We start from the raw sequence: 57,671 nt of genomic DNA, 5'->3' as shown, positions 1-57,671 counted from the left end.
GGTTCAAATAAAATATTCTGGTATACTTTTTTTAATTCAAAAGCCTGCGGATGCGGCGTGCGGTCGGCGGCAAACATGCCGTCGGCGCAAAAACTGGTATCACTTGTTTCGCCTACATTTCCCATGTCACTGCCATAGGCCCAGATGTCGCGGCCATTGGCATCTTTTCGCTTAAATGCCTGGTCACTAAAATCCCATACAAAGCCGCCCTGCAATTGCGGATACTTATAGATCAAATCCCAATCGTCTTTTAAATTGCCGCCGCTGTTGCCCATCATGTGTGCATACTCTACCTGGATAAACGGCCTCGGCTTCCAATCCTTCACATACTCCTGCATAACGTTCAGGGATTTGTACATCGGGCAAATGATGTCCGTATAAGGATTCTCCCTTGCCTCCTCGTATTGTACCGGCCTGGTGCTGTCTTTTGATTTTAAATAGTTGTAAGTAGCAACAAAATTGTTTCCAAAACGGCTTTCATTGCCCAGTGACCAGGTGATGATGCAGCAATAATTTTTATCTCTTTCCCACATGCGTTTCGTACGGTCGAGATAAGCAGCCTGCCAGGCAGGTTTATCTGACAGTGTTTTCAGTGGATGAAAATCCATACCATCGCATTCTATATTGGCTTCATCAATAACATACAAACCATACTCATCGCAGAGTTCATACCATTCTTCCCTGTTGGGATAATGGCTGCAACGCATGGCATTAACGTTGTATTGTTTCATCAGTTGGATATCCTTTACCATACTTTCCACCGTAATCACTTTACCGGTGTACATATCATGTTCATGCCGGTTGACACCTTTTATTTTGATGGGCTTGCCGTTTACCAATAAAAAGCCATGTTTTATTTCAATGTTTCTAAAACCGGTTTTATGCAAAATGCTTTCAAGGATATGTCCATGTTGATTTTTATAATTAATGAACAGTTTGTATATTTCAGGATGTTCTGCATTCCACTGCCGTACCGAAGGGATGGTAGCAGCAAAACGATAATCTTTTTTGTTACTGACCAATTGCTGTTGCTGAATGATTATTTTACCGGTGCTATCCACCAGTTGTATTTCAACGTAGCGGGTTGCTGCAACTGGTGCATCGTTCAATGAAACAGTTACATTCAATAATCCATCCTTGTATACTTCGTCCAAAGCAGCCTTTACAAAAAAATCATACACACATATTTTGGGTCTGGCTACCAGGTATACGATTCGTTCAATGCCGCTCAGCTTCCACATATCCTGTCCTTCCAGGTAGGTGCCATCACTGAACCTGAAAACCTGCACTGCCACACTATTCTGTCCCTTTTGTACAAAGCGGGTTATATCGAACTCTGCCGGCGTTTTACTGTCTTTACTCAGGCCAACATATTGTCCGTTGATCCAGATATAAAAGAATGAATTAACAGCCCCTAAATGGATAAAAATGTTCTTTCCATTCCATGCAGCCGGAACGGTAAAATTTCTTTTGTAAGAACCAACGGGATTAAAATCAGTTGGTACATAAGGCGGGTTAGGTTTGATGGGATACTCCACATCGGTAAAAATAAATTTATCAAATCCCTCTGTTTGCCAGTTGGCGGGCACTTTGATGTCTTTCCACTGATCGGTATTAAAATTGTTTTTATAGAAATCTGTCGACCGTGCTGCCACTGTATTAACCAGTGAAAATTTCCATATTCCATCCAATGATTGTATAAAAGGCGAACTGCTTTTTTGCAGTGCCTGCTGTTCGTTTGGATAGGGAATAAAATGAGCATGCGGGGCCATGGTATTTTGCGAAACCAGCTGCGGGTTTTCCCAATCATTGATGGTTTGTGCATGAACAACCTGCTGTAGCAACAGCAGGTAAGTAATTATTTTTATGGCAAGTTTTTTTCGTTGTATGGACATGTCGGTATGCGTAAAAATACAACAAGGAGTTATTGTATCAATAGCTCCTTGTTGTATTAAAAAAAGTTCAGTATTATAGACTCCAGCCTGGTCTGTACGTACGTTTTACAAACTGGTTGGCTTCATCAAAATTGGTGATCTTCATATTCGGACCGTCCCAAAGCAGTTTAATAAAACGACCAGGGTAATCAAAGTCATCGTTACCCTTTGGCTTGCGGATATCATAACTGCGAATGGCAAGGTTGCCCATCAGCACACTCTCTGTTAATGGACCAGCAATATCAAAATGCGAACTAAGGTTCTTCGCCTTATCACTGCCATATCCTGCAATGGCGGCTTCTACCCATGCTGCATAGTGACCATCTTCGCCATCTTTTACACGGGCTACTGTTTGCGGTACTTTTACTTCTTTGGTTCTTGAAGTCGGCAGCAATTGAGGATTAACGCCATAAGTGCCTGCCATCATTTTTCCTTTTGTACCAATAAAAATAACACCGTTTCCACCGTCGCCCATTTCTTCGTTGGCACCCAATTCTTCCGGGCGGGTGGGTTGTATGCCGCCATCCATCCAATGCAATTCTACATCGGGCTTGCCATTTTTACCTTTAAATCTTAACGTGATGTGCGATGCTATCGGACCGCTTTCAGGATAGTATGCTTTGTTCCAGTTTTCAATGTATTTTGTTGCTACGCTGCATTCTGCGCTGGTAGGATATCCCAGCCCCATTACAGCAAATGCAGGCGCCATAATATGGCAGGCCATGTCACCTAGTGCACCGGTTCCATAATCCCACCAGCCACGCCAGTTGAATGGTAGTATACCTTCAAAATATTCTCTTTTAGGTGCTGTTCCCAACCATAGATCAAAATCAAGTCCTGCCGGTATAGGAGATGTTGTGGCTGGTCTGCCAACACCCTGTGGCCATATAGGACGGTCAGTATAACAATAGATAGTATGTACATCACCAATGGTGCCTGCATTGTACCAATCCTGTAACTGGCGCACACCATCACCAGACGAACCCTGGTTACCCATCTGCGTTACCACTTTATATTTATGTGCTGCTTCTGTTAACATGCGGGCTTCATAAATATCGTGCGTCATTGGCTTTTGCACATACACGTGCTTGTTCAATTGCATGGCTGCCATCGCTGCTACACCGTGCTGATGATCTGGTATAGATACAGAAACCGCATCAATGGACTTGCCTTCCTTGCTCAGCATTTCACGGAAGTCTTTATAATATTTTGCTTTGGGAAATTTCTTACGGGTTTCAACAGCCTGGCGGTCATCTACATCGCATAAAAAACCGATGTCTGCTTTTCCGCTTTTAAAAAAGTTTTCAATATCGCTTGAACCCTTACCACCGGCGCCAATACCGGCCACCACCAGCCTGTCGCTGGGTGCAACAAAACCACGGCCCAATACATGGCGTGGTACAATAAAAAATCCGGCCGCAGTGAGTGCAGAGTTGCGGATAAACTTACGCCGGGAATCCTGAACGACAGTTTTCTTTTTCATGATGATCTGTGTTGTTGTTTTAAATTTAAGTTTGAAATCTTATATCGATGCGCAAAAAATTAAGCTACAATTTAACTTAACTATTTCGCTTTACAGCTACCACCTGTACTTTTTAATCCACCGTACAAAGCCCGGCCGATATACTTTTTGCGTTTAGCAAAATTATGCTTACCAAAAAACCGTGTATAAAGCAATCAAAACACCACTGATAATAATTGAACCTACGGCAAACCCCGGCGTAATTTTAAACATGGAGGAATCAACTTCAATTTCATGTTCGCCTTCCTTTTTAGGTCTGGCAAGGCTCATTACAATCATCAAAGCTGTAATGGTTACAAAGGTTATTACCATTCTGTTTAAAAAGGCAATATCAGGAAAAGCACCGCTCGTCCACACCGGTAAAAATTTCAACACTGTTGAAATTGGGATAGTTAATACAGCGCCTGCCAATGCTGCCGCAGCAGTTGTGCGTTTCCAGAAAAAACCGAGTAAGAAAATGGCCAGCACTCCCGGCGAAACAAAGCCTACATATTCCTGGATAAACTGGTAAGCCTGGTCAAGTGATTTTAGTGCAGGCGCTACAATACCTGCAATGACCATCGCAATTACAACAGCCCATCTTCCGGTCAACACCATCTTTCTTTCAGACGCTTCTTTGTTAAAATATTTTTTATAAATATCCAGCGAAAAAATCGTAGAGATGCTGTTTGCTTTTCCCGCCAGCGATGCAACAACGGCTGCGGTCAATGCCGCAAAGGCAATGCCTTTTAAGCCTGCGGGCAATAAATTCATTAAAGTTGGATAAGCATGATCGGGTTTGATGACACCTGCCGCATCAGACATCTCGTGCTGAAACATTCCTTTGTTATGCAATACATACATTACAATGCCCGGCAACACCGCAATCACGGGCACTAACAATTTTAAAAAAGCAGCAAATAAAATTCCTTTTCTGGCCGTGACCAAGTCTGCTCCCAGTGCACGTTGTACAATGTATTGATTGCATCCCCAGTAAGCAAGGTTATTTACCAGCATACCTCCAAACAGCACCGACAGGCCGGGCAATTCTTTATAATATTTGTTGGATGAATCAAATATCATGTGAAAATGTTCCGGCGCTTCTTTGCGTAAAATGGACATCCCTTTAAAAATATCTTTACCGAAGCCATATTCTTCTGACAATAAAGACAAGGCAAGATAAGTGGTCACTAATCCACCCAAAATCAGTACCACCACCTGCACAACATCGGTATAGCCAATTACCTTCATGCCACCCAGCGTAACTACCAGCGAAAAAATTACCAGGCCAACAATGCTCCATTCAAAACTCACCGTAGAGATGGACGAAATAGCAAGGGCACCGAGGTAAATAATAGAGGTAAGATTTACGAACACATATACCAGCAGCCAGAATACCGCCATGATAGTACTTACGGTATCATTATACCGCATGGATAAAAATTGCGGCATGGTGAAAATTTTATTTTTCAGGTACACCGGAATTACAAAAATGGCAATGATAATCAGCACCGCTGCTGCCATCCACTCGTAGCTCGATATGGCCAATCCCAATGCGAAACCCGAACCCGACATGCCGATAAAATGTTCTGCAGAAATATTGGAAGCAATGATGGATGCGCCGATTGCCCACCAGGTAAGGGATCCTTCCGCAAGAAAAAAATCTCTGGAACTGGCCGTGGACGACTTCTTTTTGTGGTAGATATAATATCCGTAAGCCGAGACCGCAATAAAGTAAACAAAGAATACAATGTAGTCGAGTGTATGCAATTGATTCATCAGCAAGCATTCATTTTAATGAACTGTCAAGATAAGTAAAAATGGCTGTTTGCAAACAATACACTGGTAGTAAATATCCCAAACACTAAACTACCACACTTTTCATCGTGAAAAATGTGGTAGTTTTTTTACATTAAACTAAAAGAGATAAAAAACAATTGTAACAAAATAAATAAGCAGGATATCAAATAAAAAACGGAGAGCTAAAAATGATTGCTTCGGTTAAAATTTTAAAGTGGCTGGTAAATATTTTTTTATCAATGCTTCGTAATAAGGTTTCAATTCAACCCAATTGGGAGGAGTTGGATTTTTAGAATATAAATCATATGGGTTAAAAAGATCTACCCATTTAAACATCTCATGGTCGTGGGCACTCATCAGGTGATCGTATGCGTGCTCACGATGTTGCGCATAAAAAGAGTGATAACGCAACATGTACAAACCGGGTTCAGGCAAATAATCTTTCATCATGTGGTATACATATTCATCGTGTCCCCAGGAAAGATGCACATTATCTAATCCGCAATTGGGGCTATATACACCGTACTTGGTGTTGTAGCGTTCGTCGTCGTAATCCGGGCTATCTTTAAAAAATTCGGGATACACAATTTTGTCTGAAAAGGCGCAACCAACCGGGAATGTATCACCCACAGCCGCCCATTGTGGTTCACCAAACAGGCAGAGTACTTTACCCATATCGTGCAACAAACCAGTCAGTACCATCCAATCGGGATGACCATCGCGACGGATCGCTTCAGAGGTCTGTAGTAAATGCTGAAACTGGTCAAGATCTGTATCCGGATCTGAGTCATCTACCAGTTGATTGAGGAACTGAAATGCGTCCCATACCGGCATTTCTTTTTTATCAAACTTTAAATAATTAGCCTTTTTGCTGAGCACAAAATCGTAACTCTGGTAAGTGTGGTTGAGCCTGTAAAATTCACGTACGGTATCTCTTTCCGGGCTCTCGTAATTGCGGTAGGCTTCTGTTGATTTATCGGTTGCGATTGACTCCGGATCGGGATAACGTTCCAATACATCGTCTTCCCAAACATCCAGGCTTTTTAGCGGATTGAGGGCGCTTTGGCTTAATTCATCTGTAGCAGGTAACATATGTGCAGGCATTTAAATTTTACAAGAAATTTACTTCTGCTAATTTGCGCATTTTAAATTTGTATCAGTACATTATGGCTGGGTTTATTTACGAAACCGGTTTCGTACAGAACGTAAATTTTATGTAGCTTTCGGTATTCTAAACAGGTATGAAAGAGAAAGTAACCAATGTAACGATTAAAATGCTGGCCAACCAATTGGGGCTTTCTATTTCTACGGTTTCCAAAGCCATCAGCGACAGCCATGAAATAAGCGCTGCAACAAAACAGCGGGTGAATGACCTGGTTGAAAAATTAAATTACAAACCCAACCCTTACGCCAGCAGTTTAAGAACCAGAAACAGTAAAACGATTGGAGTAGTATTACCCGAAGTGGCGGATAGTTTTTTTGCGCAGGCAATTAATGGCATTGAGTCAGTGGCTGAAGAAAAAGGATACCATGTACTAATCTATTTATCGCATGAAAGTTTTGAAAGGGAAGAACAGATTATAAAAGACTTTGAGAGCGGCCGGGTGGACGGTGTATTGATTTCTGTTGCAAAGGAAACCGAACAGCACAAACACATTGACACCCTGCTAGAGAAGAAAATACCACTTGTTTTCTTTGACCGGGTGATTGATGAAGTGGCCACCACAAAAATTATAACAGATGATTACGAGGCCGCCTTTACAGCAACTGAACATCTTATAAAACAGGGATACAAGCAAGTTCTTTTTCTGTCTTTTTCGCAAATACTCTCTATTTCCTGTAAAAGACTGGAGGGATATAAAAAAGCCCTGTATGATAACACCATAAAATTTTCCAGCGGCAATGTGCTAAGATTTTCAAACGATGCAAAAAAAGATTATAGCAATTTGTTAAGAAAACTAACGTCACTGAAAAAAGGCATAGGTGTTCTTGCATCTGTTGAAAAGTTGGCCTTGCCGGTTTACCAAGCCTGTGAAGAATTACAGTTACCTATACCACAAGATGTAGGGTTGATCAGTTTTTCTAATTTAGATTCCGCCGCATTTTTACACCCACCGTTAACGACCATTACACAACCCGCATTTGAAATGGGCAAAGCCGCGGCAGCCTTGCTATTAAAGGCTTTGGAAAGAAAAAATTTTGAACTGACGGATGAGGAGATTGTGATTCCTTCAGTTATGATTGTAAGAAAATCGACCTTGTAATGGATTAGATGGCTGCACAAATACTGATAATAAAAAAAGGTGCAAATAGCAAATTGCTTTGCCATTTGCACCTTTTTGAAAAACTTATTTTTATAAAAATTTCAACACCGCTTCGCCCATGGCTTCGGTACCTAAAATATTTTCTTTAGTAATTGTTCTGTCTGCAATATCAACAGTACGATAACCTGCTTTCAATACCTGGTCAACAGCACTGATCACCAACTCGGATTCTTCTTTCATTCCAAAAGATATATCCAGCAATAAAGCTGCAGACAATACTGAAGCCAATGGATTGGCGATTCCTTTACCCGTGATATCATGTGCTGAACCATGAATGGGCTCATATACACCTGTTCCATCTCCGATTGAGGCGGACGCCAGCATACCCATAGAACCTGCAATCTGCGAAGCTTCATCGGTAAGGATATCACCAAACAAATTGGCGGTTACCACTACATCAAAGCGACGCGGATCTTTAATCAGTATCATCGCAGTAGAATCTACAAACTGGTATTCCACTTCTACATCCGGATATTCCAATGCCAGCTTCTGAATTTCTTCCCTCCAAAGGCGGCTTGTTTCCAGCACGTTGGCTTTATCAACAGAGCATAATTTTTTGCGTCTTGTTCTGGCTGCTTCAAAAGCCTTGCGGCCTATACGCTCTACTTCAAAACGGCTGTACTCGGCCACATCGAAGGCGGTATTGCCATCATTCTTTCTTCCCTTTTCACCGAAATAAATATCACCGGTTAGTTCCCTGAAAAATAATATATCAGCACCTTTTAATATTTCTGGCTTAATGCTGGAAGCACCTAACAATTCATCAAATAATTTGATCGGACGAAGGTTGGCATATAGGCCCAATTCTTTTCTCATCTTCAGCAACCCCTGCTCTGGTCTTACTTTTGCAGAAGGATCGTTGTCATACTTAGGGTGACCCACTGCTCCAAACAATACCGCATCTGAATTGCGCATTTTTTCAAGCGATTCATCTGGTAGAGGATTACCGGTAGCTTCAATGGCCACATGACCAATCAAGGCTTCATCATACGTAAATTCATGACCAAACCTGGCCGCTATTTTGTCCAACACTTTTTTTCCAACCAAAGTAACTTCCTGTCCTATTCCATCTCCGGGAACAACAAGAATATGCTTTTTCGCCATGTTATTTTTATTTTATCAGGTAAATGTATTGCGTCTTTTGCGTGTATGCGTTATCGTTACTAAAGAATGTTCAGCATTTTTTCCGTTGCCTTAATGGCTGCTACCGTCTGGTCACTGTCAAGACCACGGGTTTTGAATTCCTTTCCGTTGTGCAACCAGGTAATGATGGTTTCACACAACGCATCCGACTTGCCGCCGGGCGGAATCCGCACCGTATAATCAGCAAGCACTGGCAACTCCATTTTCTTTTGTTTGTATATTTTTTTTAGTGCTGTAACAAAAGCATCGTACTGCCCATCCCCCTGTGCATGCTCTTCAAAAGACTCTCCATTGATCGCGATGTTAAGTGTTACCGATGGCTTTAGATTTTTCGAATGCGTCAACACATAATTCACGATCTGCACTTTTTGCTCAATGCTGTTGCTGTCTAAAATATCAGAAATAATATAAGGCAAATCAGCCTGTGTTACCATTTCCTTTCTATCGCCCAATTCAATTACCCGCTGCGTGACTTTCTTTAAATCTTCATCAGATAACTGGATACCCAATTGCTGCAAATTGTTATCTATATTGGCTTTGCCACTGGTTTTACCCAACGCATATTTGCGTTGACGGCCAAAACGCTCCGGCATAAGGTCGTTGTAATACAGGTTATTTTTTTTATCGCCATCTGCATGTATACCCGCTGTTTGGGTAAACACATTTTCGCCCACCACAGGTTTATTGGCGGAGATTCTGAAACCGGAAAAAGCTTCTACCAGTTTGCTTACGCTGTACAAAGATTTTTCTGCAACAGACGTTGTAACGGAGGGCATAAAATCGTTGAGCACCGCGATGGCGCTTGCCAGTGGCGCATTACCGGCTCGTTCGCCCATACCATTCACTGTAAGGTGAAGACCATGTGCGCCGGCTTTGACAGCTTCCAGTACATTGGCAATACTTAAGTCGTAATCGTTGTGCGCATGAAAATCAAAATGCAATTGCGGGTAACGGTTTACCAGTTCTGATACGTACTCAAATGTTTCAGACGGAATTAAAACGCCCAAAGTATCGGGCAACAAAACTCTTTTGATGGGTTGGTGCTGTAAAAAATCAAGGTATTGCAACACATATTCTTTGGAGTTGCGCATGCCATTGCTCCAATCTTCCAGGTACACATTGCATTGCAGACCTTTTTCTACTGCAAGTGCAATAACTGCCGCTATCTCATTGAAGTGTTCTTCGGGCTTTTTCTTTAACTGGTGAGTCAGGTGATTGAGTGATCCCTTTGTTAAGAGGTTCATCACTTTGGCGCCGGCTTCTATCATCCAATTAACAGATGTGTCGCCGTCTACAAATGTCAGCACTTCTACTTTATCCAGGTAGCCATTGGCAGCAGCCCAATCCGTTATTTTTTTTACTGCCTGAAATTCGCCTTCAGACACCCTTGCCGAAGCAATTTCAATTCTGTCAACCTTTACCTCTGTTAGCAATAACTGGGCAATGGTTAATTTTTCAGATGCAGAAAATGACACACCGCTGGTCTGTTCGCCATCCCGGAGCGTTGTGTCCATTATTTCAATATGTCGTGGTATTTTTTTCAATTGCTTACAGCGATGCTGGTAGATTATAACTTTCTAAAAAAAGAAATTCGATGGATGTTCACCAGCTGATTAAATCGCATGGATTTTGGCAAAACCGGCAATGTCTTCCTTCATGGCTTGTAGATAATCAATGTCATCAAAGCCATTTAACAGGTTGTGCTTTTTATAGCCGTTGATGTTAAAGGTTTCTTTTTCGCCTGTAGACAAAATAGTAATGGTTTGGTCAGGAAGACTTACAGTAAATTGATTTTTAGGATCCGCTTCGATGGAAGAAAATATTTTTGCTAAAAATTCAGGGCTTACCTGTACTGGTAAAATGCCCATATTGATGGCATTGTTTTTAAAGATATCAGCAAAAAAACTGGATACCACGCAACGGAAGCCATAGTCGTAAATAGCCCAGGCCGCATGTTCTCGGCTGCTGCCACTTCCAAAGTTGGTACCGCCTACTAATATTTTTCCGGTGTAAATAGGATTGTTCAACACAAAATCCTGCTTGGGTGTGTTGTCTGCATTGTAACGCCAGTCCCTGAAAAGATTGTCGCCAAAACCTTCCCGCTTGGTTGCTTTTAAAAAACGTGCCGGAATAATCTGGTCTGTATCTACATTCTCGATTGGTAAAGGAACTGCGGTGCTGGTAAGTTCATTAAATTTATCGTAAGCCATAATTGAATTGATAATTAATAATTGATAACTAATAATGAGAGATGCATCTATTACATCAAATCTCTTGGATCGGTTACGTAACCGGTGATTGCTGCGGCGGCCGCTACCAGCGGACTTGCCAGCATGGTGCGGCTTCCGGGCCCTTGTCTCCCTTCAAAGTTGCGGTTGCTGGTACTTACTGCATATTTGCCTGCAGGCACTTTATCATCATTCATTGCAAGACAGGCAGAACAGCCCGGCTGACGCAAAGCAAAACCAGCTTCGGTTAAAATATCCAGTATGCCTTCTTCTTTAATCTGCGATTCAACAATGTGCGATCCAGGCACTACCCAGGCAGTAACATGATCCGCTTTTTTACGGCCTTTTACAATGGAAGCAAAAGCCCTGAAATCTTCAATACGGCCATTGGTACAACTGCCGATAAACACGTAATCTACTTTTTTACCGATCATTTGATCCTGCTCATGAAAGCCCATATAATTCAGGGATTTTTCATACGTGGCGGCACCGCCTTTTAAATCAGCTCCCTTAGGAATTGATTTTGAAATACCCATGCCCATTCCGGGGTTGGTGCCATAAGTAATCATCGGTTCAATATCAGCCGCATTAAAATTGTATTCTTTATCGAAGGTTGCGCCTTCGTCGGTTTTCAATGTTTTCCAATAGGCCAATGCTTTGTCCCATGCTTCGCCTTTTGGTGCCAGCTCTCTTCCGTTGATATAGGCAAAAGTGGTTTCGTCAGGAGCAATCATACCGCCCCGGGCGCCCATTTCAATGCTCATATTGCATACCGTCATACGGCCTTCCATGCTCATTTTTTCAAATACCTCGCCTGCATATTCAACAAAATACCCGGTGGCGCCGGCGGTAGTTAACTGCGATATAACATATAAAGTCACATCTTTTGGTGTAACGGCTTTTCCTAAACTGCCGGTTACATTGATGCGCATTTTTAATGGTTTGGGTTGCATGATACACTGGGAAGACAATACCATTTCAACCTCTGAAGTACCTATGCCAAAAGCAATCGCACCAAAAGCGCCATGCGTTGATGTATGAGAGTCACCGCATACGATGGTCATGCCCGGAAGGGTGATGCCATTTTCTGGCCCTACCACGTGTACAATACCATTTTTTGGATTGCCCAGTCCCCAGTGCGAAATACCGTATTTGGCTGAGTTTTGTTCCAGTGCCTTCAATTGGTTGGCGGATAAAGGATCTGCTACCGGCAAATGCTGGTTTACGGTAGGTGTATTGTGATCGGCAGTAGCAAACGTGTGTTCAGGAAACATCACTTTTATTCCCCTGCTCTCAAGGCCAAGAAACGCAACCGGGCTGGTTACCTCATGTATAAAATGCCTGTCAATAAAGAAAACATCAGGCCCGTCTTCTATTCTTCGTACTACATGTGCATCCCACACTTTATCAAACAAGGTAGTTGGCTTATTACTCATTGTAAATATATTTTTGAATTATTTTGCAAATATCCATTGTTATCGGGTAAAAATTGCAAAAACACAGATAAATCTGAACAAGGGTTGAATAAAAACTTCCAAAAGAATATAAAATTGAGATTTTTTCTTATTTCATCCGGGGACATTTTTCAAGTCATTTGCTTCAAAAAGCAGGTTTAAAAATGTTACCTTTTCAGCTAACGGTTTCAGTAATGGATGCGTTATAAAACAACTATTTTTTTAATAAAATCTAAGCCAGTATTGTTTTCGGGTTAAGGACAACTTCTTTGTCGATAAAAGTAATTTTTTATCTCGGCCATTTTTGTAACGGTTTGTTATTGGCCTAAAAACATTTTTTCAAGTGCTGTTATCCGCCTACCTTCACTCATCAGATGACCTGACGACTATGGAAAGTATTGTAAAAAGAAGCGGCGTATGCGATGAGGTGGTAACCAAATTGCAGCAACAAATTGCCTCGGGAAAATTTAAAACAGGGGAAAAGCTGCCATCAGAACCGGTGATGATGCAGCAGTTTGGCGTTGGCCGCTCCAGCATCAGGGAAGCCATCCGCATATTAGCCAACAAGGGACTGGTAACTGTTAAGCAGGGCCTTGGTACTTTTGTTGACGTTCAGAACGGCACACTGGTTCCCTGGTACGACCGCCTGCAGCGTTCTACCTCAAAAGATCTGAATGAAGTAAGGCAATTGCTGGAGCTGAAAATTGCAGAAAAAGCAGCTTTAAACAGAACGCAGAAAGACATTACCATCCTTACTAAATTATTAAAGAAACGTTTGCATGCCGCTCAAAATAACCTTGCAGACGAATGCATTGATGCGGATATTCAGTTTCATATTGCCATTGCAGACGCGGCCAAAAATGATATACTGGCAGACTTATATAAAAACATCGCCGCACAGATAAAAAAATCATTCCGGCAGGCCTATACCGATACGGAAATGTTTGTTATAAAACATTCGATACACGAAGACCTGTTGCAAAGCATCATTGATAAAGACCCCAAAAGAGCCTGGGAATGTGTGATGAATATTATTGGGGAGAAGGCGGAAAGCTGAAGGCTTAAGGCGGAAAGCTAAAAGCAACAGGCGTAACTCATTTACTAACTGATACCTTTATAAGTATGATGATTTGTTTAAAAAACAGAATGCTGCTTTTGCTGCTGAGCGGATTTTTTTGCGGGCAAACTACGGTAGGCCAGGAACAAAAGCCGTTGTTGCTTTCAGAAGCGATACAAAACGGACTTCAGCATTACCAAAGCATACAGGCCAAACAAAATTATCTTCATTCATCTGAGGAGCTGGTAAAAAATACACAAAAAGAATACCTGCCCAATGTGCTGGCGTCTATACAACAAAGTTTTGGCACCATCAACGGGCAGTTTGGTCCGGCTGCTGCTTACGGCGTACCTGGCACCAGTTCATCAGGCCCTACCTATAGCAGCCAGAGTTGGTCTGCCGCATTTGGTGGTGTGTATGTATTAAATACCAACTGGGAAGTATTTTCTTTTGGCAGGTTACAGTCAAGGATTGCTTATGCAGCATCACAGGTAAGCAGAGATTCTGCCGATCTTGCGCAGGAACAATTTGTACAGGGTGTAAAAATAGCAAGTGCCTATCTTAATTTACTGGTTGCACAAACCCTTTTAAAAACAGCCAATGCCAACCTGCAAAGAGCAACCACTATACAAACGGTGGTATTGGCCCGTACCAAAAACGGCCTTAATGCCGGCGTGGATTCTTCCATAGCCAATGCGGAAGTTTCCAAAGCAAAGCTGCTGATTATCGATGCTTCCAACACAGAGCAAACTTATAATAACCAACTTGCGCAATTGATGAATGCCTGCGCCATCAGTTACAGTGCGGATACTACTTTCTTAAAAACATTACCATCGACCTACAATACCGATCTGGCCATTGAACAAAATCCACAGGTTAAATTTTATAAAAGACGTATTGATCAAAGCGACCGTTATGCAAATCTGTTAAGCAAAAGTATTTTACCCGGCGTCAACCTGTTTGGCATTTTTCAAACAAGAGGCTCTGGGTTTGATTATAATTATACCGCTCTCAACAACAACTATTCAAAAGATTATTTTACCGGCATCAACCCCACCCGGAGCAATTATGTAGCTGGTGTTTCGATGGCATGGAATATTATGAGCATCTCTAAAATAAAACACCAGGTACTATCGCAGCAATTTATTTCAAAAGGATTACAGAATGAATATGACCTTATCAGTACCCAATTAAAAGATCAGCTGGTGCTGGCCGACCAGCGCATTGCCAACAGTTTGCAGAGTTGGCGTGAAGCTCCTGTTCAATACAAAGCAGCATCTGATGCTTATTTGCAAAAATCGGTGTTGTTTAAAAACGGGCTCAGTAATATCATTGATCTTCAACAGGCACTTTATTTACTGAACCGTGCAGAAACCGATGTGAGTGTTGCCTATATCAACGTGTGGCAATCTTTGTTACAAAAGGCCGCTGCCTCGGGAGATTTTGATTTGTTTCTAAAGCAAGTGCGATAATACAGTTATGAGTTATGAATTATAAGTGATGAGTTTTTTATGGCCGGGGGGGCATTGCAACAATACAAGAAAATCTCCAGGTCGAAAATAAAAATCAGAATTCATCAAGAACATTCGTAACTCATAATTCATAACTTATAACTCATAACTAAAAAATGAACCTGATAAGAGCTGCATTACGGAAACCCATTACCATACTGGTTTTGGTGGCAGGACTAACCTTTTTTGGTATCAATGCGGTACGCAATATCAAGATTGATATTTTTCCGGATATGAATATGCCGGTGATTTATTTATCGCATCCTTATGGCGGCTATACGCCTGACCAGATGGAATCTTATTTTGGTAAAGCCTATGTAAACCTGATGCTGTATGTATCCGGTGTAAAGAGCATTGAAACAAAAAATATCCAGGGCCTCACGCTGATGAAGCTTACATTTTACCAGGGCACCAACATGGCCCAGGCCGCGGCCGAAGTGTCTGCTTTCAGCAACAGGGCGCAAGCCATTTTTCCGCCGGGCTCGCAGCCTCCTTTTATCCTCCGCTTTGATGCATCGACCCTACCCGTCGGGCAATTGGTATTGAGCAGTGCTACCAGGACCAACAACGAATTATTAGACTTTGCCAACGTTTATGTGCGCTCTTCTTTTTCTTCCATACCCGGTCTGGTGGCTCCTGCACCTTTTGGCGGCAATGTGCGTACGATAGTTATAAAAGTTGATCCTGAATTATTGCGGGCACACAATTTTACCGCCGACCAGGTGGTAGAAGCGTTGCGTGTAAACAACCAAACTTCACCTGCGGGCAATGTGCGCATTGGTGATAAAAATTATCTAACCCCGGCAAACACTACCATCAAAACAGTTAAAGATTTTGAAAATATTCCGCTGTTTAAAGGTGGTGTTCAAAACCTGTATTTAAAAGATGTAGCTACCGTAGAAGATGGCGCAGATATTACCACCAGCTATGCCCTCATCAACGGCAAACGTTCTGTGTACCTGGCCATCACAAAATCAGCTGATGCTTCCACCTGGGAAGTAGTGCAAAACCTGAAGAAAGCCATTCCGCGTTTTCAGGCTTTGTTGCCTGCAGATGTAAGCCTGTCTTACCAATTCGATCAATCCGGTTATGTGATCAATGCCGTTAAAAGCTTATTGAGTGAAGGAGCCATTGGTGCCATCTTAACCGGCTTAATGGTGCTGCTTTTTTTAGGTGATCCGAGGGGTGCATTGATTGTTATCCTGACAATACCAATTTCCATTATATCAGGCATTTTATTTTTATCGCTGTTTAATCAAACTATCAATATCATGACGCTTAGCGGGCTTTCGCTGGCGATTGGTATCCTGGTAGATGAATCGACCGTAACCATTGAAAATATACACCAGCATCTCGATATGCACAAGCCAAAGGCATTGGCCATTTGGGATGCGTGTAAAGAAATTGCCTTCCCGAAATTGCTCATCCTGTTTTGTATACTGGCGGTATTTGCTCCCGCCTTTACCATGAAGGGCATACCCGGCGCTTTGTTTTTACCGCTGGCGCTGGCCATCGCTTTCTCCATGATTGTATCTTATTTTATGGCGCAAACTTTTGTGCCCATCATGGCCAACTGGCTGATGAAAGATCATCATGTAAAAAAAGGTGGTTCATCAACCGACATGACGGATGAAGAAGAATTCGCTGCCAGTGGTCTTACACGGGAAGAAGAAGGTGATACCTGGGATCAGAAAAAAATCCTTGCGGAAAAATCGATGCATGACGACGGTAAAAAGCATTCTCTTTTTGAAAAATCCAGGATTCGGTTGCTGAGTTTTTTATCACGGTTGTTTCCTTTTTCGGCCTGGGTGGTGGTAGCGTATGTTATTATTATTTCCGGTATTGCCTTTTTATTGCTAAGTAATATCGGGCGGGATGTATTACCTAAGGTCAATGCCAAACAGTTCCAGGTAAGGCTGCGTGCACCCGAAGGCACAAGAGTCGAAAGCACAGAACTGGAAGTTGTAAAAGCACTCGCTGTGTTGGATACAATGGCGGGCAAGGATAATATTGCCATTACTTCTGCTTTTGTGGGTATACACCCTGGGTTGTTTTCCACAAGTCCCATTTACCTGTTTATGGCCGGCCCACACGAAGCGGTTTTACAGGTGCAGTTAAAAGAAGACTATAAAACCAACCTGGAAGAGTTCCAGGATAAATTCAGGGAAAAAATTAAAGCGGCCATGCCGGATATCAAATTATCTTTTGAACCCATTCAGTTGACCGATAAAATTTTAAGCCAGGGATCACCCACACCAATTGAAGTAAAAATATCCGGTAAAAACAAGGAAGTAAATGAAGAGTATGCCAATAAGCTGATTGAAAAGCTAAATAAAATCCCCTATCTGCGGGATGTACAGATTGGACAGAGCACTAAATATCCATCCATTAACATTGATATTGACCGTATAAAAGCGGCACAACTGGGCGTAGATATGTCAGATATTGCCCGCTCGCTTACAGCCTCTACTTCTTCCAGCCGGTACACAGAAAAAAATGTATGGGTGGATCAAAAAGCCGGGCTAAGCTATGGTGTGCAGGTGGAAATTCCGGAGAACAAGATGAAAAGTGTGAATGACATCAATGAAATAGCCGTTCTTAAAAATCAGGCCAGGCCTGTGATTGGTGATGTTGCTACTATTTCGGAAGGAACAACCCATGGAGAAAATGACAACGTCGGCGTGATACCGTTACTTTCTGTAACAGCCAATTTATATAAAAAAGATTTAGGCCATGCCACGCAGGACGTTGACGCAGCTATCAAATCGCTGGGGCCACTACCCCGTGGACTGACCATGGAAGCAGGTGGCTTAAGTAATGTACTTACTGAAACTTTGGATAGTTTGCAGAGTGGATTGATCGTGGCCATCGTAGTAATATTTTTAATGCTGGCCGCCAACTTTCAATCGTTTAAAGTTTCCCTTGTAGTACTGGCGACCGTGCCCGCTGTAATATTGGGCGCATTAGTACTACTGGAGTTAACAGGTTCAACATTAAACCTGCAATCGTACATGGGTATGATTATGTCGGTCGGCGTTTCCATCTCCAATTCTGTATTACTCATCACCAATGCGGAGCAGTTGCGCAAACACAATGGTGATGCTATCCTATCTGCCAAAGAAGCCGTGGCCTTGCGCATGCGCCCCATTCTTATGACAAGTGTGGCCATGATAGCGGGTATGATACCAATGGCTGCAGGTCTTGGGGAAGGCGGCGACCAGGCATCGCCATTGGGACGTGCCGTTATTGGCGGACTGGTAGCATCTACGTTTGCAGCATTATTTATTTTACCCCTTGTTTTTGCCTGGGTACAAGGAAAGGCCGGCACACAGTCTGTATCACTTGACCCTGAAGACAAAGAAAGTAAACACTATATACCATCTTTATATGAAAAGAAATAACCTCGTAGTTACAACATTGCTGACCGTAAGCCTGTTGCTGATGATGACCATGCAAAGCTGTAATTCATCGGATAGAGGGAAAACAGAAAACAAAGCCGCAGCAGTAGTAGCAGTGCCGCCTACGCCTGTGTTTGTATTACAAAAGGGCATGCTTGCCAGCAGACTGGACATACCGGGGGAATTGATCGCTTTTCAAAAGGTGGATTTGTATGCGAAGGTCAGCAGCTTTGTAAAAAAGATGTACGTGGATGTTGGTTCGCAGGTAAAACAGGGTCAATTGCTGGCCACCATGGAAGCGCCTGAAATTGGATCACAACTGGCAGGCTCACAATCAAAACTGGAATCTTTCAATGCACTTTACCAGGCAAGTAAAGCTACTTACAACAGGCTACTGGAAACCAGTAAAACGCCGGGCACTATTTCGCCCAACGAACTGGAGCTGGCGTTGGCAAAACAAAACTCCGATCTGGCCCAATTAAATGCGGCCAAAGCAGCAGCCAGGGAAATTACCGACACAAGGAACTACCTGGAAATACGGGCACCATTCAGCGGCGTTATCAGTGCGAGGAATGTTAGCGCAGGTGCTTATGTCGGCCCCGCCGGCAAGGGTTCTGATATGCCCATCTTTTCATTGCAACAACAAAGCAAACTTCGCCTGGTGGCCTCCATCCCCGCTACTTATACTTCTTTTCTGAACAATAAAAGCAAGGTGAATTTTACAGTGAATTCACTGGCAGGAGAAAAGTTTACAGCAACGATTGCCAGACTTTCCGGAGCACTGGACAACCGGCTTCGCTCCGAATCTATTGAGATGGATGTAGACAACAGCAGCAAAAAATTATTGCCCGGCATGATTGCTGAAATCTCAATTCCACTTCCTGCGCAGGATAGTAGTTTTGTTGTGCCGAAGACAGCCGTAGTAAATTCAACTCAAAAAATATTTGTGATCAGAAAACTCAACGGCAAAGCCGAATGGGTAGAGATAAAAAAAGGCAGAGACGCCGATGGCAAAACAGAAGTGTATGGAGGAGGCTTAAAGACTGGCGACACACTGGTTACATCAGGCAGTGAGGAAATCCGGGAAGGGACTGTTATTAAATAATATAGCTGCTACTTAAGTTTCAGAGAATCGGGTTGTTGGTGATAAAATAGAAAACTAAGCCATTTTATTTTCCGATACAAAACTTACTAAAGATGAAATCCAGCACATCTTCATTCGAAATATCACCTGTTATTTCTGAAATGTAATGAAGACAACGGCGTATATCGAGCGCCAGCAGATCACCGGGAATGGCATTGTTTAAACCGGCTTCAATATCATTCAATGAACGCTCCACCTGTTGCAAAGCCTGCTGGTGGCGGGCATTAGTAACAATTACGCTTTCAGAGGAAGGAAGTTCATGTACGGTTGATTTGAAAATGACACCTTTCAATTCATCAATGCCCGTTTTATTTTTGGCAGAAATAAAATGAATGTTGTTGATACCACTAAACTTGTTTTTTATTTCATTGGTCGTGGCTATATCGGCTTTATTTCCCACCAGTATGACTGTGTTGTTGTTCTGCTGTAACATATCAGCGATCACTTTCAATTCTTCCGCACTAATTTGATTTACGTCGAAAATGTACAATACAACATCGGCCGATTTCATCTTTTCCAGACTCCGTTCTATCCCCACCAGCTCTATACTGTCCGTACTATGCTCCCTGATGCCTGCAGTATCAATTAACCTGAATAAAATACCATTGATGTTGAGTACCTCTTCAATGGTATCCCTTGTAGTGCCGGCAATTTCACTCACGATGGCACGGTTTTCATTCAGCAGTGTATTTAGCAAAGTAGATTTGCCCGCATTGGGTTTACCAATAATGGCAACACTCACACCGTTTTTAATTACATTACCCAATTGAAAAGAATTCAATAATTGTGTAGTGGTGGTTTTAGCCGAGCGGATGAGTTCGTAAAACTTTTTACGATCTGCAAACTCCACGTCTTCCTGGCTAAAATCCAGTTCCAACTCTATCAATGCAGAAAAGCTAATCAGTTCTTCCCGCAACGTTTTTAACACCTCGCTAAAGCCGCCCCTGATGTTATAAAGCGCAGCCTTTTGTGAGGCTGCTGTATTGCTCGCAATTAAATCAGCAACTGCTTCTGCCTGTGTTAAATCCAGTTTGCCGTTTAAAAATGCCCGCTGGGTATATTCGCCCGGTTTGGCCATTCTTGCTCCATGATTAACGCATGCGTGTAATACCTGTTGTTGCACATACGGACTACCATGACAGCTAATTTCCACCACATCTTCTCCTGTATAACTTTTGGGACCTTTAAATAAAGAAACAACTACTTCATCAATCAGTTTTCCCTTATCCTTAATCAACCCAACATGTATCGTATGAGAAGGCTTGCCTGATAAATCTTTTGATGAAAATAAGGTATTGATTATACCGAAAGCCTTATCGCCACTAAGTCTTATTACACCGATAGCTCCCACTCCCGGAGGAGTTGCCAATGCGACAATGGTATCTTGCCAGCCGGATAATTTATTTGTCATGTGGCAAAGATAAACCACTATTAAAGTGTTTCTGCTTCATGGATAAAATTTGGGCATTTCTTAGTACGGCTTTACCGAAAGATATCTATTGTCGGCTTTGTCTATCTCAGTTGTGTAGTAATGCTTTACTCCATTGATCGTTACTTCATCCAGCACATCTACAAAGTTCTGGAATGTGCTTACATCGGATGGTTTTATGATCAATACAAAATCATCTGCAGTGCCCTTTAATTTTTGTACTGCCTTTCTTTTCTGCAAAATAATTTCGCGGATGCCTTTATCACTAAAATTAGTTTCTCCAGCAATTGCGTTTGCAGAAGGCATTCCTTCGTAATATCTTATCACATTGTCTTTGTCAAGCAGCACAGTTAATGCGCAGGATTGGCATATCATATCACTGGGAGGCACTTTATCATAAGGCATATTCATATTCATTACCGTGGGCGTGGCGAGTGAGGTGGTAAATACAAAGAAGGTGATCAGAAGAAAGCCAAGATCCACCATCGGGGTTAAATCAACCCTGGTAGTCTTTTTTTTGAATGCAAATTTCTTCTGTTTGTTGCCGGGTTTGTTGTTTTCGATTTCTGCCATAACATATAGTTTGTAGTAAGATGTTGGCCGGTGTTATTTCCATACTGTTTGTTCGATAATTTATCACCAGTTTTTAACTGAAAAGTCTTTTAAAAATCAATAAAATACAATTGACTACAAGACAAAAAAATCCCTTTACAAAATTGTAAAGGGATTTTTTTTGTGACTCTTAAATTTTATTGTTCCTGTACCACGAAGGTAATTGGCTGCCGACGATAGGCATTTACGTTACGTCCGTTTTGTAAAGCCGGCGTCCATTTAGGACCTTTTTTAATAATTTTTACAGCTTCATCTTCCATACCATAACCATGTTTTGATTCAGCCTGAACATCGCTGATACTTCCGTCCTTGCTTACAATAAACCTTACAATAACCTGGTAAGTTCCTTCCGGAGCACCATTATCAACCGGCGTACTGGCATTCAGATTTTTTTCAAGGTAACGTCTCCATGCAGCTTCTCCACCTGGGAAGGCAGCTTCGTTTTCCACCTTGGTAAAAATTTTATCTTCATCATCAGATTTAGGAGCTTCGGTCACCTGTGTTCCCTTATCTTCCACCGGAGCCTGTACAATTGCCTGTTTATTATCGCTTTCAACAGTCTTAGTACTAATCACCTGGTCTTCCTTTATCTCCTCAATTTTTTCATCTGGCTTTACCTCTTCATCTTTTACAATTTTGGGAGGCGTAAACTTAATCTGGTTAATTTCAGGAGGTGGTGGCGCCTTTGGTGGTGGTGGCGGTGGTGGTGGCGGTGGAGCATCATTCTTTTTTATCTCCGCCATCTGTGTATCCAGCACGTCTATTTGTTCAACCTTCTTTTTTCCCATTATATCAGCAAATACAGAGGCTAAAAAAAGTACAATTGCAAGAGCAGCAGTAAGCAGCAAGGCTTTGGTAAGCCTTCCGTTGTAAGTCTTACGAAGTTCGTAAGCGCCGTACTGCTTGTTCCTGCCATCAAAAATGATGTCAAGAACATCTGCGTTTAAAATTTTATTTATTTCCATTTCAAAATGCTTTATTGTTTAGATTCAGGAACATTCAAATTCCATAAATTTATTTAATTCCATTGGCTTGTTCCGTCATAGTTACTAACTGTTCTTCCGATGGCGCCATGTCAACTTCGGCATAGTGCCCGGGAGGAACTGTATTAATCGTCATTTCATCCAAAATGTCAATCGCATTTTTAAAAGTAGCATCCTTATCAGATTTGATAATATACATTAAATCGCCAATAGGAGTAGCTTTCTTTTTGTCAAGAATTACCTGCCTTATATCTTTAAAATTGCTGCTTTTGAACTGTTGAGATGCAGTTTCCGGGTTTAATTCTCCCATGTAGTAATATACCTGGTCGCTTTTGCCCAGAAGAATCGTCATAGCTCCCGAATTTTTAACTTTAAGTTGCTGATCCGGATCATCCTTTGGTTCATTCATGTTCATCGCTGTAGGCTGACTCATGGTTGTTGTAAAAACGAAAAACGTAATTAACAGAAAACCAAGATCTACCATTGGTGTTAAATCCACACGAGTGGACATTTTTTTACCTTTTTTGACGCCAGGGCCTTTTTTATGTCCGCCACCCGACGAGGTATCCATTTCTGCCATAAAAATATTTTTTAGTTAAATGAAGGAAATTATTTCCCTATTGCTGCTTTGCCTTATTTTCATTATACAATTCTGTTCCAGCTTCGACAGTTTCACTGTTAGTGGCAATCCTGAATTTGAAAAGATCATTTTTCTTCAAAGCATATTTAATGGCTTTGAAAGTTGGGTACTTAACAGAGTTATCCCCCTTAATTACAATCCTCTCTTCCAGTTCTTTTTGGTCACCCCCTGCGTACGCGTTGGTGATACTTCTGAACCAGTCTACCATTTCGTTATTTGTACTGTCTACGATTGGTATACCTGCCAATTTCTCTGCGGGTGGTAATTCAGGTAAAGCCAAAACACTTTTAATTTGTCCTAAAGGCACGCCGATGAAAGGTAATTTTCCAAGTTTGGCTATTTCATCAGGCGAAAGGTTTAATCCTTTGGTTTTGTTCAAATCATTCAGCACATCTTTTCTTTTTGCATCATCACCCAAAATCAGGAAGCATTTCCCTTCTTTTGTAAGTGTAACAAGGATGGCCTTGTCTGACGCAACTTTGGCTGATACCGACGTAGGCGTTTGAACCGCAACTGCTTCCGGTGGCTTTTGCTTTGTTGCCATTATGAAAAACGATAACAGCAAGAAAGCAACATCACACATAGCTGTCATATCAATATTTGTACTCTTTCGAGGTAGTTTCGCTCTTCCCATGCGCTATTTTTTATTTTATTATGAGATGCATTGTGCTTGTAATTCCACAAATATTATTTGTACAAAGAAGCAAAACTTTGAGTTAAAGTAAAACCACTTTCGTCGATACCATAGGTAATGCCATCAATTTTAGTAGTAAATACGTTATACATAATAATAGCCACAGCGGAAGTACCGATTCCCAAAGCAGTATTGTACAAGGCTTCTGAAATACCTACAGAAAGTTGTTCTGCAGCAGCTGATCCGCCTTCACCAGAACCGAGGTTAGAGAATGACCTGATCATACCCAATACCGTACCCAGCAACCCCATCAATGTTGCAACAGATGCAATGGTTGATAAGAATACAAGATTTTTTTCCAACATTGGTAATTCAAGTGCAGTAGCTTCTTCTACTTCTTTCTGAATCGCCATTACTTTTTGATCTGTTGATAATTCTGAATTAGAAATCATGTCTTTGTACTTGTGCAAACCAGCTTTCATTACATTACCAACACTACCTTTTTGTTTATCGCATTCAGCAATAGCAGCATCGATATTTTTGTTGGCAAGATGATATTGAATCTTCCTGATAAAGTCAGCGCTGCTGCCTGTACCGGTTGCTTTTGAAATGGTAAGAAACCTTTCAATTACAAATGTCAATACAGTCAGTAAACAGCCAATCAACAAAGGTACAATGATACCTCCCAGGTACATTTTATGTAGCCCGTCTTTAGAGTTCTTTAATTTTTCGTAACTAGGCCAGAAAAGTTCGCCGCTATGTTGCTGAGCATCAGCAAATGCATTTGCATTTCCTAAAATGAACCGCCATATTAAATATCCGGCTATGATACAAAGTAATGGAGCCAGATAAGAAATAGAATTTCCCGATTTTTTTGCCTGTACTGAAGTTGATGGTTTTACGGTTGCAGTAGTTTTTGTTTCTGCCATGACGTTCAATTTTTAGTGAGTTAAGTGTAAATGTTGTTTGTGAAAATTAAATATTAAATGCTAATAAATACGCTTTTTTTTACCATCAAATATCTTGCTGTAAATATCTTTATGGCGAAGCACAAGTTAATAAAATAATTGAATCTAACAACTGCAGAAAGAAATTTTTCTAAGTTTTCATAAAGAAGTAATGCAGACCCGTGAATTTTGCGATTTCAGTATTCCGGAAGGGCATTTTATTAAGCATTATTCATAGCGCAGTGCAACGATGGGATCGAGTTTGGCTGCTTTATATGCAGGATAGAGGCCGGCCAGCAAGCCAACCAGCGAACAAACTAATACACCGGTAATGACCCATAGCCATGGAACAACAAAACCGGTCTTTAATAAAACTGCCACAATATTTCCAAATAATATTCCTGCGATAATTCCGACGAAGGCACCCATCAGACTGATTAGTATAGATTCCCATAAAAACTGGGCCCTCACTTCACCAGCTTTTCCACCCAGTGATTTTATCAATCCGATTTCCTTCGTTCGTTCATTTACCGCTACCAACATAATATTCATCAGTCCGATAGCCGCACCTATCAAAGTAATGAGCGCTATTGCCATTGTTGCATATTGCAAAAAGCCAAGGTTTTTCATCAGGGACTGGGCAATGCTATCACTCTTATCAATATAAAAATTGTCTTCTTCTTTTACATCCAGCTTTCTTACCGGGCGAAAAATTCCCGTTGCCTCACCAATGGCAACATCCATCATTTTCATATCGGTGACCATTACGGCAATATTATAAGATTGGCCGGTTGACCCAAATAGGCGACGGATGGTATTGTATGTAGTGATGACTATTTTATCTGCATTCATAAATGCACTGCTTCCTTTATCTTTTAATATCCCGATGATGCGGAATTTGTTACCCGACACCGTGATAATTTTATCCAGAGCCCTTTCCGTATTATCACCATATAATTTTTGCGCTACCACATTGCCTATTACGCAAACACTTCGGCCGGAGGCCACATCTGTTTCACTGAAATTACGACCTGCAGATAGTTCGTAACCATTCAGCTGAAGATAATTCTCATCTCCACCAGTAACTCTTATATCAGGATTTGTTTTCTTTACTTCATTGCTTACAATTACTCCGTTAGGGCCCGATAACGCAACGCCTACAATAGCAGGAAACCCATATCTTTCTTTAAAAGACCGTGCTTCCTCCAGCGTAATCAATTTCCCTTCACTGGATGCTCTGACAACCGCATTTTTTCTTTTTTTGGACACCTCCCTGTTTGGTCCGCCACCAAAGCGAACGTTACGCTCTTTATAGCGAAGGCTGAACGCATTGGCACCCATGGTTGAAAAGCTTTGAGTAAGACTTTGATTGACTGCTTGTACTGCAGTGATGATAGCGATGAGGGCCATGATGCCTAGGGCAATAATGATTACGGTAATAGCTGTTCTCAGCCGGTTACTTTTTACTGTCTGGTATGATAATGCAATAGAGTCGCCTGTTTTCATTACTTTAAAATTCTGCTTAAAGTTAATCCTGAAAAACTATACCCTGTATAAAAAGTTTATAAACGGTAATTACGCTGATTGCTGAAACGTTGTCATGTATTTTGAAATAATTCCTGCAACACTTGTTCCTGACGAATCAGATGGATTATTAAAAATGGCATTAGTAATAAAGCCAATCGATTATTACTGATGGCCATATACCAATGATAATTACTAACCCAGCCGTGATAATAAGCAAGGTTTTAAATGCAGGTGTAATATCCCATTGCTGGTTAACGGCCGATGTATTTTCCTTGAAGTAAATGGCCTGGATGATTTTAAAGTAGTAATAAGCGCTTATGGCCGCACACAAAACAGCAAATACAACCAGCCAGATTTGACGCCCGTCGTTAACAGCTGCCATCAGCATAAATAATTTGGCCTGGAATCCTGCAGTTAAAGGAACCCCGGTCAAAGACAACAGGAATATGGTTGCGGTGATGGCGAGCACAGGTTGCTGTTTGGCTAAACCATTAAAGCCATCTATGGTGTAATCGCTCATTTTAATCAGGATAGCAAAAAGACCAATGGTGGCGAGGCTATAAGCAGCAGTGTACAAGATAATACCTTCTTTGGCGAACTGGTTAATAGCAAATATAGCCAGTAACATAAATCCCGCCTGCGCAATACTTGAATACGCCAGCATTCGCTTTACACTTTGCTGAAATACAGCTGTTAAGTTGCCAATCAATAAAGTGGCTGCAGTTATAATAGCAATTAAAATTTGCCATTGTTGCTGCGCAGTTCCAAAAGCATGCTCAAACAACCTGATAAAAGCGATAAAACCACCAGCCTTTACAATCGTGGCCATAAAAGAAGTGAATACCGTTGGTGCCCCATCATATACATCCGGTGCCCAGAAATGAAAAGGTGCGGCAGATACTTTAAATACCATGGCAATTAATAAAAATACCAGCCCGATAGCAAGCATTACCGGTAACTTGCCTGTACCTAAATTAATATTGTTGATGTAAAAAGTGGGTGTTCCTGTATTACCGCCATAGATAAATGCAATGCCCATTAAGAGAATACCGGTTGAAAACGATCCCATCAAAAAATATTTCAACGCCGCTTCGTTGCTTTTTAAATTACGCTTATCGCTACCAGTTAAAATATACAATGGAATAGACAAAATTTCGATTCCTAAAAATAAGGTGAGTAAGGTGTTGTAAGTAGCAGCAATTGAAACGCCACATAAAACAAAGAATATGAGTGCAAAATATTCCGATACATTGTTACCCACTTTTTCTATATCCCGTCCGTTTAATAAAAATAGCAGTAGTGTACAAACCAGTACAATGGTTATAAACGTCAGGTTAAAACTGGTAAAATCAAGCATGCCCTTCAGCTCAATTGCAACCATTGGCTTCTGCATATATACTTCTGCGCAGTTGGCGATTATGGCCAGTATTAAACCTGCAATGGCCCAATATTTGGGCGTACTTTTCTGCTTGAAAAAAGCACCTCCAAACATCATCACTATTCCCCAGACTGCTGTTAGTATTATTGCGTTCATGATTCCCTATACCGCCAAACGCGGAACTGTTTTATTTATGTAATTACTTAAATCTTGTTATAATACCCGTAACCGTATCTTTTGTAAGATCAAACAACGGCTGCGGATAAATGCCTGATAAAAATATAGCCACCACGATAATGCTTAATGCAACCTGCTCATTCACTGAAATTTCTTTCATGTTTGTAGTAAGCGCATTTACCTGTCCGTAAAATACTTTCTGCACCATGGTTAAAGTATATACCGCAGCCAGAATAATACTTACCAAAGCCACCGTAGCAATCCAACCATTAAACTGGAATAGCCCACTGAACATCATGAACTCGCCCACAAATGCATTGGTTAATGGCAATGCGATATTGGCAAAACCAATTACTACCAGCATAATGGTAAGCACCGGCGCTTTATGGGCAATACCACTTAACTGGGATATTTTTCTAACGCCCAACTGGCGTTCAATCATTTCAATTACAATCCACAAACCGATGATATTGATACCGTGGTTGAACATTTGAATCATCACCCCTTCCAGACCGATTTGCTTGGTGGTGAAAATGGTGGCGCTCATTAATCCAATATGAGCAATAGAAGAATAGGCAACCAGTCGCTTTAAATCATCCTGTTTAATAGCTAACAGACTTGCGTATACAATTCCAATGACAGATAAAATAATCACCGTCGTATCAAATTTCGCCACTGCCAGCGGAAACATGGGCAACAGCCAACGCACCACGCCAAACAATCCCATTTTAACCATTACACCACTCAGTACCATGGTAACCGCAGAAGGCGATTGCTCGTATGTATCGGGCTGCCAGGTATGAAAAGGAAATACCGGCATTTTGATGGCAAAGGCAATGAAAAATAACCAGAATAACCAGCTCTGCTGATCAGCCGTTAACTGTGCCGCATAAAAATAATTGATGGCAAAACTATGTGCTGAAATTATTTTACCGGTTGCATCCTGCGTTGCTGCCGTTTGCAAATAAATATAGATGATGCCCACCAGCATCAGTAAAGACCCGGTAAAAGTGTAAATGAAAAATTTGAACGTCGCCTGTATTCTTTTATCGCCGCCCCATTTGCTGCATAAAAAATAAACGGGTATAATAGCCAGCTCCCAAAAGAAATAAAACAAAAGGGCATCTGACGCTAAAAAAACTCCCATCAAGCCAGCCTGCGTTAACAGCAACAAGCCATAAAATGAATTGGTATTTTTATATTGACTTTTATAAGTTGCTACAAAGATTACAGGAAAAGATATGGCGGTTAACAGGGTAAGAATTCTGCCCATACCATCCAGCGAAACAGAAAAACTGGCTCCTATATATTTCAGCCATTCATAATTAAAAGTCAATCCGCTCAACGCTTTGTTATTGGCGTAATAAATACTGCCCAATGAAACACACAACGTAATCACAGAAGAAAATAAAGCCCACGATTTAACGGTTGCATCTTTTTTAAAGAAAAAAGTAATTAACCCCGCCACCAACGGAAAGAAAATTAAAACATGCGGAAATGTTATCGAAATATCTTGATCCATATCTTCTGATTACAAAAACAATTGAATGATAAATAAAACTAAAATCGCAATAACCATCATCAGCATATAAGCGCTTACCTGGCCCGTTTGCAATAAACGTATCTGGCGGCTGCCGTAATTGACTGCCTTACCCACACCATTTACAAAACCATCAATCCCTCTTTTCTCGACCACGTTGCTAAAGAATCCTGCAATTGATTGTACTGGTTTTACAATGATAGCATCATAAAATTCATCCACATACCATTTATTGCTGATTGCTTTGGCCAGACCAGTCTCTTCCTCACTTGTTTTTTCGTATTTGCTGAATTTGTTCCAGGCGTACAATAATGCCATCAGGGCTCCCACAACAGATACCGCCATCAACGCATATTCTGTAGCGTGTGATAGCTCGTGGGCAGTACCCAAAGCAGCAACATGTTCATTACTTTTAGCAAAGATGGGTTCCAGAAACGCTTCCAGCCGGTGCCCGTTTGGCATAAATACTTTTGGTATCCCAATCCATCCGCCAACCACAGCCAGTATGGACAGCACAATTAAAGGTATTGTAATTGCCGAAGGACTTTCATGGAGGTGATGTTCCTGGTCGTGCGTACCGCGAAATTTACCAAGAAAAGTCATGGCGTATAAACGAAACATATAAAAAGCTGTCATGAAAGCGGTGAGTACCCCAATGCCCCAGTAAACCGGGTTCTTTGCAAATGCTTCCGCCAGTATTTCATCTTTGGAAAAGAAACCAGAAAAAGGAGGCATACCTGCTATTGCAAGGCATCCCAACAAAAAGGTGATGTGTGTAATGCTCATGTACTTTTTCAAGCCGCCCATGTTGCGCATATCCTGTTCGCCCCCCATAGCATGTATCACACTGCCGGCACCAAGAAATAGTAAGGCTTTAAAGAAGGCATGTGTCATAACATGAAATACTGCACCGGTATAAGCACCAACACCCAGGCCTAAAAACATATAGCCCAATTGACTTACCGTAGAATAAGCCAGTACTTTTTTAATATCATTTTGTTTTAAGGCGATTGTAGCGGCAACGACAGCTGTAGCCAACCCAATTACAGCAATCACAGATTGAGTAAGCGGTGCCATGGTGAATAAAATATTGCTGCGGGCAATCATATATATACCTGCAGTCACCATGGTAGCAGCATGTATCAACGCACTTACCGGTGTTGGACCCGCCATCGCATCCGGTAACCAGGTGTATAAAGGTATCTGTGCACTTTTACCGGTAGCTCCTAAAAATAATAACAGTGTGATGCCACCAATATCAAATGAAGACAATTTTGAAACGCCATCAAAAACATCATGGTAATTGGTTGTGCCCAGTTTTGCAATCAGCCAGAATACCGCCAGCAAAAATCCAAAATCACCAATGCGGTTCATGATAAATGCTTTCTTTGCAGCATCGTTGTTGGCATTATCTTTAAACCAAAAACCTATCAGCAGGTAAGAACATAAACCAACGCCTTCCCAGCCAATAAACATGATAATATAATTGGCTCCCATTACCAAAAGCAACATGGAAAAAACAAACAAATTCAGGTAAGCAAAATATTTTGCAAAATCTTTTGGCGCTTCTTCGTGCATGTAAGAAGTAGAATATACATGAATGAGAAAACCTACGCCTGTAATGATCAGTAAAAAAAGAGAAGATAACTGGTCAACCTGGAAATCGAAACCAACTTTCAGCGAAGCCGTATGAATGAAGTCGAAGTAGTGAGCAACGTGGGTATTGCCATTTTTTACCTGGAAGAAAACAAAAAGGCTGATTAAAAATGATCCTAAAATTACACCGCTGCCAATGAGGCCGGTCAATGATTTTGATAAATGATTTCTTCCCAAACCATTTATTAAAAAGCCAATCAATGGTAGAAAAGGTATCAGCCAAACTATTTGTAAAGTATTACTCATAAGCCCTAAACCCCTTGAGGGGATTTTTACCTACAACTTTAAAAGTGTAGTTTTTGATAAAATAAAATATCTTTTAATTACAAAATTCTCTTCCAGTCTTAATACCAAATACTTGCTACTAAATACCTGCACTCAGTTCTTCAACCTGTTCAAAAAATTCACATCCACCGAATGGGTGTTTCTATACATCATCACAATAATAGCCAGTCCCACACTCACTTCCGCAGCTGCCACCACCATAATAAAAAATACGAATATCTGTGCATCGCTGCCTGCAGTTGGCAACGTGGATACGTGTGTATATAATTTTGAAAAAGCTACCAATAATAAATTAGCCGCATTCAGCATTAATTCAATACACATGAAAATAATGATGGCATTTCTGCGTGTCAATACGCCAACTACGCCGATACAAAATAATGCTAAGGCTAAAAAAATGTAATAATTTATAGGCATATGCTATGTAATACTTTGCTTAAAGGTCGATGCAACGGGTTTAAAATATTGTTGTTGTATTAGTTCTTATCTAGGCTTCTTTTTTTGAAATTACCACCGCACCAATCATTGCACTTAAAAATAACACACTGCTTATTTCAAAGGGAAACACATAATCTGTAAATAATAATTTTCCTAAATTCTCAATCAAACCACCCGTGCCATTATTAGTTTCCATTAAGTGACGTCCCTGCGCACTTTGTTTTAAAGCTGCTACCAGCACCAGCATCAGACTTGCCCCGGCAATTGTACCTCCATATAAAATATATTTATTTTTTTGCGGTGGTGCAGACTCTTCATTTAAGTTCATCAGCATTACCACAAATAAAAACAGCACCATAATGGCGCCGGCATAAACAATGATATTTACAATGGCTAAAAACTGGGCATTCAGCAAAATATAATGGCCGGAAATTGCAAAAAATGTAATGATCAAAAATAAAATACTGTGCACCGGGCTTTTACTGGCAACTACCATAATGGCACCGCCTACAGCCACTGCACTTAACAACCAAAATAAAATCTGTGTAATGCTCATTCTTTATAATTAACCTTTTTACAAACTACTATTTAACCGCAACTCTGCCACCTTTTGCTTTTGCATATGCTTCCGGTTCTGTTACGGGGTTTGGTATCAGCAAATCTTCCTTACCATAAATAAATCCCTTACGCTGAAAATTAGCCGGAGCAAAAGTTTCACTTAAATAAATCGCATCTTTCGGACAAGCCTCTTCGCACAATCCACAAAAAATACAACGCAGCATGTTGATTTCATACCTGGCCGCATATTTTTCTTCGCGGTATAAATTTTCTTCGCCGGCTTTTCTTTCTGCAGCTTCCATTGTTATGGCTTCCGCAGGACACGCTACTGCACATAAACCGCAGGCTGTACAATTTTCTCTTCCGGCCTCATCCCTGTTTAAAATGTGTAAACCCCTGAACACAGGACTGAATGGTCTCGTCTTTTCAGGATAGCTGATGGTGGGTGCCTTTTTAAACATATGGCCAAACGTAATAGACATGCCTTTGAAAATAGCAGGCAGATAAGCACGCTCCAACAATGTCATTGGCTTTCGATCTACCGTTTTGGCTCTGTTTGTTAATGCTTGCATATATTTCGTATTTACGGCAACACAAAAAGTTGCGCAAAGATATTTTAATGTTTAGTAATGCTGCTATTTTGTTGTAAAATATAAAATAACCGCTCCTGTAGCCAGCATGTTGAACAATGCCAGCGGTAATAAAACCTTCCAACCTAAATTCATCAACTGGTCATAGCGAAACCGCGGGATGGTCCATCTTACCCACATAAACAAAAACACAAAGAAAAATGCCTTGAATAAAAACATAAAAATGTGTGCTACCGCCATCCAGTTCTGCCCTATTTTTTCAACCATGTGACCATCATTCAAAAATGGAATATCATAGCCGCCAAAAAACAAACTCACCATTACCGAGCTGCTTACAAACATGTTGATGTATTCTGCAAAAAGATAAAAGCCGAGTTTCATAGAAGAATATTCTGTATGGTATCCGCCGATCAGTTCATTCTCTGCTTCGGCCAAGTCAAACGGGGTACGGTTACATTCAGCAAACACACAAATCAGGAAAATTAAAAAACCCAGCGGTTGTTTGATCACATTCCAAACGCCGTCCATTTGCCCAACTACCATTAACCTAAGGCTAAGCGTTCCTGTTATCATCAGCAAAGCTATCAGCGCAATGCCCATGGCCAGTTCGTAACTGATAATTTGCGAAGCGGCTCTTAAACCACCCATTAAAGAAAACTTGTTGTTACTGGCCCAGCTACCAATCATAATACCATACACACCCATACTCACTACACCAAAAACATATAAAATACCAATATTGATGTCAGCAATCTGCAAATGAATTTCGCGGCCAAACAGGGTTACTGTATCGCCCCAGGGAATTACTGCACTCGTCATCATAGCTGTTAGCATGGCTAAGCTCGGACCAAGAATAAATAAAAATTTGGATGAAAAATTGGGGATGATTTCTTCTTTAAAAAACAATTTTAATCCATCTGCCAAAGGTTGTAATATACCAAAAGGACCAGCACGGTTGGGGCCAATCCTGTCCTGCATTACTGCTGCCACTTTACGTTCTGCAAAAGTAGCGTACATGGCAATTACCAGCGATGACATTACCACTACAATAATCAAAACCAGTTTCTCAATAATTAAAGGCAAATCAATGGATAATAACATAGCTGTTGTATAAATATTTTTTTGTCGTCCTTAGTTCCTCTTTGGTACATCGTTGTGTCACTCACTTGTACATTCAAAGCACTGTGCATCCCTTTCAATTCGCCGGTTTACTTACCCTCATTAAAAGTATCCGAATGTGCCGGGCCGTTTATTTCACTTAAATGAACTGTTGGTTTATTTACTTCACTCTCTGTGTGAATATCCATCAGCAATCTCGGGCTTCGTCCGCCCAATACTTCCTGTATGGTTTCCTTTGGCATCACCAGCCCTTCATATTTTCCCTGCGAAATTACAGAATGACGGTTGATCTTCGTAACGCCTTCAATCACCCAATCAGTTGTCTTCTTTTTATCAAAACGGCAGGTATTGCAAATCCAGCCTGGCTTTCCATCATAGCTTTGCACCTCGCCCCACTGGTCTTTACGGGCAGTAACCCTGAACACTTCATCTCCTCTCAACCACAACGTAGTTTTGCCGCAGCACTTTGGATTTTCACAATCGCGGTGGGCATCCACTGGCTTGGTAAACCAAACCCTGTTTTTAAACCGGAAAGTTTTATCAGTTAATGCGCCAACCGGGCAAACATCAATCATATTGCCACTAAAATCATTGTCAATAGCTTTTGAAATGTAGGTGGATATTTCAGCATGTTCACCCCTGTCTAATATACCGTGCACACGTTTATCCGTCAACTGATCCGCCACATAAGTGCAGCGATAGCAAAGAATACAACGAGTCATATGCAGCTGGATATAAGGCCCGATATCTTCCTTTTCAAAAGTGCGTCTTTTAAACTCATAGCGGGTTCCTTCTTTACCATGTTCATAGCCAAGATCCTGCAAATGGCACTCACCAGCCTGGTCGCAAATAGGGCAATCCAGCGGATGGTTTAGTAATAAAAATTCTACCACGCCAGCCCTTGCATCTTTTACTTTATCGCTGGTGATATTTTTTACAATCATGCCATCCATTACGGTGGTACGGCAACTGGCTACCAGCTTCGGCATAGGACGCGGATCTGCGGTTGAACCTGCAGCTACCTCCACCAAACAGGTACGGCATTTTCCGCCACTGCCCTGCAGCTTGCTGTAATAGCACATAGCGGGAGGTGTAACATCGCCGCCAATAGTACGGGCGGCGTTTAATATTGTAGTACCGGGAGTTACCTCGATGGTGATGTTATCAATAGTGACTTTAAAATTCGCCGGTGGTTCTTTTTTTATTTCGTCAGCCATATTTTTAAATAAATGCTTTTATATTAAGCGGTAACAGGTACATGAATCGGATCCGCGTAATGACGCAAACCGAAATTTTCAGTCAGGCATTTTTCAGGATTCAGTACATGCCATTCGAACTCATCCCTGAAATGACGGATCGCTGCCGCTACCGGCCAGGCTGCTGCATCTCCCAACGGGCAAATGGTGTTTCCTTCTATTTTTCGTTGAATGTCCCAAAGCAAATCGATGTCTTTCATTTCACCTTTTCCGCTATCAATTTTCTTTAATATTCTTTCCATCCAGCCGGTTCCTTCACGGCACGGGCTGCATTGGCCACAGCTTTCATGATGATAGAACCTTGCCAGCGTCATGGTATTCTTTACCACGCACTGGTCTTCATCCAGCACAATAAATCCACCGCTACCCATCATACTACCTGTGGCAAAACCGCCATCACTCAGGCTTTCGTAGTTCATCAGTCGCTTCTCGCCTTTGGCTGTTGTGAGTAATAAATTAGCAGGCAGAATAGGAACAGAAGAGCCGCCAGGAATGCAGGCTTTTAATTTTTTACCATTGGGTATACCTCCACAATATTCATCACTAAAAATAAAATCTTCTACAGAGATGGTCATGTCAATTTCGTACACACCAGGTTTGTTGATGTTACCGCAGGCAGAAATTAATTTTGTACCTGTTGATTTTCCAACACCAATTTTTGCATATTCTTCGCCACCTTCATTTATAATCGGTACCACGGCTGCTATCGTCTCTACATTGTTTACAACGGTTGGTCTTTCCCAAAGGCCTTTTATTGCTGGGAAAGGAGGTTTGATTCTTGGGTTGCCCCTTTTACCTTCCAGGCTTTCAATCAGGGCTGTTTCTTCTCCGCAGATATAAGCACCAGCGCCACGTTGCACATAAATCTCACAATCGAAACCGGTGCCCAAAATATTTTTACCGAGGAAGCCATTTGCTTTTGCTTCGTCAATTGCTTTTTCCAGGATATCGGGAATCCAGGCATATTCGCCGCGGATGTAGATATAACTCACGTTGCTGCCCAAAGCGAAAGATGAGACTACCATTCCCTCAATCAGCAAATGGGGAATAAATTCCATTAGATACCTGTCTTTAAAAGTGCCGGGTTCGCTTTCATCCGCATTTACCACCAGGTGCCTTGGCACACCTTCCGGCTTTGCAATAAAACTCCACTTCATCCCGGTAGGAAAACCAGCACCACCCCTGCCGCGCAAACCGCTTTTCTTCACTTCCTCCACAATTTCTGCCGGGGCCATTTTCAAGGCCTTTTCAACACTGCGGTAGCCGCCTTCACGGCGGTATACTTCGAAGCTTGTGATGCCAGGAACATTTGCCTTATCTAATAATAATTTTCTTGCCATAGCCCATTCCCCTTCAGGAGATTTGTTTATGATTGATTTATTGCTTTACTGAAATCTGATTCCCTGCCTTGAAAATAAAACCCAGCGCTTACTTTTCTTAATCCACACTTCCAGCACCCGTAGCCTGAAATTACTTGCAGCGCCTTTTAATGTTGCCTTATAGTCACCCAGGAAACGCACATTTGCCATATTGCCATTCATGGTGATGCTAATACTATCTTCCTTTATATCCTGGTAACTGATATACCCGCTTTCCAGGTCCTTTATCAAATCAGCTTTTGTTTGTATCCATCCGTTGCTGTGTCCGTAACTCAACGCCTTGTCTGTTTGTTGGTTAATGGCAACAGTGTTTTTATTGACCAATGCCAGGTGGAATTCTTTCAGAGTTGCAGTTAATTTTTCTTCATCGCCAATTTGTGAAAATCCGGAGAAGCAACTGGTGAACAACAATATGGTTAATAAAAATTTCAGTGTTTTAATTTATAACTTACCCGCTTTTATTTTTGTTCTTTATCATGATTAAACATCCAGTTAATCCCAAATTGATCTGTCAGCATTCCAAATCTTGCACCCCAAAAAGTATCCTGCAATTCCATTGTTATATTGGCCCCTTCGCTTAATGCTGCAAAAGTTTTATCAATAGATGCCGGGTCTTTAAAATTCAGGGAAAGACTGATATTGCTTCCGTTAGTAACTGCCATTTCCGGAGGACAATCACTTACCATCAGTGTCAACTGATCTGCCTGGAAAGCAGCATGCATAATTTTATTTTTCATGGCATCTGATGAAGGCATGGGCGATTCTCCAAATTTTTGCTGGTGCAAAATTTTACCATCCAGCGCCTTTTCATAAAATGCCAATGCCTCTGCAGCATTGCCATTAAAATTCAGGTATGGTACTATTGCTTCCATGAAGATTTATTTTATAATCAATTATTGATAGCCGCCTTTTGCCTGCACTCTTCAACAATTGCATCTACTTTTTCCTTTGTCAGGTGTTCCCTGTAGGTTTTACCCAATTGCATCATTGGCGCATAACCACACGCTCCCAAACATTCCACCGTTTTTAAAGTGAACAACCCGTCTGCAGTTGTTTCGCCAACACCAATATGCAGTTTTGATTTTATATAGTCGATGATGTTGTCACTGCCATTCACCATGCAGGGCCCCGTTTGGCAAACTTCAAATAAATATTTTCCTACCGGCTTTAAATTATACATGCTGTAAAAGCTGGCGACTTCGTACACTTCAATCGGTTCTATCTGCAGCAGGGTTGCTACGTAATCCATCACAGGCGTGTCCAGCCAGCCACCGAACGTATCCTGGGCCAGGTGCAGTACAGGCAACAGGGCACTTTTTTGTTTGCCTTCAGGATAGCGCTTTATTATCTCGCTTATCTTGTCTAACTTCTCTTGTGAAAAATGCACATTCATAATTGCTAATTCTTAATTCATAATTATTTTACGCATCCAATTCGCCGGCAATTAAATTTAAACTGCTCATGGTAATTACCGCATCACTTAACATACCGCCTTTTACCAACTCTTCAAATGCCTGGTAATAGATAAAACATGGTCTGCGGAAATGGAGCCTGTAAGGTGTTCTGCCTCCGTCGCTGATGAGGTAAAAACCAAGTTCGCCGTTGGCGCCTTCAACTGAACTGTAGAGCTCGCCAACAGGAATATCTGTTTCACCCATAATTATTTTAAAATGATAGATCAGCGCTTCCATTTTGGTATACACGTCCTTCTTCTCCGGCAGGTAATAAGCTGGTGTATCTGCATGAAATACCTCTGCTTCCGTACCCTTAAATTCTTTTACTTTATTATAAGCCTGTTGTATTAAACTGATACTTTGCCACATCTCATCATTACGCACTAAAAAACGATCGTAACAATCACCAGTTTTTCCTACAGGAATGGTAAACTCAAAATCTTCGTAAGAGCTGTAGGGCGTATGCACCCTGACATCATAATCAACCCCCGCTGCCCTTAAGTTGGGGCCTGTAAATCCGTAGTTCAAAGCACGTTCAGCACTGATAGGGCCGCAACCAATGGTGCGCTCCATAAAGATGCGGTTACGGTTAAACAGCTTTTCAAACTCCTTTAACTGCACGGGATATTCGGCTAAAAATTTCTCTAATTTTTCAAATGCGGTATTGGTGAAATTTCTTTCAAAACCGCCTATACGGCCGATATTGGTTGTAAGCCTTGATCCGCAAACTTCTTCATAAATTTCATAAATCAATTCCCGGTATTGCATCAGGTATAAAAATCCCGAAAAAGCGCCACTGTCAACACCTACAATAGAATTACAAATCAGGTGATCTGCGATTCTTGCCAGTTCCATGATAATGATGCGGAGATAATCCACCCGCTTTGGCAATGTTACTCCCAGCAATCTTTCGCAGGTAATATGCCAGCCCATATTGTTAATGGGAGAAGAGCAATAGTTTAACCTGTCGGTAAGCGGTGTGATCTGGTAAAGCGGTCTGCGCTCAGCCAATTTTTCAAACGCCCGGTGTATATAACCTACAGTTGAAACAGATTTTAAAATACGTTCTCCATCCAGCTCCAGTATGTTTTGAAATACGCCATGCGTGGCAGGGTGAGTAGGCCCAAGGTTAAGTGTGGTCGTTAATTTTTCAATACTTCCTTCCGGTAATAAAATGTGATCGCTCATACCCTGACCCAAACGGGCTTTTATTTTAATTTACAATTGTCGTTACTAAATTCAACTATCCTCTGCCAAACATTTCATCATCCTTATCAATACGAGTTTGGTCTTCCAGTGGAAATTCTTTTCTCATTGGAAAATAATCCATTTCATCCACGTTTAATATTCTTCTTAAATTAGGATGACCTTTAAAATTAACGCCGAAGAAATCATATGTTTCCCGTTCCATAAAATTGGCGGAAGCATATAATGCAGTTGCACTGTACACGTCAGGCGTATTGATATCTGTAAACACTTTCAGGCGCAAACGGATGTTATAAGTAAGGTTATGAAGATGATATACTACTGCCAGTTCTGCCCCCTTATTGGCTGGATAATGCACCGCCTGCAAATCTGTTAAAAACTGAAATTTTAATTCAGGATCGTCGAATAAAAACTGTAGTATTTTTAAGTTAAGGTCTTTAGGGGCGGTAAAGGTTAGCATGCCATAAGGTTGTACCCAATCTCTTAGCTCTTCACCAAATTTATCTGTAAGTTTTTGCTGTATCAGTTCGTTTGTTAAGGACATGTAGCTTTTAGCTTAGACATTTATTGTAATTACCGGGGCCAAAGCTTGCCGGCAGTTGATAGTTTATTGTATTCCGTAACTTTCCAACAGGTCTTTGTATTTTTCACTGGTTCTTCTGCGCAAACTTTCCTGGCCAATCAGTTCCTGTATTTTTAAAAAGCCATCCAATATTGCTTCCGGCCTTGGCGGACATCCCGGCACATATACATCTACGGGTATAATTTGATCAATGCCTTGCAACACAGAGTACGTATCAAAAATCCCACCACTGCAGGCACAGGCTCCCACTGATAAAACCCAGCGGGGTTCGGCCATCTGCAGGTATACCTGGCGTAAAACAGGCCCCATTTTTTTTGAGATAGTGCCCATTACCATTAATAAATCGCACTGACGTGGAGAGAAGCTCATGCGCTCAGCGCCAAACCTGGCTATATCGTAATGACTGGCGGCTGTTGCCATAAATTCAATACCACAGCAAGAGGTAGCAAAAGGTAAAGGCCAGATAGAATTTTTGCGTGCAAGACCAACTACTTTCTCGAGCGAGGTAGCCATAAAACCATCCCCCATCATGCCTTCGGGAGGTTCAACTGTTTTAAGTTTTGCATTATATTGTACAGGACGCATAATCTTAATTTGAAAATTTAAAAGTTGCTCAATATAAAAATTGATGCCTGAAAAAGTAAACAATAAACGGGGAACAATGTTGCCATCTCCCAATCAAAATCTTTACACATTATTAATCTTCCCAATCCAGTGCTCCTTTTTTTATGATATAAATAAACCCTGCAATAAACAATCCTACAAACATCACTACTGCTCCAAAACCACTCCACCCCAAAGCCCTGAAATTAACCGCGTAAGGATAAAAAAAGATGACTTCCACATCAAATAACACAAACAGAATGGCTACCAAAAAATATTTAATGGCCATCGGCTGACGGGCATTTCCCTGTATTTCGATTCCACTTTCAAAATTTTGAAGCTTATCAGAAGTATGTCTTTTAGGACCAAAAAAATGTGTTAAGCCCATCATTGTAGCAATAAAGCCGATGGCAAACACTAATTGCAGCACAATCGGAAAATAATTACCCGCATTGTTAACTGCATTGGCTTGAAGAATAAAAAATTGCATATGGCAAAAATAAGGCAGCAGGAGCAAAAAACAATCTAAGCATTTAAAAAGAAAATCCCCCGTCAGCAAAATGACAGGGGATTCTATAATTTATAGTAATTATTCTAATTTTTTTTTGCTGGCTTAGCAGGTTTCGCCGGCGTTTTGGGCGGTGCTGCAGGCCTTGCCGGTTTCTGAAGGGCTTCTTTGTTACTTGCAGCTTCAGCGTCTGCCGGATCAAGAGATAAAATCTTATCACAGTACTCAATTGCTTTTGCATTGTCCTTTTTTACATTGGCGTAATACGCTACAAAGTATTTGTAACTGCCAATTACCTGTGGCTTATACTTAACACTATCCACCATGCCTACAGAAATTGTTTTTTCGAAGTCTGCATTTGCTAATGCCTGCGCCATAGTTGAATCAATACCCCATTTAGACTTTGCAGCCATATAATATCCAAACGCATCATCCGGATATTTTTGACTGTACTGGTTAAACACATTTATTGCTGCATCGTAACTTGCTACCCGGAAGTAATTAAAACCTGCGTTGTATAAATCCACCTTACCCGGAGCACGTTTTACTGAAATAACCTTACTGTACCAGTCCGCTGCTTCTTTATATTTTTTCTGAGCTTCATAGCTGGCTGCCATAGATTTGAGGTAATTTACCTTGTTTGTTTCCAGGGTATCCAGGGCTACGGCTTTGTCTACATATTTGCCGGCAATAGAATCATTCCCGGGAAATTTCAACAGAACAGATGCATAGGTAGAATAGTCTCCCATTCCAATGATGCTGGTGTCGGCTGCCTGGAAATATTTTTCAAAAGAAGCTTTTGCGTTAACTGAATCTTTTAATTTATTGTAAGCGTATGCTTTAATACCAAATAATTTAGGATATGGAGCAGGATCGCTGCCGATACATTCATCTGCTTTTTTTAAAGCGTCGGCAAACAATGCCTGTGCATATAAAATAGAAGCCCTTAAATAACAATTTTTGGGGTTGTCATCAGTATTGGCAAGAAATTTATCCAGGTATTGTGCAGACTTCGGAACATCTGTGGTATAATATAAATTGTACAAATTTTCGTAAACAGGTGCATAAGCCGGATCTTTCGCTATAGCTTCATTATAATACTTCATATAAATCTCTTCCTGATTTGCTCCCTGTGTTTGGTAAATTTTACCAATCCGGTAAGATGCCCGGGCATACTTTGGATTTAACGCCAGTGCCGCTTCGTAGGCAATCTGTGCCTGGCCGCCATCGCCGGTTTTTTTGTATGCATCGCCCAGGTTAACATACACATCCGGGTCATTCATCTTTTTAACAGCGGTAGCGATTTTTAATTTGTCAATAGCATAGGCAGCATCTCCATCTTTCGCATTCACATTGGCAAACCCCACGGCGTTTAACACCGGTACACTCTTACTCTGGGAAAGGCTGATGGCTGTTTCAAAATGATTCCTTGCATCCTGATCTTTGCCCTCAAGTAATTCAATGTGGCCAATGCCTGCAAGCAGCAACGGGCTGTTACTGTTGGCGAGTAAAGTTTTTTGATATAACGCTTTTGCGTCAGCTACGTCCTTTGCTGTTTTATCATCCGGCATTATCATGGTCTGCCCAAGCCAGTAGACAGCGTCAACATCATTGGGATTGGCGGCAACCAGCTTTTCAAAAGCAGCCTTAGCACTTTTGTATTTTTCGTAATACAATAAGGTTTTACCCTGATCAATCGTCTGTGCTTTTAAATTGACCGAAAGCATCAAAACAGCTAAAAGCAGCACTCCAGATTTCATTTTTTTCATTTGCGTTACAATTAAAACTTTACAATGATAATTAATTTTATACCTAATTGCCAAAAACCTTCTGTATTATTTTACTAATTTTTCATTAATCTTCACGCTCCTTATACCGAAGCCAATTTTGCTCGAACCAAGATAGGCTCTTTTAAAAATAAGCTGTCCCCTTTCAAATCGCATAAAATTAACAAACCCCATACCAAGCCCGTTGTGATTTTCCTTTAATACATAATACAACCCTCTTATCAACGGGTAACGCTTTGTCAGGATACCCATTTGATTAGGCTTGACATAAGGTGAATCTTCACATTGATCACACCTTACGTACGCAATTTTTACCTTCTTTAACAGGTTCAGTTGCGCTGTGTCTTCGGGGTTTCCAATCCAACTGATGCCGACAAGCCCGATTGCGTTTACATCTGAAGCCACATAATTTAATACCTCCTGGCTGCTTCTAACGGCCTTTACAACACCAGTATCAAATACTTTGCCTTTTAGTATACTGTCGATTGCGAAGCGTACCGTGCTGGTAGCGCTGAGGCCATCAAATATTACCTGTTGCCTTTTACCCAATTTGCCCGCAAGCTGCTCCTGTAAACGTTTTACGGAAAAAAAAGTATCCGTGTTATTGGCATTTACCACTACTGCTACCGCATCTGTTGCTATCCTGTCGTACTGCGGCACATATCCCAGTGTATCGGCAAAATATTGCTCTTCTTTGCTGCTCAGCCCCCGCGTAACTATTACCAGCCTGGTAGCCGAATCGTTCAATATATCTTTCAGGCACTCCGCCTCCGGCTTATACTGCACATTAATAGTTGTATTGGGATAGGCAGATTCGAACACTTTGACCTCCTCATCAATCACCGGTTTAAATGATTCATCCACACTGATGTTAATCTTTCCAGAAATTGGGGTATCAAGCAATACTTTACTTTTCTTAGGCTGGCGGCAACCTTGTGCGGATAGTATGATACAAAGCAAAACGCACCAGGCTATGGCCGCCAGTTTAGATATTGTTACCGTCATTAGTTTACAAAATAGTTTTTTTTATATCCCCGGTAAATCCGGAAAGCACCATAGACCCAGCAAACAACCGCAAAAATTTTAATCATAGTTGGATCATACTGATCAATAAAATGGGCGGTATATCGGGTGGGGAACATAAAAAAGAAACCTGCCAGCAGCATAAAGGCACCCATACCGTAATTAGTGATGGAACGCATCCTGATCATCCCTTTTTGCCTTTCTGATAAAGGTTCGTTCTCAAATTCTTCCAGTGCCATAATTTATTAATAATTAGCAAGTTTTTAAATAAGTTATCAAAAAGGGCCGGAAGGGCAAATTACAAAATTAATAAGGATAATTAGTCCGCAGGTACAAACTTTATCGGAATGGTAAAATTCACTGCTACGTTTTCTCCTTTTGCTTTACCGGGAACCCAATCGGGCATTTTTTTCAACACCCTTATTACTTCCCTGTTAAAAATGTCCCCACCATCTTTTACAACAGCAAACCGCTGTAGCTTGCCATCAAACCCTACCACAAAGCTTACATTTACACTCACCATTTCCCCTTCTTCCATTTCTTTAGGATTAACCAGGTTATGTTCTAAAAATTTGCGCAAGGCGTCAATACCGCCTGGGTAAGAAGGTTGTACTTCGGGATGATCAACTGGAATTGTTTTATCTGCTACAGGTATTGCCACAGTGGCCGCTTCACCTGTTCCTTCTGGAGCGGAAGGTGCTACAGGAGTGTGTGCTGCCGGATCACCTGTAACATTTACACTGCTTATTCTGTCTTCCGGTGTAATTTCAGATAGTGTATCTGTCTTAACATTATTTGCAACAATTGTTGGGGGCATTAATTTCTTTTGCGGTGCTACAGGTTGTTTTGGTTTTGGTAACTCCTTTGGAGGCTTCACATCTTCTTTGATTTGAGTTATTGTAGTCACAAGCATTTCGGGTATCGCTGCACCCCCGTGTTTCCTGTCAGGGATAAAAGTAAAAGCACATAAAAAAGTAGCTACGCCAAGTGTAATACCGATTGACTTAAACAGCCGGTGGTTATAAAACTTGCGCAGGGTATAGGCGCCATAAAGCTTATTTCTTTTGTCAAAAATAATGTCCAAAACATCCGTTTGCATGATAGTTTCGCTGTTCATTGTTGTTGGTTTTGATGTGATAGAAAAAAATTCAAAACCGGCGCCGTTTAAACTAAGATGCTGCCTGTCATCAATTCCATAATGCCACCAGCAACACCAGTAACTCTTATCTAAAAACCAAGCAACTATATTTGCGCATGAAAATTTTGATGGTATGTCTTGGTAATATTTGCCGCAGCCCCCTCGCTGAAGGAATATTATTACAAAAAATCAAAACAGCGGGATTGGATTGGTTTGTTGACAGCGCTGGTACTAACGGCTTTCATGTAAATGAAGCGCCCCATTATCTTTCGCAACGGGTAGCAAAAAGAAGAGGCATTGATATCAGCAAACAATTGTGCCGCGGCTTTGTGCCGGAAGACTTTGCCCGCTTTGATAAAATTTATGCAATGGCTGCTGATGTGTTGGAGGAAATGAAAAAAATCAGCGGTGATAAATACGAAGCTGGAAAAGCAGACCTGTTGCTAAATGTAGTGCACCCCGGACAAAATCTTGAAGTGCCCGACCCATGGTATGGGCCTGAAGCTGGTTACGAGGAAGTGTTCGTCCTGATAGATGAAGCCTGCAATGAGCTTGTTAAAACTAACAGCATCAAAAAGTAATGCTAATGCCATTGTTGCAAAGAATTTGCGGTGCCATCGCATTATGAAGATCTGGTACGCACAACTTTGCTTCAACAGGTTAACCGGCCACTCCATATTTTTCAACTATTTTTGCCACCCGTAAAAAATATATAATTTTAACCCATCATGGCCAAACCTTCTATCCCCCAGGGCACCCGGGATTTTTCAGCAGACACTGTTCGCAAACGCAATTATATTTTCAACACCATCCGCAATGTATTTGAACTATATGGGTTTGAACCATTGGAAACACCTGCAATGGAAAACCTGGATACACTCATGGGCAAGTATGGTGAAGAAGGAGATAAACTAATTTTTAAAATTCTAAATAACGGCATCAGCGACCCGAAAAATATTGATAAATCAAAAGCTGGTTTTGAAAAAGTATTGGAAGGAAAAAGCAGCAGTGACCTTACTGAACGGGCACTGAAGTACGACCTTACCATTCCCTTTGCGAGACATGTGGCGATGAATCACGGACGCCTTACTTTTCCCTACAGGCGCTACCAGATACAGCCGGTATGGCGTGCAGACCGGCCGCAAAAGGGCCGCTACCGGGAGTTTACGCAATGCGATGCGGATGTGGTGGGCAGTACTGCTTTAATAAATGAAGTAGAACTCTGTAATATTTACAATGAAGTTTTTAACAGGCTGGGCTTGTGGGATTATGAATTAAAAATTAACAGCCGCAAAATTTTAACCGCCCTGGCTACACTTTGTGGCGGTGCATCCAAACTAACCGATATTACTGTTGCCATTGATAAATTAGATAAAATTGGTTTAGACAGGGTAAAAGAAGAATTAAAAGAACGGGAGCTCAGTGAAAAGCAGATTGCCATCATTGAAAAATACCTTTTAATAAACGGCAGCAATGAAGAAAAGCTGGCACAGATAACGGCACTGATCGGACATATTGAAACTGGAAAAAAAGGGATTGAAGAAATTGAATTGATATATCAGCAGTCACCGAATATTAAATTACATATTGATTTTACGCTTGCAAGAGGACTGAATTATTACACGGGAATTATCCTTGAAGCAAAGGCGCCCCCCGAAGTTAAAATGGGTAGCATAGGTGGGGGCGGCAGGTACGACGATTTAACCGGCTTGTTTGATGTGCCGGGTATTGCCGGTGTTGGTATCAGCTTTGGCGTTGACAGAATTTACGATGTGCTGGAAGAACTGCAGTTGTTTCCTGAAGCTGTACAATCCGGAACCAAAGCCATTTTTTTTAACATGGGTGAAACAGAAAGCAAGTTTGCATTTACCATTATGCAGCAACTACGGGCCAAAAATGTTTCATGCGAAATGTACCATGAGTTTGCAAAAGTCAGTAAGCAGTTTAGCTACGCAGAGAAAAAGAAAATACAATACGCAGTGATTATTGGGAGTAAGGAAATTGAACAAAAATATTGTTTGGTGAAAGATCTTTCAACAGGTTTACAGCAAGTAGTGCTTTTTGATAAGTTATTTACTTACTTTAACAAATAAAAAAGGTTACTAATAATAGATTTCCGCACTAATTAAAAAACAAACCATATGCAAATACATTTTCGCAATCTGCTGCTTGGATCTGCCATTTTATCACTGGCTTCCTGCAGCAAGCCAAACACCCAGGGTAAGCTGATACCAAAAGAAGCTGCTATTGTAATACAGGTTGATGGTAAATCCCTTTCATCAAAGTTATCCTGGGATGAAATAAAACAGAACCCGGTTTTTGCTGAAGCGTCCAAAGACAGTACAGTACCAGCCGGCATGAAAGTAATTTTAAACAATCCTGACAGTGCTGGGATTGACACCAAAACCGATCTGCTGTTTTTCGCATTACAGGATAGCATCGGTGGCTATGTTGCTTTTGAAGGCACCATCAAAGATGAAGATCAGTTTAAAAACTTTATTAAAACATTTGCTGCTGATGGCAGCGAAAATGAAGCCGACGGAATTAAATTCATCAGCAAAACGCCATTTTGTGCAGGTTATACAAAAGACAAATTTGTGTATTTGTTTGATGCACCGCAAATGTCCCAGATGGATGCCTTGTCAAGAAGAATGCAGCGGGATTCCATTGATATTACGCCTTCAAAACCAAGGGATATTTTTAGCACCTGCAAAGCATTATTTGCTTTATCTGAAAGCAACAGCCTTGCAAAAAACGACAAGTTTACTGCCTTGCTGAAAGAAAACGGGGACATGCATTTTTGGATGAATACTGAACAACTTACCAAAAGCGCTATGAACAATCCGATGATGGCCATGGCTAACCTGGATAAACTGTACAAAGGTAGCTTAACCACAGGCACTCTAAACTTTGAAAACGGCAAAATTAACGTTGATGTAAAAAGCTATGTTGGAGATGAACTGGGAAAATTGTACAAGAAATACGGCGATGGAAAAGTAAGTGAAGATATGCTGAAACGTATGCCGGGAAAAGATATCATCGGCCTGATGGCCATTGCCTATAAACCTGAAGGTATAAAAGAACTGCTTAAATTATTGGGCGTGGATGGTATTGCCAATATGGGCCTTAGCAATGTTGGTTTTACCATGGATGATTTTATTAAAGCCAATAAAGGCGACCTGGTGCTGGGACTCTCTGACCTATCAATGAAGAAAGACAGCGCAGCAGGCGAAATGGGATATGTAAGCGAAAAGCCTGACTTCAATTTTATTTTTGCCACTTCAATTGGTGATAAGGATGCCTTTAACAAGCTCATCAATGCAGGAAAGAAATTGGGCGAAAAAGGATTGCCGGCAGATAGCAAAGCACCTTTTGCTTACAGCGATAATGGTTCTTATTTCGCCATTGCCAATAGCAAAGAAAATGCGGATAAATTTCTTTCTGCTACCAACCCCAATGTTGATTTTATCAATAAAATAAATGGCCAGGCATTTGGTGGTTATCTTAATATTCACCTGCTTTTAAAAGCGTTTGAAAAAGAAGCTACCAAAGATAGCAGCGCCAGTGCAGTGTATGATGCTTCTTTAAAATTGTGGGATAACCTGTTGTTTAAAGGCGGCGATTTTAAAGATGGTGCCATCGCCCAAACCGTTGAGGTAAACCTGGTTGATAAAACAACCAACAGTCTTAAACAATTAAATCAATACGCTGCTAAATTGGGCGAAATTTATAAAGCGAGAAAGGCAAAAGAAAAAGCATCTTCAATGGCTATGGATGCAACCATTCCCATTGAAGATGTAGCAGCGCCACCAGCTTCAAAAAAATAGTTTTTCTTCATTACGGCTGCCAATTCAATTATGGATTGGCAGCTTTATTATATTCCCATATGCAAATTTCCCTGCAGCAGGTTGTTCCCGATTTTTTTGAAACTGGCAAAGCCAATGGTTCCCAGTTGTGGAACCAGGACATTGCTTTTTCAACCGGTGAAAACGTTCACATCATAGCACCAAGCGGCAGTGGCAAAACATCTTTCATCCACTTTTTATATGGGTTAAGAAAAGATTACAGCGGTAACATTTTATATGATAACAACAACATTAAAAATTACGATGCCGAAAAATTTGCTACGTGGCGGCAACAAAACATCAGCATCATTTTTCAGGACCTGCGTTTGTTTACACAGCAAACCGTATCACAAAACCTGGAAATAAAAAGATTGCTGGCGCCTTATCATAGAGAAAGCAGGATAACCGCTATGGCAAATCGTTTGGGTATAGAAGGCAAACTGACTAAATTATGCAGCACCTGCAGTTATGGCGAGCAGCAACGCATCGCGATAATTCGTGCATTACAACAGCCATTTGATTTTTTATTGCTGGATGAACCCTTTAGTCACCTGGACGAAAACAACCGGCAGAAGGCAATGGAACTGATGCAGGAAGAAGCCACCGAAAGAAAGGCCGCCATCATTTTAACCGACTTAAAAAAAATAGATTATTTTAAGGCTGAACGATTACTTTATCTGTGAGGTGAAAGTATTTAGCAGAAAGTCGCAGGTAATAAGTGTTAAGTACTGAGTATTTAGAAGGCGCTGCGACTTACCATTATCAATTATCCATTAATTAATTATCCATTCAATGGAACTCTCTTATAAAAATATTGCTCCTTTCTTAACTGCCGGTCAAAATAAAGTGAGCCGCTGGCTGAGTTATTTGGGGCTTGGTGTTGGGGTTTTGTTGTTGCTGAGTTCGGTTCAGATGTATACCAACATCAATCATTTGATAAGAGATAAAAATACCCGTAAAAATGGCACTGACTTTATCTCTATTACTAAGACCATCACCAACGAAAATATGGGCAGGGATAACCGTTTTACGGATGCGGATATAAAAGAATTGCAGCGCCAGCCCTTCATTGAAGATGCAGCCCCTTTAAAAGCGAATGCCTTTAAAGTAAGTGCCAATGCAGGTAATATGATACCCTTTAGCACAGATGTTTTTGTGGAAGGGCTTAACACTAATTTTATTGACACCGTACCTGATAATTTTAAATGGAACGAAGGCGATGAATTTGTACCCGTTATTTTTTCGACTGATTTTTTGGAGATGTACAATGTATTTGCCCCGAGTTGGGACCTGCCACAGATGTCTGAAAAAACAGCTTCTTCTGTACAATTATTTTTGCTGTGTCATGGTAGAAACGGCGACCGCCAGTACAAGGCCAGGATCGTTGCCTTCAGCGACCGCATCAACAGCATATTGGTTCCTGAAAATTTTTTAGCACAGCAAAACAAAGTGCTGGAAGGCGTTGACAATATTCCGGCCTCACGTGTGTTTTTAAAAACCAGGGACGCTAATAATCCGCAATTGCTGAGCTATCTCGCCGGTAAAGACTACCACATAAATAAAGACAAAACGAAATTTGGTCGTGTGAAAGGTGTGCTGCAGGCCGTTGTAAGCGGACTGGCGGGCTTCGGTGTATTGGTTATTTTACTGGCGCTGGTATTGTTTTCGTTTTACTTACAACTAATGATTGCCAGGAGTAAAGACAACCTGCAATTGTTGCTCACACTGGGTTATAGTCCAAGCTGGCTTAGTAAAACAGTAGCAAAAAAATGGATCCCGGTTTATGTGAGCATTATTGTAGCAGCATTGCTGGCCACGCAATTACTGCACCTGGGCTTTCAGCATTTCGTTACTCCCGCCCGTGGGGAATTGCCCATCATGATCGACTGGACTGTATTGGTAATTGCTGTATTGCTGCTGGGTTTGTCTGTCGCCATCAATTACCGTCTGGTAAAAAAATCGCTGACAGAATTATAGCAAACCACTTTACAGAATGATGATGTTTGCTACCTGATTCCCTTCTTAATCAAAAACTGAATTAACTCCTTTGGATGATCTGATTGCAAGCCTGCCAAACCAAGCTTGAGCGCTGCATTCCATTGATCAGGTCCTTCTTCTTTTGACTGTACATCTGCCCAGATGGGAATGTGCTTTTGGGTAGCCGCGGCGACTGTTTCAGCATTGTATTCGGTATAATCTCCGTCGAGTATATCAACATCAAATGTGTGCAGCACCTCATTCATTTCGGCTGTTGTTTTTACTGCTTTTGGCAAGCTGATCATCAACGGCATATTGGGAGCGATGGTTCCCCATTCTTCAAACTGGTGTGGTTCGTTGATGTACACCACAATATGATTTTCCATTCCGGCATCGATAATTTCTTGATACGCCTGCGCAACAGAAGCTTCTTTAAAATCGAGGTAGATATTTATTTTTCCCTTGCACAATTGCAGCACTTCTTTAAAGGTTGGAATGGTGTGCACGCCCCACTCAGGGTGCAATGGTTCCCTTACTTTAATTTTACGCAGTGAGTCAAGAGTAAAGTTTTTTATTTCCCCCTGCCGGGCTGTCATGTGGTCAATCGTTGCATTGTGCATAATTACCAGCTGACTGTCTTTGGTAGTACGTAAATCTATCTCTACAAAATCAGCACCGTCTTCAATGGTGTTTTGATAAGCAGCCAATGTATTTTCAGGTGCCTTTGTATGATCGCCGCGATGCGCTATAACAATGGTTTTATGTTTGGCTGCAGGTAGAGGCGTAACCTGCGCCATGCCTGCAACCGAATGTAGGAAGGTAAAAGCGACAGTAAAAAAGAAAGAAGGATGGATAACCATGGGACTATTTTAGTGGCTAAAAATAGCCAAAAGCTGTAACAACCAGCATCAACTTCCGTTATGTTTTTGTTATAGCACTTGTCTGACTACGCTCTTCATTTTACGAGCTTATCAATTTCATCATCCCTTTTTTCATCCTGTGATATGGGGAAATCATTATTCATCTGATCTTCGAAAATCTTTTCATCTTTTTTGTTCCGAACTACCAGGAAAATAATCAAGGCAATAACTGCAATTCCAAAAAAAATGATAAATGGCCAGTTCATATTTTTTAATATTTTATTAAAGTTAGCCCTATTATAAAGCGCCGTACATTAAGTTTATATTACCTCTTACTCCGGTGATAATACAGTAGCAAAAGATTACATGCCATCAAATAACAATTCATTTTATGGTATTAACTGTTTAAAAAATCTGCTAATTTCGCTGCCTATGTTTACATTTTCAAACCCACACATCAGCATTGCAACGCATGCTGATATTAATGCCATTACCGGTTTATTAAACAGTGCTTACCGGGGCGAAAGCTCCAAACAGGGTTGGACAACAGAAGCAAATTTAATCGGTGGTAATATTCGTACAAATGAGGAAACCCTGCAACAGGTAATGGATTCTGCCGGCAGCGTAATTTTAAAATATTTGGATACTGATCAGCACATTGTAGGTTGTGTAAATCTGCAGCAAAAAAAATATAAAATTTACCTGGGCATGTTTTCGGTATCCCCGCAGCTGCAGGGATTTGGCATTGGCAAGCAGTTGTTGAAAGCAGCAGAAGAATATGCTGTTCATTTAAATGCTCCCGCTATTTTTATGCAGGTGATAACCCAGCGCACAGAATTGATCGATTGGTACAAGCGGTATGGCTACCAGGAAACCGGCGAAAGAATTCCTTTTAACGAAGATGGCTTAACGGGCAAGCATTTGCAACCGCTGGAGTTTATGGTGCTGGAGAAAATTATGCAATTAGCATAAAACAAGCTTCCCTCCTATCGTCCAAGCCATTGTTTGAAGTCATTTAGCCGTTCCCTGCTCACAATTGTTTCAGCAGTTGTTGTTGGGGCTATTGCCAGTTTTAATCTTCCGCCCAGTTAGGTATGTACCTTTTTTATGTACAAACCTGATCGTTCGCCGCAGGGACTTTTATTGAAAAGCAAAAAGTATTATTTGCTTTGGGCACAGCAAATTGTAATGGCAATTTTTATCTGCAACCAAATGGTGTATTTTATCTTTCTACAGATAACATTGCAGTTATTTGCAAAACGCAAGTTTTTAAAAACAATGGTAAAATTAAATACGCCACACAATCAGGTCCAATGCTGGTTTACGATGGTCGGATCAATAAAGTTTTCAAAGCTGGCTCAGGCAACATAAACATCCGCAATGGAGTTGGCATCCTGCCTGGCAATAAAGTAATTTTTGCAATGTCTAAAAGCGAAATTAATTTTTATGACTTCGCAAACTATTTTAAAAACCCCGGTTGTAAAGATGCGTTGTACCTTGATGGTCTTGTGTCGAGAGTTTATTTACCCGAAAAACAATGGCTGCAAACAGATGGCAATTTTGGTATTATCATCGGAGTTACAACAATCCGATACCGTTAGCATGGCGCAATTTTAAACAACATCTTGCACAGGAAAGGCAATTTTTGCAACACATAAAAACCCTTAATTTTAAATTCATTGCAGTAGTACATATTTTATTGTTAGGCCGGAAATTTTGGAAATGGCGCATCCTTTAACATGACCGACAATCGAAGTGCCGAATCCATAAATAAAAAAGTCAAAACCTGCTGACATATCGTTGTCACAAACCATATTTAGCTTTGTGACTTATCAAATTAAACTACATAACATGAACAATGAGATAATCAAGCAATTCAATATAATTGGCATTGCAATTCGGACTACCAACGACAACGGTCAGTCAAGCCTGGATATTCCTTCGCTTTGGAATAAATTTATGGGAGAAGGCATGGTTGCTTTGATTCCGGATAAAATAAACAACACCATTTATTGCGTTTATACCGACTACGAAAAAGACCATACCAAACCATACACAACCATTTTGGGTTGCAGTGTCTCTACATTAAATAACGTTCCAGAAGGGATGGTTGGTAAAACCATTGAGGAAGGTGCTTATATAAAATATACAGCTAAAGGAAATATTTTACAGGGTATGGTTTTTAATGAATGGGTAAAAATCTGGAATTCGGATATCGACAGGAAATATACAGCGGACTTTGAAGTGTATGGCGAAAAGGCAAAGAACCCCGAAGATGCTGAAGTTGATATATTTATTGCGGTTAAATAAACGATCACACTGGTCTTGACTTCACATGTATGCCGTCAACAAAAAAATATAAATATTGAAAGCCATCACCAAAACAGTATGGATCTTATCACTGGTAAGTTTATTTACTGACACGGCCAGCGAAATGTTGTATCCCGTAATGCCCATCTATTTAAAAACGATTGGATTTTCGATTGTATTGATCGGCATACTGGAAGGTTTTGCAGAGGCCATAGCAGGACTAAGCAAAGGCTACTTTGGCAAGCTCTCCGACAACAGCGGTAAGCGAACGCCGTTTGTACAAGCTGGCTATGCGCTCAGCGCTATCTCAAAACCATTGCTGGCATTTTCCGTTTTGCCTGTCTGGGTTTTCATTTGCCGTACTATTGACCGTACAGGCAAGGGCATTCGTACAGGTGCAAGGGACGCGGTATTATCAGACGAAGCCACACCGGAAACAAAGGGCAAAATATTTGGCTTCCATCGTTCTATGGACACGCTGGGCGCTGTGCTGGGCCCTCTGTCTGCATTGATTTATTTGCATTACCATCCGCAAAATTACCGGGCACTTTTTTACATTGCGTTTATTCCTGGCCTGCTTGCAGTATCAGCTTCTTTTTTACTGCAACAGAAAAATAAGTCCTCCAAAACTGTTGTAAACAAAACTTCCTTTTTTGATTTCCTCCATTACTGGAAAACAAGCCCGGCTTTATACCGGAAGTTGGCAGGCGGCCTGCTGGCATTTACCCTGTTCAACAGTTCGGATGTTTTTTTATTATTAAAAGCAAAACAATCCGGCCTTGACGACACTGCTGTAATTGGAATTTATATTTTTTATAACCTGGTGTATGCTTTGTGCGCTTTTCCGATAGGAATGCTGGCTGATAAAATAGGATTAAAAACAATTTTTATTGCAGGCCTGCTGATTTTTGCTGCGGTGTATTTTGGCATGAGTGTCACCAATAATTTTTATCTTTTTGCCGCCTTGTTTTTTTTATATGGGTTATACGCCGCTGCAACAGAGGGCATTTCAAAAGCATGGATCAGCAATATTGCCGACAAAAAAGATACCGCTACCGCCATCGGAACCTTTGCAGGATTTCAAAGTATTTGTACCATGCTGGCCAGTTCCCTGGCAGGCCTTATCTGGTTTCAGTTTGGTGCAGGCGCCACTTTTATTGTAACTGGTATCGCTACGGTATTAATTGTAGTCTATTTCATCATTGCTGTTCCATTACCTGAAAATAAGCAGCAAAGCTTGTCTAAATAATATTGTTTTATGGAAAGTAAATGGCAGCCAATAGCTGCATTTTACAGAAGTCATACAGGAAGAAAGATTTCAAGCAGGAAACAATATCGGAAAAATTAATGGCTGGATAACTATCAATTCTATTTACCGTATTTGCACATTGGGTCAGGATTAATTCACGTTTAAAGACAGGTTAGAATATTTTTTCTATATCAGCATTCCCGACTATCCAACTTCCTTCTTCCACTTCGTCTTCCAGCTGATTAAAATCCCAGCCGCAATAGCCCACAAAAATTTTTATTTCATGTTGCAGAACTGACCGGTCGTTCACGTGAGCAACCGCCTGCTGAAAATTGCCACCGAAGTAAATGGTATCAGTAACAGGCGTTCCACCCCTGATTATATCCGGCCGGCGGTGGATAAAAAAAAGATGCTCCCTGTCCATGGGACCGCCATCATACAACGGAAACGGCAGGCTGTCTTTAAATTCTTCCAGTTCGTTTAATGTTCTGCCAAATAATTTATTTACAACAAAACCTGTTGCTCCTTTTTCGTTGTATTCAGTTATAAAAATAGTGACTTTATCAAAGTTTGGATCATCCAGGGATGATGTGTCTGTTAATACAATTCCAGCCTTAATTTGCATGATAAAGCAGCGTTAAAATGTTGAAATGAATAGTTTAAAATTAAGCATTATAAATTAAAATTGTTAAGATCAAATTAAGCAGCTGTGATTGTGATTGCAAGAAATTTAAGATGACAATGTAATTTAAACCGTTAAATAATTAACTTGTTGAGATGCCTGTAACCAAAGATCGTATGCTCAAACAAACTTTCATTCAACTGGTGTCTGGATACGCCGGCAACAATCAGCTGTCAACGGAACTATGGAATGAAATTGAAATAAGCTATTCAGGTAAAAAAAGATTTTACCATACACTGACTCACCTGGAAAATTTGTTAATCCAGTTACTGGAGGTGAAAAACAATATACAACATTGGGATACCGTTCTTTTTACATTGTACTACCACGACTGTGTTTACAATGCGTTACAATCTGATAACGAAGAAAAGAGTGCAGGGCTTGCTGAGCAACGGATGACACAGATGATTATTCCTGCCGAAATAATTGCAGCTTGCAAAGCACAAATTTTAGCTACCAAAAAACATCTTGACAATACAGATACCGACACCAACTATTTTACAGATGCAGACCTCTCTATCTTAGGAACCGACTGGGATACGTATTCAGCTTACTTTAAAAACGTACGAAAAGAATATGCCATTTATCCTGATGTTATTTACAACCCGGGAAGACGAAAAGTGCTGAAACATTTTTTAGCAATGGTACGCATTTTTAAAACAGATTACTTCTACACAAAATTTGAGCGACAGGCGAAAGAAAATTTGCAAAGAGAACTCTCGCTTTTTTAATATGTTTGAAGAAATATTTATTGGGATACAAAGAGATTTTAACTGCTACAGTCATAGACCACTCCATATTACCCTAATGAAAATTGAATCCACACTTCATCAGTATATTTAAAAGACATTTAATAGTAAAGAACCAATGGACTATTTTTAGGATGGATAAATATCACTTCCAAACTATTTTAAACAACCCGATGAAGCCATATTTTGTACTTATTTTTTTATTGATAAGTCTGATCACTTATGGTCAGCAGCAGCAAATTGATTTTGATTCGCTGGTGAGTGCCAGGCAAAAAGAAAGCATTGGCAAACCATTTCCTTTATTTAAAGCGTTATTGCACAACAAGACGTTTACCAATCAGGATATAACTGGTAAAGTAGTATTTATAAATTTTTGGTTTGCCAACTGCCCGCCCTGTATCGCGGAACTGGATGCATTGAATGAGTTGTATAAAAAGTTGAAGACAAATAAGCAATTTGAATTTGTCTCCTTTACGTACGAATCGCCCAAAACAATTCAGGTCTTGGCAAAGAAATACCACATGCAATATAAGATCATGTCTGTAACGCAGCAGGAATGTTACCGGCTGAATCAAAACAATGCCTTCCCCACCAGTATCGTTCTGGATAAAAATGGCATGATACAATTCATCTCCTTCGGTGGAAAGACTGATAAAGCCGCGGCAAAAAAAATGGTACTGACAGAATATTATCAGCAGGTGTTGAAACAGTTGTAGCCAACCAGTGGCTTGCTATCATTTATAACAACAAAAAACGCCCGGTAATTCCACCGGGCTTTTTAAAACAGACCTAAATTTTTATAAAAATCTTTTTCTTATACATCCAGTTTAAAATAAGCCATAGAAAAAATAACACGAGTATTCCGTTAACCAGCGTCGCATAAGGTGCTCCAAAAATATGGTCATAGTCCGCACCTAAATGTATGTGCAGTGAGTTGGAGATCAGCGAGCGGATACCACCATCGGCCATTACGTAGGCCGCAATAGAATTGGCTCCAATCACCATTAAAAAATAAGCCCATTTTCTTTTTTGTGCTACATCTACCACCCCATAAA

55 protein-coding genes (2 of these 55 only partly in view) are annotated in these 57,671 nt (G+C 40.9%); 16 read left to right on the top strand and 39 right to left on the bottom strand.

What is annotated here, in order from left to right:
- From lacZ to QWZ08_RS02990, 4 genes are all read right to left on the bottom strand, one after another.
- On the bottom strand, positions 1-1,895 hold the 5' portion of the coding sequence (gene lacZ / locus QWZ08_RS03005) for a beta-galactosidase, LacZ type (protein WP_290335724.1). Its footprint begins 1,249 nt before the window's first position; only the first 1,895 of its 3,144 coding nucleotides appear in the window; its start codon is at positions 1,893-1,895; its stop codon lies off the left edge, out of view.
- Positions 1,896-1,968: 73 nt separating this feature from the next.
- A complete protein-coding gene (locus QWZ08_RS03000; protein WP_290335723.1) occupies positions 1,969-3,417 on the bottom strand; it encodes a Gfo/Idh/MocA family protein in 1,449 nt (482 codons plus the stop codon).
- A gap of 168 nt (positions 3,418-3,585) precedes the next feature.
- Positions 3,586-5,214 carry a sodium:solute symporter family transporter gene (locus QWZ08_RS02995; protein WP_290335722.1) on the bottom strand — a complete coding sequence of 543 codons (1,629 nt, stop codon included), beginning with the start codon at positions 5,212-5,214 and terminating at the stop codon, positions 3,586-3,588.
- A gap of 222 nt (positions 5,215-5,436) precedes the next feature.
- A complete protein-coding gene (locus QWZ08_RS02990) occupies positions 5,437-6,339 on the bottom strand; it encodes an inositol oxygenase family protein (protein WP_290335721.1) in 903 nt (300 codons plus the stop codon).
- 137 nt (positions 6,340-6,476) lie between these two features.
- On the opposite strand from QWZ08_RS02990, the gene QWZ08_RS02985 reads away from it, so the two are divergent.
- Entirely contained in the window at positions 6,477-7,499 is a 1,023-nt protein-coding gene (locus tag QWZ08_RS02985; RefSeq protein ID WP_290335720.1) for a LacI family DNA-binding transcriptional regulator, read from the top strand.
- A gap of 90 nt (positions 7,500-7,589) precedes the next feature.
- Here the strand turns inward: QWZ08_RS02985 and leuB are convergent, their stop codons facing one another.
- The 4 genes from leuB to leuC form a co-directional block, all read right to left on the bottom strand.
- The gene (leuB, locus tag QWZ08_RS02980) at positions 7,590-8,663 is read right to left on the bottom strand and encodes a 3-isopropylmalate dehydrogenase (protein ID WP_290335719.1); all 1,074 of its coding nucleotides are present in this window, start codon (positions 8,661-8,663) and stop codon (positions 7,590-7,592) included.
- A gap of 59 nt (positions 8,664-8,722) precedes the next feature.
- A complete protein-coding gene (locus tag QWZ08_RS02975) occupies positions 8,723-10,216 on the bottom strand; it encodes a hydroxymethylglutaryl-CoA lyase-like TIM-barrel protein (RefSeq protein WP_290335718.1) in 1,494 nt (497 codons plus the stop codon).
- 99 nt (positions 10,217-10,315) lie between these two features.
- Positions 10,316-10,912, bottom strand: a complete 597-nt coding sequence (gene leuD, locus QWZ08_RS02970) for a 3-isopropylmalate dehydratase small subunit (protein ID WP_290335717.1) — start codon at positions 10,910-10,912, stop codon at positions 10,316-10,318.
- A 50-nt stretch (positions 10,913-10,962) separates the two neighbouring features.
- Positions 10,963-12,366 (bottom strand): 3-isopropylmalate dehydratase large subunit, encoded by a 1,404-nt coding sequence (gene leuC, locus QWZ08_RS02965; protein ID WP_290335716.1) that lies wholly within the window; start codon positions 12,364-12,366, stop codon positions 10,963-10,965.
- A 406-nt stretch (positions 12,367-12,772) separates the two neighbouring features.
- Between leuC and QWZ08_RS02960 the strand changes: the two genes are divergently transcribed.
- The 4 genes from QWZ08_RS02960 to QWZ08_RS02945 all read left to right on the top strand — a co-directional run bounded on the left by QWZ08_RS02960 (position 12,773) and on the right by QWZ08_RS02945 (position 19,455).
- On the top strand, positions 12,773-13,441 hold the full coding sequence (locus tag QWZ08_RS02960; RefSeq protein WP_290335714.1) for a FadR/GntR family transcriptional regulator: 669 nt from the start codon (positions 12,773-12,775) through the stop codon (positions 13,439-13,441).
- Between the two features lie 65 nt (positions 13,442-13,506).
- Positions 13,507-14,913, top strand: coding sequence for a TolC family protein (locus tag QWZ08_RS02955; RefSeq protein ID WP_290335713.1), 1,407 nt, complete (start codon positions 13,507-13,509; stop codon positions 14,911-14,913).
- 155 nt (positions 14,914-15,068) lie between these two features.
- A complete protein-coding gene (locus QWZ08_RS02950; protein ID WP_290335712.1) occupies positions 15,069-18,353 on the top strand; it encodes an efflux RND transporter permease subunit in 3,285 nt (1,094 codons plus the stop codon).
- On the top strand, positions 18,340-19,455 hold the full coding sequence (locus QWZ08_RS02945; RefSeq protein WP_290335711.1) for an efflux RND transporter periplasmic adaptor subunit: 1,116 nt from the start codon (positions 18,340-18,342) through the stop codon (positions 19,453-19,455). The genes QWZ08_RS02950 and QWZ08_RS02945 overlap by 14 nt, the downstream gene beginning before the upstream one ends.
- Positions 19,456-19,519: 64 nt before the next feature.
- Here QWZ08_RS02945 and mnmE read toward each other — a convergent pair whose 3' ends face one another.
- From mnmE to QWZ08_RS02810, 27 genes are all read right to left on the bottom strand, one after another.
- Positions 19,520-20,905 carry a tRNA uridine-5-carboxymethylaminomethyl(34) synthesis GTPase MnmE gene (gene mnmE, locus QWZ08_RS02940; RefSeq protein WP_290335709.1) on the bottom strand — a complete coding sequence of 462 codons (1,386 nt, stop codon included), beginning with the start codon at positions 20,903-20,905 and terminating at the stop codon, positions 19,520-19,522.
- Between the two features lie 60 nt (positions 20,906-20,965).
- On the bottom strand, positions 20,966-21,496 hold the full coding sequence (locus tag QWZ08_RS02935; protein WP_290335708.1) for an ExbD/TolR family protein: 531 nt from the start codon (positions 21,494-21,496) through the stop codon (positions 20,966-20,968).
- Between the two features lie 176 nt (positions 21,497-21,672).
- Positions 21,673-22,500: an energy transducer TonB gene (locus QWZ08_RS02930; RefSeq protein ID WP_290335707.1), complete on the bottom strand. Its 828-nt coding sequence runs from the start codon at positions 22,498-22,500 to the stop codon at positions 21,673-21,675.
- 49 nt (positions 22,501-22,549) lie between these two features.
- Positions 22,550-23,098, bottom strand: coding sequence for an ExbD/TolR family protein (locus QWZ08_RS02925; protein ID WP_290335706.1), 549 nt, complete (start codon positions 23,096-23,098; stop codon positions 22,550-22,552).
- Positions 23,099-23,135: 37 nt separating this feature from the next.
- Complete coding sequence (locus tag QWZ08_RS02920; protein ID WP_290335705.1) at positions 23,136-23,792, bottom strand: ExbD/TolR family protein; 657 nt, start codon at positions 23,790-23,792, stop codon at positions 23,136-23,138.
- A 53-nt stretch (positions 23,793-23,845) separates the two neighbouring features.
- Positions 23,846-24,721, bottom strand: coding sequence for a MotA/TolQ/ExbB proton channel family protein (locus tag QWZ08_RS02915; RefSeq protein ID WP_290335704.1), 876 nt, complete (start codon positions 24,719-24,721; stop codon positions 23,846-23,848).
- 246 nt (positions 24,722-24,967) lie between these two features.
- A complete protein-coding gene (locus QWZ08_RS02910; protein ID WP_290335703.1) occupies positions 24,968-26,245 on the bottom strand; it encodes an ABC transporter permease in 1,278 nt (425 codons plus the stop codon).
- 160 nt (positions 26,246-26,405) lie between these two features.
- Complete coding sequence (locus tag QWZ08_RS02905; protein WP_290335702.1) at positions 26,406-27,800, bottom strand: NADH-quinone oxidoreductase subunit N; 1,395 nt, start codon at positions 27,798-27,800, stop codon at positions 26,406-26,408.
- A gap of 43 nt (positions 27,801-27,843) precedes the next feature.
- Positions 27,844-29,343, bottom strand: coding sequence for a complex I subunit 4 family protein (locus QWZ08_RS02900; RefSeq protein WP_290335701.1), 1,500 nt, complete (start codon positions 29,341-29,343; stop codon positions 27,844-27,846).
- A gap of 9 nt (positions 29,344-29,352) precedes the next feature.
- Positions 29,353-31,263 carry an NADH-quinone oxidoreductase subunit L gene (gene nuoL / locus QWZ08_RS02895; protein WP_290335700.1) on the bottom strand — a complete coding sequence of 637 codons (1,911 nt, stop codon included), beginning with the start codon at positions 31,261-31,263 and terminating at the stop codon, positions 29,353-29,355.
- Positions 31,264-31,395: 132 nt separating this feature from the next.
- Complete coding sequence (gene nuoK / locus QWZ08_RS02890; protein WP_290335699.1) at positions 31,396-31,719, bottom strand: NADH-quinone oxidoreductase subunit NuoK; 324 nt, start codon at positions 31,717-31,719, stop codon at positions 31,396-31,398.
- 70 nt (positions 31,720-31,789) lie between these two features.
- Positions 31,790-32,296, bottom strand: a complete 507-nt coding sequence (locus QWZ08_RS02885) for an NADH-quinone oxidoreductase subunit J family protein (protein WP_290335698.1) — start codon at positions 32,294-32,296, stop codon at positions 31,790-31,792.
- Positions 32,297-32,324: 28 nt separating this feature from the next.
- Positions 32,325-32,870, bottom strand: coding sequence for a NuoI/complex I 23 kDa subunit family protein (locus tag QWZ08_RS02880; protein WP_290335697.1), 546 nt, complete (start codon positions 32,868-32,870; stop codon positions 32,325-32,327).
- Positions 32,871-32,933: 63 nt separating this feature from the next.
- A complete protein-coding gene (gene nuoH, locus QWZ08_RS02875) occupies positions 32,934-33,989 on the bottom strand; it encodes an NADH-quinone oxidoreductase subunit NuoH (RefSeq protein ID WP_290335695.1) in 1,056 nt (351 codons plus the stop codon).
- 107 nt (positions 33,990-34,096) lie between these two features.
- Entirely contained in the window at positions 34,097-35,224 is a 1,128-nt protein-coding gene (locus QWZ08_RS02870; RefSeq protein ID WP_290335694.1) for an NADH-quinone oxidoreductase subunit G, read from the bottom strand.
- A 23-nt stretch (positions 35,225-35,247) separates the two neighbouring features.
- On the bottom strand, positions 35,248-36,603 hold the full coding sequence (gene nuoF, locus QWZ08_RS02865; RefSeq protein ID WP_290335693.1) for an NADH-quinone oxidoreductase subunit NuoF: 1,356 nt from the start codon (positions 36,601-36,603) through the stop codon (positions 35,248-35,250).
- A gap of 45 nt (positions 36,604-36,648) precedes the next feature.
- Positions 36,649-37,050 (bottom strand): nuclear transport factor 2 family protein, encoded by a 402-nt coding sequence (locus tag QWZ08_RS02860; RefSeq protein WP_290335692.1) that lies wholly within the window; start codon positions 37,048-37,050, stop codon positions 36,649-36,651.
- A gap of 50 nt (positions 37,051-37,100) precedes the next feature.
- A complete protein-coding gene (locus tag QWZ08_RS02855; RefSeq protein ID WP_290335691.1) occupies positions 37,101-37,514 on the bottom strand; it encodes a VOC family protein in 414 nt (137 codons plus the stop codon).
- Positions 37,515-37,531: 17 nt separating this feature from the next.
- A complete protein-coding gene (locus tag QWZ08_RS02850; protein WP_290335690.1) occupies positions 37,532-38,035 on the bottom strand; it encodes an NADH-quinone oxidoreductase subunit NuoE family protein in 504 nt (167 codons plus the stop codon).
- A 28-nt stretch (positions 38,036-38,063) separates the two neighbouring features.
- Positions 38,064-39,284: an NADH-quinone oxidoreductase subunit D gene (locus tag QWZ08_RS02845; protein WP_290335689.1), complete on the bottom strand. Its 1,221-nt coding sequence runs from the start codon at positions 39,282-39,284 to the stop codon at positions 38,064-38,066.
- A 55-nt stretch (positions 39,285-39,339) separates the two neighbouring features.
- Entirely contained in the window at positions 39,340-39,846 is a 507-nt protein-coding gene (locus QWZ08_RS02840; RefSeq protein WP_290335687.1) for an NADH-quinone oxidoreductase subunit C, read from the bottom strand.
- Positions 39,847-39,909: 63 nt separating this feature from the next.
- Positions 39,910-40,470, bottom strand: a complete 561-nt coding sequence (locus QWZ08_RS02835) for an NADH-quinone oxidoreductase subunit B (RefSeq protein WP_290335686.1) — start codon at positions 40,468-40,470, stop codon at positions 39,910-39,912.
- Positions 40,471-40,582: 112 nt separating this feature from the next.
- Positions 40,583-40,978, bottom strand: coding sequence for an NADH-quinone oxidoreductase subunit A (locus QWZ08_RS02830; RefSeq protein WP_290335685.1), 396 nt, complete (start codon positions 40,976-40,978; stop codon positions 40,583-40,585).
- Between the two features lie 104 nt (positions 40,979-41,082).
- The gene (locus QWZ08_RS02825; protein ID WP_290335684.1) at positions 41,083-42,756 is read right to left on the bottom strand and encodes a tetratricopeptide repeat protein; all 1,674 of its coding nucleotides are present in this window, start codon (positions 42,754-42,756) and stop codon (positions 41,083-41,085) included.
- Positions 42,757-42,831: 75 nt separating this feature from the next.
- Entirely contained in the window at positions 42,832-43,788 is a 957-nt protein-coding gene (locus QWZ08_RS02820; protein ID WP_290335683.1) for a PstS family phosphate ABC transporter substrate-binding protein, read from the bottom strand.
- Positions 43,788-44,045, bottom strand: coding sequence for a hypothetical protein (locus QWZ08_RS02815; RefSeq protein WP_290335682.1), 258 nt, complete (start codon positions 44,043-44,045; stop codon positions 43,788-43,790). The genes QWZ08_RS02820 and QWZ08_RS02815 overlap by 1 nt, the downstream gene beginning before the upstream one ends.
- 80 nt (positions 44,046-44,125) lie before the next feature.
- A complete protein-coding gene (locus QWZ08_RS02810; RefSeq protein ID WP_290335681.1) occupies positions 44,126-44,923 on the bottom strand; it encodes an energy transducer TonB in 798 nt (265 codons plus the stop codon).
- A gap of 137 nt (positions 44,924-45,060) precedes the next feature.
- Here QWZ08_RS02810 and QWZ08_RS02805 point away from each other — a divergent pair, with 137 nt between their 5' ends.
- From QWZ08_RS02805 to QWZ08_RS02785, 5 genes are all read left to right on the top strand, one after another.
- Positions 45,061-45,525 carry a low molecular weight protein-tyrosine-phosphatase gene (locus QWZ08_RS02805; RefSeq protein WP_290335680.1) on the top strand — a complete coding sequence of 155 codons (465 nt, stop codon included), beginning with the start codon at positions 45,061-45,063 and terminating at the stop codon, positions 45,523-45,525.
- 147 nt (positions 45,526-45,672) lie between these two features.
- On the top strand, positions 45,673-47,037 hold the full coding sequence (gene hisS / locus QWZ08_RS02800; RefSeq protein ID WP_290335679.1) for a histidine--tRNA ligase: 1,365 nt from the start codon (positions 45,673-45,675) through the stop codon (positions 47,035-47,037).
- 48 nt (positions 47,038-47,085) lie between these two features.
- Positions 47,086-48,771 (top strand): DUF4836 family protein, encoded by a 1,686-nt coding sequence (locus QWZ08_RS02795; RefSeq protein ID WP_290335678.1) that lies wholly within the window; start codon positions 47,086-47,088, stop codon positions 48,769-48,771.
- Positions 48,772-48,830: 59 nt separating this feature from the next.
- A complete protein-coding gene (locus QWZ08_RS02790) occupies positions 48,831-49,472 on the top strand; it encodes an ATP-binding cassette domain-containing protein (RefSeq protein WP_290335677.1) in 642 nt (213 codons plus the stop codon).
- Positions 49,473-49,581: 109 nt separating this feature from the next.
- Positions 49,582-50,766, top strand: coding sequence for a hypothetical protein (locus QWZ08_RS02785; RefSeq protein WP_290335676.1), 1,185 nt, complete (start codon positions 49,582-49,584; stop codon positions 50,764-50,766).
- A gap of 29 nt (positions 50,767-50,795) precedes the next feature.
- Here the strand turns inward: QWZ08_RS02785 and QWZ08_RS02780 are convergent, their stop codons facing one another.
- Positions 50,796-51,626 (bottom strand): glycerophosphodiester phosphodiesterase, encoded by an 831-nt coding sequence (locus tag QWZ08_RS02780; RefSeq protein WP_290335675.1) that lies wholly within the window; start codon positions 51,624-51,626, stop codon positions 50,796-50,798.
- Positions 51,627-51,721: 95 nt separating this feature from the next.
- Positions 51,722-51,892, bottom strand: a complete 171-nt coding sequence (locus QWZ08_RS02775; RefSeq protein WP_290335674.1) for a hypothetical protein — start codon at positions 51,890-51,892, stop codon at positions 51,722-51,724.
- Between the two features lie 166 nt (positions 51,893-52,058).
- Here QWZ08_RS02775 and QWZ08_RS02770 point away from each other — a divergent pair, with 166 nt between their 5' ends.
- The 4 genes from QWZ08_RS02770 (at position 52,059) to QWZ08_RS02755 (ending at position 55,185) form a co-directional block, all read left to right on the top strand.
- Positions 52,059-52,598, top strand: coding sequence for a GNAT family N-acetyltransferase (locus QWZ08_RS02770; RefSeq protein ID WP_290335673.1), 540 nt, complete (start codon positions 52,059-52,061; stop codon positions 52,596-52,598).
- A 197-nt stretch (positions 52,599-52,795) separates the two neighbouring features.
- Positions 52,796-53,227: a phosphodiester glycosidase family protein gene (locus tag QWZ08_RS02765; protein ID WP_290335672.1), complete on the top strand. Its 432-nt coding sequence runs from the start codon at positions 52,796-52,798 to the stop codon at positions 53,225-53,227.
- 250 nt (positions 53,228-53,477) lie between these two features.
- On the top strand, positions 53,478-53,936 hold the full coding sequence (locus QWZ08_RS02760; RefSeq protein ID WP_290335671.1) for a GyrI-like domain-containing protein: 459 nt from the start codon (positions 53,478-53,480) through the stop codon (positions 53,934-53,936).
- Between the two features lie 55 nt (positions 53,937-53,991).
- The gene (locus QWZ08_RS02755; RefSeq protein WP_290335670.1) at positions 53,992-55,185 is read left to right on the top strand and encodes an MFS transporter; all 1,194 of its coding nucleotides are present in this window, start codon (positions 53,992-53,994) and stop codon (positions 55,183-55,185) included.
- 172 nt (positions 55,186-55,357) lie between these two features.
- On the opposite strand, the gene QWZ08_RS02750 is transcribed toward QWZ08_RS02755, so the two are convergent.
- Complete coding sequence (locus QWZ08_RS02750; protein WP_290335669.1) at positions 55,358-55,810, bottom strand: YqgE/AlgH family protein; 453 nt, start codon at positions 55,808-55,810, stop codon at positions 55,358-55,360.
- A gap of 173 nt (positions 55,811-55,983) precedes the next feature.
- Here QWZ08_RS02750 and QWZ08_RS02745 point away from each other — a divergent pair, with 173 nt between their 5' ends.
- Together QWZ08_RS02745 and QWZ08_RS02740 are read left to right on the top strand one after the other, a co-directional pair.
- On the top strand, positions 55,984-56,598 hold the full coding sequence (locus QWZ08_RS02745; protein ID WP_290335668.1) for an HD domain-containing protein: 615 nt from the start codon (positions 55,984-55,986) through the stop codon (positions 56,596-56,598).
- A 191-nt stretch (positions 56,599-56,789) separates the two neighbouring features.
- A complete protein-coding gene (locus tag QWZ08_RS02740; RefSeq protein WP_290335667.1) occupies positions 56,790-57,332 on the top strand; it encodes a TlpA family protein disulfide reductase in 543 nt (180 codons plus the stop codon).
- A gap of 73 nt (positions 57,333-57,405) precedes the next feature.
- On the opposite strand, the gene QWZ08_RS02735 is transcribed toward QWZ08_RS02740, so the two are convergent.
- Positions 57,406-57,671, bottom strand: the 3' end of a protein-coding gene (locus QWZ08_RS02735) for an acyltransferase family protein (protein ID WP_290335666.1). 988 nt of this gene lie beyond the right edge of the window; the window shows 266 of its 1,254 coding nt (coding positions 989-1,254); its start codon lies off the right edge, out of view; its stop codon occupies positions 57,406-57,408.

Source organism: Ferruginibacter paludis (assembly GCF_030409685.1).
GTDB classification, from domain to species: Bacteria; Bacteroidota; Bacteroidia; order Chitinophagales; family Chitinophagaceae; genus Ferruginibacter; species Ferruginibacter paludis.
This window is presented reverse-complemented; position numbering and strand designations above follow the sequence as displayed.

Excerpts from the sequence above, each read along its gene's own strand:
- QWZ08_RS03000 (WP_290335723.1), bottom strand. The coding sequence starts at position 3,417 with ATGAAAAAGAAAACTGTCGTTCAGGATTCCCGGCGTAAGTTTATCCGC.
- QWZ08_RS02995 (WP_290335722.1), bottom strand. The coding sequence starts at position 5,214 with ATGAATCAATTGCATACACTCGACTACATTGTATTCTTTGTTTACTTT.
- QWZ08_RS02990 (WP_290335721.1), bottom strand. The coding sequence starts at position 6,339 with ATGCCTGCACATATGTTACCTGCTACAGATGAATTAAGCCAAAGCGCC.
- QWZ08_RS02985 (WP_290335720.1), top strand. The coding sequence starts at position 6,477 with ATGAAAGAGAAAGTAACCAATGTAACGATTAAAATGCTGGCCAACCAA.
- leuB (WP_290335719.1), bottom strand. The coding sequence starts at position 8,663 with ATGGCGAAAAAGCATATTCTTGTTGTTCCCGGAGATGGAATAGGACAG.
- QWZ08_RS02975 (WP_290335718.1), bottom strand. The coding sequence starts at position 10,216 with ATGGACACAACGCTCCGGGATGGCGAACAGACCAGCGGTGTGTCATTT.
- leuD (WP_290335717.1), bottom strand. The coding sequence starts at position 10,912 with ATGGCTTACGATAAATTTAATGAACTTACCAGCACCGCAGTTCCTTTA.
- leuC (WP_290335716.1), bottom strand. The coding sequence starts at position 12,366 with ATGAGTAATAAGCCAACTACCTTGTTTGATAAAGTGTGGGATGCACAT.
- QWZ08_RS02960 (WP_290335714.1), top strand. The coding sequence starts at position 12,773 with ATGGAAAGTATTGTAAAAAGAAGCGGCGTATGCGATGAGGTGGTAACC.
- QWZ08_RS02955 (WP_290335713.1), top strand. The coding sequence starts at position 13,507 with ATGATGATTTGTTTAAAAAACAGAATGCTGCTTTTGCTGCTGAGCGGA.
- QWZ08_RS02950 (WP_290335712.1), top strand. The coding sequence starts at position 15,069 with ATGAACCTGATAAGAGCTGCATTACGGAAACCCATTACCATACTGGTT.
- QWZ08_RS02945 (WP_290335711.1), top strand. The coding sequence starts at position 18,340 with ATGAAAAGAAATAACCTCGTAGTTACAACATTGCTGACCGTAAGCCTG.
- mnmE (WP_290335709.1), bottom strand. The coding sequence starts at position 20,905 with ATGACAAATAAATTATCCGGCTGGCAAGATACCATTGTCGCATTGGCA.
- QWZ08_RS02935 (WP_290335708.1), bottom strand. The coding sequence starts at position 21,496 with ATGGCAGAAATCGAAAACAACAAACCCGGCAACAAACAGAAGAAATTT.
- QWZ08_RS02930 (WP_290335707.1), bottom strand. The coding sequence starts at position 22,500 with ATGGAAATAAATAAAATTTTAAACGCAGATGTTCTTGACATCATTTTT.
- QWZ08_RS02925 (WP_290335706.1), bottom strand. The coding sequence starts at position 23,098 with ATGGCAGAAATGGATACCTCGTCGGGTGGCGGACATAAAAAAGGCCCT.
- QWZ08_RS02920 (WP_290335705.1), bottom strand. The coding sequence starts at position 23,792 with ATGGGAAGAGCGAAACTACCTCGAAAGAGTACAAATATTGATATGACA.
- QWZ08_RS02915 (WP_290335704.1), bottom strand. The coding sequence starts at position 24,721 with ATGGCAGAAACAAAAACTACTGCAACCGTAAAACCATCAACTTCAGTA.
- QWZ08_RS02910 (WP_290335703.1), bottom strand. The coding sequence starts at position 26,245 with ATGAAAACAGGCGACTCTATTGCATTATCATACCAGACAGTAAAAAGT.
- QWZ08_RS02905 (WP_290335702.1), bottom strand. The coding sequence starts at position 27,800 with ATGAACGCAATAATACTAACAGCAGTCTGGGGAATAGTGATGATGTTT.
- QWZ08_RS02900 (WP_290335701.1), bottom strand. The coding sequence starts at position 29,343 with ATGGATCAAGATATTTCGATAACATTTCCGCATGTTTTAATTTTCTTT.
- nuoL (WP_290335700.1), bottom strand. The coding sequence starts at position 31,263 with ATGAGTAATACTTTACAAATAGTTTGGCTGATACCTTTTCTACCATTG.
- nuoK (WP_290335699.1), bottom strand. The coding sequence starts at position 31,719 with ATGCCTATAAATTATTACATTTTTTTAGCCTTAGCATTATTTTGTATC.
- QWZ08_RS02885 (WP_290335698.1), bottom strand. The coding sequence starts at position 32,296 with ATGAGCATTACACAGATTTTATTTTGGTTGTTAAGTGCAGTGGCTGTA.
- QWZ08_RS02880 (WP_290335697.1), bottom strand. The coding sequence starts at position 32,870 with ATGCAAGCATTAACAAACAGAGCCAAAACGGTAGATCGAAAGCCAATG.
- nuoH (WP_290335695.1), bottom strand. The coding sequence starts at position 33,989 with ATGTTATTATCCATTGATTTGCCTTTAATTATTGAGAAACTGGTTTTG.
- QWZ08_RS02870 (WP_290335694.1), bottom strand. The coding sequence starts at position 35,224 with ATGGCTGACGAAATAAAAAAAGAACCACCGGCGAATTTTAAAGTCACT.
- nuoF (WP_290335693.1), bottom strand. The coding sequence starts at position 36,603 with ATGGCAAGAAAATTATTATTAGATAAGGCAAATGTTCCTGGCATCACA.
- QWZ08_RS02855 (WP_290335691.1), bottom strand. The coding sequence starts at position 37,514 with ATGGAAGCAATAGTACCATACCTGAATTTTAATGGCAATGCTGCAGAG.
- QWZ08_RS02850 (WP_290335690.1), bottom strand. The coding sequence starts at position 38,035 with ATGAATGTGCATTTTTCACAAGAGAAGTTAGACAAGATAAGCGAGATA.
- QWZ08_RS02845 (WP_290335689.1), bottom strand. The coding sequence starts at position 39,284 with ATGAGCGATCACATTTTATTACCGGAAGGAAGTATTGAAAAATTAACG.
- QWZ08_RS02840 (WP_290335687.1), bottom strand. The coding sequence starts at position 39,846 with ATGTCCTTAACAAACGAACTGATACAGCAAAAACTTACAGATAAATTT.
- QWZ08_RS02835 (WP_290335686.1), bottom strand. The coding sequence starts at position 40,470 with ATGCGTCCTGTACAATATAATGCAAAACTTAAAACAGTTGAACCTCCC.
- QWZ08_RS02830 (WP_290335685.1), bottom strand. The coding sequence starts at position 40,978 with ATGCAATTTTTTATTCTTCAAGCCAATGCAGTTAACAATGCGGGTAAT.
- QWZ08_RS02825 (WP_290335684.1), bottom strand. The coding sequence starts at position 42,756 with ATGAAATCTGGAGTGCTGCTTTTAGCTGTTTTGATGCTTTCGGTCAAT.
- QWZ08_RS02820 (WP_290335683.1), bottom strand. The coding sequence starts at position 43,788 with ATGACGGTAACAATATCTAAACTGGCGGCCATAGCCTGGTGCGTTTTG.
- QWZ08_RS02815 (WP_290335682.1), bottom strand. The coding sequence starts at position 44,045 with ATGGCACTGGAAGAATTTGAGAACGAACCTTTATCAGAAAGGCAAAAA.
- QWZ08_RS02810 (WP_290335681.1), bottom strand. The coding sequence starts at position 44,923 with ATGAACAGCGAAACTATCATGCAAACGGATGTTTTGGACATTATTTTT.
- QWZ08_RS02805 (WP_290335680.1), top strand. The coding sequence starts at position 45,061 with ATGAAAATTTTGATGGTATGTCTTGGTAATATTTGCCGCAGCCCCCTC.
- hisS (WP_290335679.1), top strand. The coding sequence starts at position 45,673 with ATGGCCAAACCTTCTATCCCCCAGGGCACCCGGGATTTTTCAGCAGAC.
- QWZ08_RS02795 (WP_290335678.1), top strand. The coding sequence starts at position 47,086 with ATGCAAATACATTTTCGCAATCTGCTGCTTGGATCTGCCATTTTATCA.
- QWZ08_RS02790 (WP_290335677.1), top strand. The coding sequence starts at position 48,831 with ATGCAAATTTCCCTGCAGCAGGTTGTTCCCGATTTTTTTGAAACTGGC.
- QWZ08_RS02785 (WP_290335676.1), top strand. The coding sequence starts at position 49,582 with ATGGAACTCTCTTATAAAAATATTGCTCCTTTCTTAACTGCCGGTCAA.
- QWZ08_RS02780 (WP_290335675.1), bottom strand. The coding sequence starts at position 51,626 with ATGGTTATCCATCCTTCTTTCTTTTTTACTGTCGCTTTTACCTTCCTA.
- QWZ08_RS02775 (WP_290335674.1), bottom strand. The coding sequence starts at position 51,892 with ATGAACTGGCCATTTATCATTTTTTTTGGAATTGCAGTTATTGCCTTG.
- QWZ08_RS02770 (WP_290335673.1), top strand. The coding sequence starts at position 52,059 with ATGTTTACATTTTCAAACCCACACATCAGCATTGCAACGCATGCTGAT.
- QWZ08_RS02760 (WP_290335671.1), top strand. The coding sequence starts at position 53,478 with ATGAACAATGAGATAATCAAGCAATTCAATATAATTGGCATTGCAATT.
- QWZ08_RS02750 (WP_290335669.1), bottom strand. The coding sequence starts at position 55,810 with ATGCAAATTAAGGCTGGAATTGTATTAACAGACACATCATCCCTGGAT.
- QWZ08_RS02745 (WP_290335668.1), top strand. The coding sequence starts at position 55,984 with ATGCTCAAACAAACTTTCATTCAACTGGTGTCTGGATACGCCGGCAAC.
- QWZ08_RS02740 (WP_290335667.1), top strand. The coding sequence starts at position 56,790 with ATGAAGCCATATTTTGTACTTATTTTTTTATTGATAAGTCTGATCACT.